This is a genomic window from Cupriavidus phytohabitans, from assembly GCF_000426345.1.
GTDB lineage: Bacteria > Pseudomonadota > Gammaproteobacteria > Burkholderiales > Burkholderiaceae > Cupriavidus.
On record NZ_AUFE01000014.1, the window covers coordinates 1 to 55,980 of the forward strand.

Annotated in this window: 50 protein-coding genes (1 of these 50 only partly in view); 24 read left to right on the forward strand and 26 right to left on the reverse strand. The window is 67.8% G+C overall.

All coding sequences use genetic code 11. The features are described 5' to 3' along the window. The coding region (locus K309_RS0112910; protein ID WP_029046809.1) for a 3-hydroxyacyl-CoA dehydrogenase NAD-binding domain-containing protein at positions 1–814 on the reverse strand (814 nt) is incomplete at its 3' end. Positions 815–1,000: 186 nt separating this feature from the next. Between K309_RS0112910 and K309_RS0112915 the strand changes: the two genes are divergently transcribed. Then, positions 1,001–1,645, forward strand: a complete 645-nt coding sequence (locus tag K309_RS0112915) for a glutathione S-transferase (RefSeq protein ID WP_029046810.1) — start codon at positions 1,001–1,003, stop codon at positions 1,643–1,645. A 166-nt stretch (positions 1,646–1,811) separates the two neighbouring features. On the opposite strand, the gene K309_RS0112920 is transcribed toward K309_RS0112915, so the two are convergent. After that, positions 1,812–2,984 (reverse strand): pyridoxal phosphate-dependent aminotransferase, encoded by a 1,173-nt coding sequence (locus K309_RS0112920; RefSeq protein WP_029046811.1) that lies wholly within the window; start codon positions 2,982–2,984, stop codon positions 1,812–1,814. Positions 2,985–3,053: 69 nt separating this feature from the next. Next, complete coding sequence (locus tag K309_RS0112925; protein WP_029046812.1) at positions 3,054–3,602, reverse strand: PIN domain-containing protein; 549 nt, start codon at positions 3,600–3,602, stop codon at positions 3,054–3,056. A gap of 49 nt (positions 3,603–3,651) precedes the next feature. Here K309_RS0112925 and yaaA point away from each other — a divergent pair, with 49 nt between their 5' ends. Together yaaA and K309_RS0112935 are read left to right on the forward strand one after the other, a co-directional pair. After that, complete coding sequence (yaaA, locus tag K309_RS0112930) at positions 3,652–4,437, forward strand: peroxide stress protein YaaA (RefSeq protein WP_029046813.1); 786 nt, start codon at positions 3,652–3,654, stop codon at positions 4,435–4,437. A gap of 41 nt (positions 4,438–4,478) precedes the next feature. Then, complete coding sequence (locus tag K309_RS0112935) at positions 4,479–5,621, forward strand: M14 family metallopeptidase (protein ID WP_029046814.1); 1,143 nt, start codon at positions 4,479–4,481, stop codon at positions 5,619–5,621. Positions 5,622–5,803: 182 nt separating this feature from the next. Here K309_RS0112935 and K309_RS0112940 read toward each other — a convergent pair whose 3' ends face one another. From K309_RS0112940 to K309_RS0112950, 3 genes are all read right to left on the reverse strand, one after another. Beyond that, positions 5,804–6,574, reverse strand: coding sequence for a BspC domain-containing protein (locus K309_RS0112940; protein WP_369796418.1), 771 nt, complete (start codon positions 6,572–6,574; stop codon positions 5,804–5,806). Between the two features lie 264 nt (positions 6,575–6,838). Further along, positions 6,839–7,726, reverse strand: a complete 888-nt coding sequence (locus K309_RS0112945; protein WP_029046816.1) for an N-formylglutamate amidohydrolase — start codon at positions 7,724–7,726, stop codon at positions 6,839–6,841. 16 nt (positions 7,727–7,742) lie between these two features. Then, on the reverse strand, positions 7,743–8,729 hold the full coding sequence (locus K309_RS0112950) for a tripartite tricarboxylate transporter substrate binding protein BugE (protein ID WP_029046817.1): 987 nt from the start codon (positions 8,727–8,729) through the stop codon (positions 7,743–7,745). 131 nt (positions 8,730–8,860) lie between these two features. On the opposite strand from K309_RS0112950, the gene K309_RS0112955 reads away from it, so the two are divergent. Continuing rightward, a complete protein-coding gene (locus tag K309_RS0112955; RefSeq protein ID WP_029046818.1) occupies positions 8,861–9,769 on the forward strand; it encodes a LysR substrate-binding domain-containing protein in 909 nt (302 codons plus the stop codon). Positions 9,770–9,855: 86 nt separating this feature from the next. On the opposite strand, the gene K309_RS0112960 is transcribed toward K309_RS0112955, so the two are convergent. The 3 genes from K309_RS0112960 to K309_RS0112970 are packed head-to-tail and all read right to left on the reverse strand — an operon-like array spanning position 9,856 to position 12,559. Beyond that, positions 9,856–11,031 carry a vWA domain-containing protein gene (locus K309_RS0112960; RefSeq protein ID WP_029046819.1) on the reverse strand — a complete coding sequence of 392 codons (1,176 nt, stop codon included), beginning with the start codon at positions 11,029–11,031 and terminating at the stop codon, positions 9,856–9,858. Between the two features lie 29 nt (positions 11,032–11,060). Further along, positions 11,061–11,654 carry a GNAT family N-acetyltransferase gene (locus K309_RS0112965; protein WP_029046820.1) on the reverse strand — a complete coding sequence of 198 codons (594 nt, stop codon included), beginning with the start codon at positions 11,652–11,654 and terminating at the stop codon, positions 11,061–11,063. Positions 11,655–11,668: 14 nt separating this feature from the next. Beyond that, entirely contained in the window at positions 11,669–12,559 is an 891-nt protein-coding gene (locus K309_RS0112970) for an AAA family ATPase (protein WP_029046821.1), read from the reverse strand. Between the two features lie 546 nt (positions 12,560–13,105). Between K309_RS0112970 and K309_RS0112975 the strand changes: the two genes are divergently transcribed. Together K309_RS0112975 and K309_RS0112980 are read left to right on the forward strand one after the other, a co-directional pair. After that, the gene (locus tag K309_RS0112975; RefSeq protein WP_029046822.1) at positions 13,106–13,453 is read left to right on the forward strand and encodes a c-type cytochrome; all 348 of its coding nucleotides are present in this window, start codon (positions 13,106–13,108) and stop codon (positions 13,451–13,453) included. Positions 13,454–13,463: 10 nt separating this feature from the next. Continuing rightward, positions 13,464–13,862 (forward strand): c-type cytochrome, encoded by a 399-nt coding sequence (locus K309_RS0112980; RefSeq protein ID WP_029046823.1) that lies wholly within the window; start codon positions 13,464–13,466, stop codon positions 13,860–13,862. Between the two features lie 106 nt (positions 13,863–13,968). On the opposite strand, the gene K309_RS0112985 is transcribed toward K309_RS0112980, so the two are convergent. After that, complete coding sequence (locus tag K309_RS0112985) at positions 13,969–14,982, reverse strand: FAD:protein FMN transferase (protein ID WP_035877361.1); 1,014 nt, start codon at positions 14,980–14,982, stop codon at positions 13,969–13,971. A 291-nt stretch (positions 14,983–15,273) separates the two neighbouring features. Here K309_RS0112985 and nosZ point away from each other — a divergent pair, with 291 nt between their 5' ends. From nosZ to K309_RS0113015, 6 genes are all read left to right on the forward strand, one after another. Next, complete coding sequence (gene nosZ, locus K309_RS0112990; protein ID WP_029046825.1) at positions 15,274–17,211, forward strand: TAT-dependent nitrous-oxide reductase; 1,938 nt, start codon at positions 15,274–15,276, stop codon at positions 17,209–17,211. A gap of 69 nt (positions 17,212–17,280) precedes the next feature. Then, positions 17,281–19,890 carry a NosR/NirI family protein gene (locus K309_RS0112995; RefSeq protein WP_029046826.1) on the forward strand — a complete coding sequence of 870 codons (2,610 nt, stop codon included), beginning with the start codon at positions 17,281–17,283 and terminating at the stop codon, positions 19,888–19,890. After that, positions 19,887–21,143 carry a nitrous oxide reductase family maturation protein NosD gene (locus tag K309_RS0113000; RefSeq protein ID WP_029046827.1) on the forward strand — a complete coding sequence of 419 codons (1,257 nt, stop codon included), beginning with the start codon at positions 19,887–19,889 and terminating at the stop codon, positions 21,141–21,143. Before K309_RS0112995 ends, K309_RS0113000 begins: the two co-directional genes overlap by 4 nt. Before the next feature lies 1 nt (position 21,144). Beyond that, positions 21,145–22,068, forward strand: a complete 924-nt coding sequence (locus tag K309_RS0113005; protein ID WP_232232374.1) for an ABC transporter ATP-binding protein — start codon at positions 21,145–21,147, stop codon at positions 22,066–22,068. Then, complete coding sequence (locus tag K309_RS0113010; RefSeq protein WP_198030811.1) at positions 22,065–22,904, forward strand: ABC transporter permease; 840 nt, start codon at positions 22,065–22,067, stop codon at positions 22,902–22,904. Before K309_RS0113005 ends, K309_RS0113010 begins: the two co-directional genes overlap by 4 nt. Further along, positions 22,904–23,437 carry a nitrous oxide reductase accessory protein NosL gene (locus K309_RS0113015; protein WP_029046830.1) on the forward strand — a complete coding sequence of 178 codons (534 nt, stop codon included), beginning with the start codon at positions 22,904–22,906 and terminating at the stop codon, positions 23,435–23,437. The genes K309_RS0113010 and K309_RS0113015 overlap by 1 nt, the downstream gene beginning before the upstream one ends. 32 nt (positions 23,438–23,469) lie before the next feature. On the opposite strand, the gene aroG is transcribed toward K309_RS0113015, so the two are convergent. Beyond that, positions 23,470–24,549, reverse strand: coding sequence for a 3-deoxy-7-phosphoheptulonate synthase AroG (aroG, locus tag K309_RS0113020; RefSeq protein ID WP_029046831.1), 1,080 nt, complete (start codon positions 24,547–24,549; stop codon positions 23,470–23,472). A 457-nt stretch (positions 24,550–25,006) separates the two neighbouring features. Here aroG and K309_RS0113025 point away from each other — a divergent pair, with 457 nt between their 5' ends. Next, complete coding sequence (locus K309_RS0113025; protein WP_029046832.1) at positions 25,007–26,080, forward strand: class I SAM-dependent methyltransferase; 1,074 nt, start codon at positions 25,007–25,009, stop codon at positions 26,078–26,080. 43 nt (positions 26,081–26,123) lie between these two features. Here K309_RS0113025 and tldD read toward each other — a convergent pair whose 3' ends face one another. From tldD to K309_RS0113040, 3 genes are all read right to left on the reverse strand, one after another. Further along, positions 26,124–27,584 carry a metalloprotease TldD gene (gene tldD, locus K309_RS0113030; protein WP_029046833.1) on the reverse strand — a complete coding sequence of 487 codons (1,461 nt, stop codon included), beginning with the start codon at positions 27,582–27,584 and terminating at the stop codon, positions 26,124–26,126. A gap of 115 nt (positions 27,585–27,699) precedes the next feature. Further along, positions 27,700–28,521: a carbon-nitrogen hydrolase family protein gene (locus tag K309_RS0113035; protein WP_029046834.1), complete on the reverse strand. Its 822-nt coding sequence runs from the start codon at positions 28,519–28,521 to the stop codon at positions 27,700–27,702. 49 nt (positions 28,522–28,570) lie between these two features. Further along, positions 28,571–32,956 (reverse strand): YhdP family protein, encoded by a 4,386-nt coding sequence (locus K309_RS0113040; RefSeq protein WP_035877364.1) that lies wholly within the window; start codon positions 32,954–32,956, stop codon positions 28,571–28,573. Between the two features lie 281 nt (positions 32,957–33,237). On the opposite strand from K309_RS0113040, the gene glnE reads away from it, so the two are divergent. Together glnE and rrtA are read left to right on the forward strand one after the other, a co-directional pair. Further along, entirely contained in the window at positions 33,238–36,138 is a 2,901-nt protein-coding gene (gene glnE, locus K309_RS0113045; RefSeq protein ID WP_035877385.1) for a bifunctional [glutamate--ammonia ligase]-adenylyl-L-tyrosine phosphorylase/[glutamate--ammonia-ligase] adenylyltransferase, read from the forward strand. Then, entirely contained in the window at positions 36,128–36,772 is a 645-nt protein-coding gene (gene rrtA, locus K309_RS0113050; RefSeq protein WP_029046837.1) for a rhombosortase, read from the forward strand. The genes glnE and rrtA overlap by 11 nt, the downstream gene beginning before the upstream one ends. A 24-nt stretch (positions 36,773–36,796) precedes the next feature. Here rrtA and K309_RS0113055 read toward each other — a convergent pair whose 3' ends face one another. From K309_RS0113055 to K309_RS0113070, 4 genes are all read right to left on the reverse strand, one after another. Beyond that, positions 36,797–38,440, reverse strand: coding sequence for a rhombosortase-dependent MprA family serine protease (locus K309_RS0113055; protein ID WP_029046838.1), 1,644 nt, complete (start codon positions 38,438–38,440; stop codon positions 36,797–36,799). 135 nt (positions 38,441–38,575) lie between these two features. Further along, positions 38,576–39,019 (reverse strand): hypothetical protein, encoded by a 444-nt coding sequence (locus tag K309_RS0113060; protein WP_029046839.1) that lies wholly within the window; start codon positions 39,017–39,019, stop codon positions 38,576–38,578. A 67-nt stretch (positions 39,020–39,086) separates the two neighbouring features. After that, entirely contained in the window at positions 39,087–40,835 is a 1,749-nt protein-coding gene (gene recN, locus K309_RS0113065) for a DNA repair protein RecN (RefSeq protein ID WP_029046840.1), read from the reverse strand. 77 nt (positions 40,836–40,912) lie between these two features. Next, entirely contained in the window at positions 40,913–41,830 is a 918-nt protein-coding gene (locus K309_RS0113070; RefSeq protein WP_029046841.1) for an NAD kinase, read from the reverse strand. Between the two features lie 103 nt (positions 41,831–41,933). On the opposite strand from K309_RS0113070, the gene hrcA reads away from it, so the two are divergent. The 3 genes from hrcA to K309_RS0113085 all read left to right on the forward strand — a co-directional run bounded on the left by hrcA (position 41,934) and on the right by K309_RS0113085 (position 44,582). Next, the gene (gene hrcA / locus K309_RS0113075; RefSeq protein ID WP_029046842.1) at positions 41,934–42,971 is read left to right on the forward strand and encodes a heat-inducible transcriptional repressor HrcA; all 1,038 of its coding nucleotides are present in this window, start codon (positions 41,934–41,936) and stop codon (positions 42,969–42,971) included. A 103-nt stretch (positions 42,972–43,074) separates the two neighbouring features. Further along, the gene (gene hemH, locus K309_RS0113080) at positions 43,075–44,190 is read left to right on the forward strand and encodes a ferrochelatase (protein ID WP_029046843.1); all 1,116 of its coding nucleotides are present in this window, start codon (positions 43,075–43,077) and stop codon (positions 44,188–44,190) included. Next, a complete protein-coding gene (locus K309_RS0113085; RefSeq protein ID WP_029046844.1) occupies positions 44,187–44,582 on the forward strand; it encodes an RNA-binding S4 domain-containing protein in 396 nt (131 codons plus the stop codon). The genes hemH and K309_RS0113085 overlap by 4 nt, the downstream gene beginning before the upstream one ends. An 87-nt stretch (positions 44,583–44,669) precedes the next feature. Here K309_RS0113085 and K309_RS42425 read toward each other — a convergent pair whose 3' ends face one another. Next, complete coding sequence (locus K309_RS42425) at positions 44,670–44,843, reverse strand: hypothetical protein (RefSeq protein ID WP_029046845.1); 174 nt, start codon at positions 44,841–44,843, stop codon at positions 44,670–44,672. Positions 44,844–45,115: 272 nt separating this feature from the next. Here K309_RS42425 and grpE point away from each other — a divergent pair, with 272 nt between their 5' ends. Then, a complete protein-coding gene (gene grpE / locus K309_RS0113095; RefSeq protein WP_029046846.1) occupies positions 45,116–45,670 on the forward strand; it encodes a nucleotide exchange factor GrpE in 555 nt (184 codons plus the stop codon). Between the two features lie 87 nt (positions 45,671–45,757). Further along, complete coding sequence (locus K309_RS0113100) at positions 45,758–46,195, forward strand: thioredoxin family protein (RefSeq protein WP_029046847.1); 438 nt, start codon at positions 45,758–45,760, stop codon at positions 46,193–46,195. A gap of 27 nt (positions 46,196–46,222) precedes the next feature. Here the strand turns inward: K309_RS0113100 and K309_RS0113105 are convergent, their stop codons facing one another. Continuing rightward, a complete protein-coding gene (locus K309_RS0113105; RefSeq protein ID WP_029046848.1) occupies positions 46,223–47,506 on the reverse strand; it encodes a phospholipase A in 1,284 nt (427 codons plus the stop codon). Between the two features lie 152 nt (positions 47,507–47,658). After that, positions 47,659–48,090: a DUF1841 family protein gene (locus tag K309_RS0113110; RefSeq protein ID WP_029046849.1), complete on the reverse strand. Its 432-nt coding sequence runs from the start codon at positions 48,088–48,090 to the stop codon at positions 47,659–47,661. Positions 48,091–48,180: 90 nt separating this feature from the next. Here K309_RS0113110 and K309_RS0113115 point away from each other — a divergent pair, with 90 nt between their 5' ends. Then, entirely contained in the window at positions 48,181–49,122 is a 942-nt protein-coding gene (locus K309_RS0113115) for a DMT family transporter (RefSeq protein WP_029046850.1), read from the forward strand. 88 nt (positions 49,123–49,210) lie between these two features. Next, positions 49,211–49,798: a malonic semialdehyde reductase gene (locus K309_RS0113120; RefSeq protein ID WP_029046851.1), complete on the forward strand. Its 588-nt coding sequence runs from the start codon at positions 49,211–49,213 to the stop codon at positions 49,796–49,798. 76 nt (positions 49,799–49,874) lie between these two features. On the opposite strand, the gene K309_RS0113125 is transcribed toward K309_RS0113120, so the two are convergent. Genes K309_RS0113125 through K309_RS0113135 form a run of 3 tightly spaced genes read right to left on the reverse strand, consistent with a single transcriptional unit; the run spans position 49,875 to position 53,169 of the window. Then, entirely contained in the window at positions 49,875–50,600 is a 726-nt protein-coding gene (locus tag K309_RS0113125; RefSeq protein WP_029046852.1) for a Coq4 family protein, read from the reverse strand. A 26-nt stretch (positions 50,601–50,626) separates the two neighbouring features. Further along, entirely contained in the window at positions 50,627–51,607 is a 981-nt protein-coding gene (locus tag K309_RS0113130; protein WP_029046853.1) for an alpha/beta fold hydrolase, read from the reverse strand. Next, complete coding sequence (locus K309_RS0113135) at positions 51,604–53,169, reverse strand: flavin-containing monooxygenase (protein WP_029046854.1); 1,566 nt, start codon at positions 53,167–53,169, stop codon at positions 51,604–51,606. The genes K309_RS0113130 and K309_RS0113135 overlap by 4 nt, the downstream gene beginning before the upstream one ends. 86 nt (positions 53,170–53,255) lie before the next feature. Between K309_RS0113135 and K309_RS0113140 the strand changes: the two genes are divergently transcribed. After that, positions 53,256–53,882, forward strand: coding sequence for a TetR/AcrR family transcriptional regulator (locus K309_RS0113140; protein WP_029046855.1), 627 nt, complete (start codon positions 53,256–53,258; stop codon positions 53,880–53,882). Positions 53,883–53,900: 18 nt separating this feature from the next. Here K309_RS0113140 and nth read toward each other — a convergent pair whose 3' ends face one another. Together nth and rsxB are read right to left on the reverse strand one after the other, a co-directional pair. Then, a complete protein-coding gene (nth, locus tag K309_RS0113145; RefSeq protein WP_029046856.1) occupies positions 53,901–54,545 on the reverse strand; it encodes an endonuclease III in 645 nt (214 codons plus the stop codon). Further along, positions 54,542–55,351, reverse strand: coding sequence for an electron transport complex subunit RsxB (gene rsxB, locus K309_RS0113150; protein WP_029046857.1), 810 nt, complete (start codon positions 55,349–55,351; stop codon positions 54,542–54,544). The genes nth and rsxB overlap by 4 nt, the downstream gene beginning before the upstream one ends. Before the next feature lie 309 nt (positions 55,352–55,660). Here rsxB and K309_RS0113155 point away from each other — a divergent pair, with 309 nt between their 5' ends. Further along, a protein-coding gene (locus K309_RS0113155) for a TetR/AcrR family transcriptional regulator (protein WP_029046858.1) crosses the window boundary here: on the forward strand, positions 55,661–55,980 show its beginning. 337 nt of this gene lie beyond the right edge of the window; only the first 320 of its 657 coding nucleotides appear in the window; it begins with the start codon at positions 55,661–55,663; the stop codon falls past the right edge of the window.

A 55,980-nucleotide genomic window follows, 5' to 3' on the forward strand; every position in this document is an offset into this window, starting at 1 on the left:
CGACCGCGCGGATCGCGGTGATCGGCGACGGACGGTAGCGCGGCTCCTGGTAGAACTGGTTGTAGATCGACTCCATCACCGGGTGCGACACGTCCAGCCCGGTCAGGTCCATCAGCTCGAACGGGCCCATGCGGAAGCCGGCCTGCTCGCGCATGATGTTGTCGATGTCGGCAAACTCGGCCACGCCTTCCTGCGCGACCTTCAGGCCTTCGATATTCATGCCGCGGCCGGCATGGTTGACGATAAAGCCCGGCATGTCCTTGCAGCGCACCGGCGTATGGCCCATGCGGCGCGACAGCGCCATCAGCGCGTCGCCAACCTGTGGATCGCCCGACAGGCCGTCGATGACCTCGACCACCTTCATCAGCGGCACCGGGTTGAAGAAGTGGTAGCCGGCGATGCGGCCCGGGTGCTTCGCGCCCACGGCGATCGCGGTGATCGACAGCGACGAGGTGTTCGAGGCGATGATGGCGTTCTCGCGCAGGATCGCTTCCAGCTTGGCGATCAGGTCGCGCTTGACTTCCAGCTTCTCGACGATGGCTTCCAGCACCATGTCGCACCCGGCCAGGTCTTCCAGAGCGCCGCACGGCTTGACGCGGGCCAGCGTGGCCTCGGCGTCAGCGGCGCTGATCTTGCCCTTGTCGGCGAGCTTGGCCAGCGTGTCCTGCAGGTACTGGCGGGCGGCGGCCACAGCTTGCGGGTTGGCGTCGTACAGGTTGACGGTCAGGCCAGCCTGGGCGGCGATCTGCGCGATGCCGCGGCCCATGGCGCCGGTGCCGACGATGCCCAGCGTGTCGATGGTGAAAGTGCTCATCATTCGTCCCAAAAGTTGTGGTTAAATTAGCACGATCGTACGTTTTTTGCACCTTTCCGAACAGACCGGAAGGGCAGGCGGCGTGCGCTGATCGGCCAGGCCGGACACGGCAGGCTCCGGATGGTCCACAATCCCCCTCAGGCCCGTGCCGTGCGGGCGACTATTCCAACAACGGAGAGAGACGACATGCTGAAGCTCTGCGGCTTTGCCGCCAGCAACTACTACAACAAAGTGAAGCTGGCGCTGCTGGAAAAGAACGTGCCGTTCGAAGAGGTGCTGGCCTGGATCGGCGAGACCGACCCGGCCGCAACGCCGGCGGGCAAGGTGCCCTACATGATCACCGAATCCGGCTCACTGTGCGAGTCGGAAGTCATCGTCGAATACCTGGAAGCGGCATTCCCGCAGACGCCGCTGCTGCCGAAGGACCCGCTGCAGGCCGGCAAGGTGCGCGAGATCGTCACCTTCATGGAGCTGTACCTGGAGCTGACGGCGCGCGAGCTGTATCCAGAGGCGTTCTTCGGCGGCAAGGTCAGCGACAGTGTCAAGGAGCGCCAGCACAAGCTACTGGCGCGCTATATCCCGGCGTTTGCCAGGCTGGCGAAGTTCTCGCCGTATATCGCAGGCGACAGCTTCACGCTGGCCGACTGCGCGGCAGCAGTGCACCTGCCGCTGGTGTCGTCGTGCACCAAGATCATCTATGGCACGGATATGCTGGCTGACCTGCCGGTCAAGGATTACCTGAAGACGCTGTCGCAGCGCGAGTCGGTGCAGAAAGTCAATGCAGACCGGAAGGCGAATACCGAGCTGATGATGAGTCGTAGCAAGAAGTAAGCGGAGGCGGCTAGCGTTGCGCTAGCGGTCGGATGTATCCACCGTCCGTAGTGGACGCTCCCCTCTCCCGTGCGCGGGAGAGGGGAGCAAACATGCCGGCTCGCGAAGGCATCAGGAAGCAAAACGCCCGCGAATCGTCGCGGGCGTTTTTGTCTGAGTGTCTGCTTTAAAGCTTCCCCAACCTTTCCAGCGCCAGCGCCAGCGTCTCTTCCTTCTTCGCAAAGCAGAACCGCACCACGCCCGACTCGCGCGGCTGCGTATAGAACGCCGACACCGGAATCGCCGCCACGCCGATCTCGCGCGTCAGCCACATGGCGAAGTCCGCCTCGCTCAGGTCGGAAATAGCCGAGTAGTCGACGCACTGGAAGTAGGTGCCATCCGACGGCAGCAACTTGAAGCGCGAATCCGCCAGCCCGGCGCGGAAGAAATCGCGCTTGGCCTGGTAGAACGCCGACAGCTGCAGGTACGGCGCGGGATCGGCCATGTAGTCGGCCAGCCCGTGCTGCACCGGCGTATTGACGGTGAACACGTTGAACTGGTGCACCTTGCGGAACTCGGCCATCAGCGCGGCCGGCGCCGCCACGTAGCCGACCTTCCAGCCGGTCACATGATAAGTCTTGCCGAAGCTGGAGATCACGAAGCTGCGGCGCGCCAGCTCGGGATGGCGCGACACCGACTCATGCCGCTGGCCGTCGTAGACCATGTGCTCGTAGACCTCGTCCGACAGCAGGAGGATGTCGGTGCCGGCCAGAATCTGTACCAGCTTGTCCATGTCGCCCGCGCGCCAGATCGTGCCGGTGGGGTTGTGCGGCGTGTTGATGAGGATCATGCGCGTGCGCGGCGTGATCGCGGCGGCGAGCTTGTCGAAGGGCACGCGGAACTCGGGCGCCTCCAGCGTGACCGGCACGGCGGTGGCGCCGGCCAGTTCGATCGCGGGCAGGTAGCTGTCGTAGCAGGGCTCGAGCACGATCACTTCGTCGCCCGGATGCACGGCGCACAGGATCGCGGTCAGGATTCCCTGCGTGGCGCCGGCGGTGACGGTGATCTCGGTATCCCAGCTGTACTGGTGGCCGTACAGCGCGGCGATCTTGTCGGCGATGGCCTGGCGCAGGCGCGGCACACCCGCCATCGGCGGGTACTGGTTATGGCCGGCGCGCATCGCCCCGGCGACGGCATCGACGATCTTCGGGTCGCAATCGAAGTCCGGAAATCCCTGGCCCAGGTTGACGGCGTTCTTCTCGATGGCCAGGGCCGACATCACGGTGAAGATGGTGGTGCCGACGCCGGGCAGGCGCGAGGGCGGCGGGGTCAGGGGGGCGAGCGTGGTGTCTGCGGACATGTTGCGGGCGTGTCGATGCGGTAAGAGGAGGGCGCGCGTGCCGAACCGGCCCCGCGCGATCCGGCAATTCTAAAGCGGATCGGCGGTCGTGTCGGCGGTGGTGCCGGCCTGAGCGGCCAGCCAGGCGCCAAAGCCCGGCGGCGTCAGCACCTCGACGCCGCTGGAGCGGCGCAGGCGGCTGCGCAGCTTGAGCACCGCCTTGTCCTTCGATACCAGGCACGCGGCGCCGGCAAAGTGGGCCAGCTCAACAAACTTCTGGTCGTCGGTGTCCTTGCAGCGGGGCAGCCGGATGGCGTCGGCCTCGTCCTGCGGCGGCAGCGGTTCGAGGCGGGTCAGGCGATCGACGGTGGCCAGCGCGGTGTCGATATCGACCTCGAAGCGGGCAAATTGCGGATAAGCCAGCACGCGGCGCAACTCTTCGCGGCAATCGGCGCGGATCACCGGGGCGATGGTGCCGGCCTCCAGCGCGTGCCGGATCGGCTCGACATGCGGGTCGCGGAACACCAGCAGGTCGACCCAGATATTGGAGTCGAGCACCACGCAGGGCGCGCCCGCTGGGGCAGATGTGACGCCGGCGGGGCTGGCGGGATGGTCGGTTCCGGTGCTGTCGAGGCGCATTCGCTACAATCTTGGCTGGTTTGTCCTTGGCTACTGCCGCGATTTTGCCATGCTCATCGTTTTGTCTCCCGCCAAGTCACTGGATTACGAGACACCCCCGCGCATCAAGACCCATACGCTGCCGCGTTTCATCGACCGTTCCGCCACGCTGATCGAGCGCCTGCGCAAGCTCGCGCCGCAGGACGTGGGCGCGCTGATGGACATCTCCGACAAGCTCGCCGTGCTCAATGTCACGCGCTATGCCGAGTGGTCGCCCGAGTTCACCGCCGCCAACAGCAAGCAGGCGGTGCTGGCCTTCAACGGCGACGTTTACGACGGTCTCGATGCGAAGACGCTGACCGCCGAGGACCTCGGCTTCGCGCAGAAGCACCTGCGCATCCTGTCGGGCCTGTATGGCGTGCTGCGCCCCCTGGACTGGATGCAGCCCTACCGGCTGGAGATGGGCACGCGCCTCGACAACGCCGCTGGCAAGGACCTCTATGCGTTCTGGGGCGATGATGTCACGCAGATGATCAACGGCGACATGGCCGCGCTGAAGCAGGAAGGCTCGCAAGTGCTGGTCAACCTGGCTTCGGAAGAGTATTTCAAGGTGGTGCGGCCCAAGGTGCTGCAGGCGCGCATCGTCACGCCGGTGTTCGAGGACTGGAAGGGCGGGCGCTACAAGATCATCTCGTTCCATGCCAAGCGCGCGCGCGGCACGATGGCGCGATACGCGGTCACGCACCGCATCACCGAGCCGGAAAAGCTCAAGCGCTTCGCCGAGGACGGCTATGCCTTCGATGCCTCCGCTTCCGACGCCGGCCGTTGGGTGTTCCGCCGCCGCTTGGAAGACTGAACCCTCGAAGACTGAACCCTAACGCAACGAGACCGCCAGCCATGCCTTCCGCCCTGCACATCTCCTCGCATTTCGATTCGGGTGCCATCGAGGTCGAGGCGCTTGACCGTGCCGACGATATCCGCTTGCGCATCCGCGCCGATTCGCACGCCGACTTCCGGCAATGGTTCCACTTCCGCCTGCAGGGCGCGGCGGGGCAGGCGTGCCGGATGCACTTCCTCAACGCGGGCGACTGCACTTACCCGGACGGCTGGCGTGACTACCGCGCGGTGGCCTCGTATGACCGCGCGTACTGGTTCCGCGTGCCGACCCGCTTCGACGGCAAGGTGATGACGGTGGAATTCACGCCCGGGCACGACAGCGTCTGGTTCGCGTATTTCGAGCCCTATCCCGACGAGCGCCACCTGTCGCTGCTGGCGAGCTGCCAGCGTTCGCCGCTGGCGCAACTGTCACATCTGGGCAGCACTGTCGACGGGCGCGACATGACCCGCGTCACGCTGGGCCAGCCCGGGCCCGGCAAGAAGACCATCTGGATGATCGCGCGCCAGCATCCGGGCGAGAGCATGGCCGAATGGTTTGTCGAGGGCGTGCTGCAGCGGCTGACAGGCACCGGCGTCTGGACCGGCGATCCGGTCGCGCGCAAGCTGCTCGAGCGCGCCGTGTTCCATATCGTGCCGAACATGAACCCGGATGGCTCGGCGCGCGGCAACCTGCGCACCAATGCCGCTGGCGCCAACCTGAACCGCGAATGGATGTCGCCCAGCGCGGATATCAGTCCGGAGGTCTACCATGTACGCCGCGCCATCGAGGCCACGGGGTGTGACATGTTCTTCGATATCCACGGCGACGAGGGCTTGCCGTACAACTTCGTCGCCGGCAGCGAGATGCTGCCCGGCTTTACCGAGGCGCGCCGGCGCGAGCAGCAGCGCTTCATCGAAGCCTTCAAGCGCGCTTCACCGGACTTCCAGGACGTACACGGCTACGCCGCCAGCAAGTACAACGCCGACGCGCTCAAGCTCGCGTCCAAGTACATCGGCCATACCTTCGGCTGCCTGGCGCTGACGCTGGAAATGCCGTTCAAGGACAACGCCGATCTGCCCGATGCGGCGGTGGGCTGGAACGGCGCGCGCAGTGCGCTGCTGGGCACGGCGATGCTGCAGGCGATCCTGGATTACCTGGGCTGAGGCCTTTGGCTGTTGCAGGTTTGCTCCCCTCTCCCGCCTGCGGGAGAGGGGCCGGGGGTGAGGGCCGGCGCATGGCAAGCATCGTGACGTCTCGCTTCGTGGAGAGGCCTGCCCTCACCCCCGCCCCTCTCCCATGAATGGGAGAGGGGAGAGTACAAGCGCACGCACAAGCGCCCGAGCGCTTACTGCTTCTTCTTGGTCTTGCTGCTTGTCTTCGCCGACCCGGATGCCGACTTCGTCGACTTGGCCGCCGATGACTTGCTCGACTTCGACGCCGCCGTGCTCTTGCCCTTGGCACCCTTGCGGCTCTTGCCGGACGACGTGGCCTGGCTCGACATGGGCACGGCCGGCGCGGCAGCGGGTTCGCTGATGGTGGCGCCGCTGGGGTCCTGCAGCTCGTACGCCAGCATCATGCCGTCGTCGTAGCCGCAGCGCACGCGCACGGGCTGCCAGTCGTCGCCGCGGCGCTTGTGCGCGGTGGCGTTGAACGTCACCACGGTGCTGACCGGCACGGCCTGCTTGCCGGGCGAGAAGCGTCCGCTCCAGGGCTCGGTCATGGCCTGCCCGGCGGCGAGCGCGCCGGTGGGGATCTTCAGGGCATCGTAGGTGGCCGAGCGCGGCACCACCCAGCTGGCGTGCGCGGCGCAGTCGGCCACGTCGCTGCTGGCGTTCTCGGTCTTCATCAGCTGCTCGCGCATGCGTGCGCGATACTCGGACAGGCTGACACGGCCGCGATCGGGCAGGGTGATGGTCTTGGTGGGCGGCGTGGAAGTGGCGGCGGGAGCGGGAGCGGCAGGCCTGGCGGGAGCGCCCGTCGGGGCAGCGGCAGGGGCCTGGGCGGCGGCCTCGTCGGCCGGCATGTTGGCGCAGCCCGCCAGCCCGATCGCACCGGCCACCGCGGCAGCGACCATGCGGAGCCGGCTGCCGAGCAGTTCGGAAATTCGTCGGATCACAGTGTTTGCGGTGTTTGCGTTCTGGGATTGGCTTGCCGGCGCGGGGCCGGCAGGCCGGGTAGCTTCGCAAAGGAATGCCATGATAGAGGAAACCTATCCGGCAAAGTTCCTAAATCTTGTTACCTATTCTTCTAACGCAATGACGACGCGCAGGAAGCGGCCTGCTTTCTAGCAGATATTTCCCACGCTGCACAATTGCGGGGAACCCGCACGACCGGTCCGCGGTGATCCGCGCGGCCCGGCCGTGGTGCGTTGGCAAACGCCTCAGGCCACGCGCGAAGGCATCGCGCGCGTAAAGCGCAGCAAATCGTCCAGCAGTGCGTTCAGGTCATGGCGCAGCTTGGCGAAGCCGGCGGTGTGGGTCAGGCCCACTTCATCCATGTACAGCTTGCGGTTGACCTCGAGTTGCAGGCTGTGGCGCCCGGCCTGCGGCTGGCCGACCACGCGCACGATTTCCACGCCCTTGTACGGGTGGTTGCGCCAGACCTCGTAGCCCATGTCCTTGAGCACGCCTTCGATGCGGTCGGTAAAGCGCTTGTCGCAGGTGGTGCCGTCGCGGTCGCCGACGACGAAGTCGGGATGCTCCAGGCCAGGGAACTCGGTCGCGTATTGCGCGGCGCGGCTCGGCATCGAATGGCAGTTGATGTGCCAGGCGCTGCCGTGGCTGGAGACCGCGTGATCGGCCAGCTTTTGCAGCTGCGCGTAGTAGGGCAGGTAGCAGCGGTTGATGCGCGCCTGCACTTCTTCCACGGCGAGCTTGCGGTCGTAGATCGCCTCGCCGCTGTCGAGCACGCGCCAGACCAGGCCCTTGCCGAGCCGGGTCTTGGAGGTTTCCTGCTTCGCGCCGGGCCAGGGGGCCTCGAGCAGCGCTTCGTCGATTTCCTCCAGCGCGCGGTTGGCGTCGATGTAGCTGCGCGGGAAGCCCGCGCACAGCAGCGGGATGCCGCGCGCCGGCGCGCCGGCGTAGAGTTCATCGACGAAGGTGTCCTCGGCCTGCCGCAGCAGCGGCAGCGGCAGGGCGGGATCGGGGCGGAAGTCCGTCGGGTAGGTGGTCGCGCTGTGCGGCGAGTCCAGGAACAGCGGGGCGGGCTCGCCGTCCGGCTGGTACAGGAAGAATGGACTATCCGCGGTGGTTCGGTCGGTATCGGTCATGATGCTGCGCCAGGGGTCAGTCGAGCGAAATCTTGGCGGCCGCGGCCACACGCTTGTTCTTGGCCACTTCGCTCTTGATCTGCGCGGCGAAGTGGGCCGGGGTGTCGCCCACCGGGGTCGCGCCCAGCTTTTCCAGCTTGGCCTTGACCTCCGGCGTCGCCAGCACCTTGACGGCGGCGGCATGCAGCTTGTTCTGGATATCGGCCGGCAGGTTGGCGGGCGCGATCAGGCCGAACCAGGCGGCGTCGTTGACCTCGCCCAGGCCCAGCTCGGCGAAGGTCGGCACGTTCGGCAGCGCCGCCACGCGCTTGGGCGCGGCCACGGCCAGCGCGCGCAGCTTGCCGCCTTCGATGAACGGCAGCGACGACGGCAGGTTGTCGAACAGCACCAGCACCTGGCCGGCCAGCGCGTCGTTCAGCGCCGGGCCCACGCCCTTGTACGGCACGTGCAGCAGTTCGGTCTTGCTGCTCATCTTGAACAGTTCCCCCATCATGTGCGAGACGCTGCCGTTGCCGGCGGAGCCATAGGCCAGCTTGTTCGGCTGCGACTGCGCCAGCGCGATGAAAGACTTCATGTCGGTGGCCTTGACCGCCGGGTTGATGCTCATCACGTTCGGCACCGAGGCCAGGTTGGTGATGGTGGTGAAGTCCTTGGTTGCATCGTAGGACAGGCGCGGGTAGACCGCAGGGTTGATGCCGTGGGTCGAGGCCGTGGCAATGCCCAGCGTGTAGCCGTCCGGCGCCGCCTTCGACAGGAAGGTGGTGCCGATGCTGCCGCCGGCGCCGCCGCGGTTGTCGACCACCACGGCCTGGCCCAGTTGCTGGCCAAGCTTGTCGGCAACGATACGCGCGACGATATCGGTGGTGCCGCCGGCGGGGAAGGGCACCACCAGCGTGATCGGCTTGGCCGGATAGCCGGACTGGGCGGCGGCGCTGAAGGACAGGCCGGTGGCGAGGGCGGCCGAGGCGGCGGCCAGGGTGCGGAGCAGGTGGCGACGTTGCATGATGTCTTGTGGGGAAAGGTATCGAGAAAGAGACAAAGGCGTTTTCACGATTCTGCTCGTCCAGGCAAGCCCCTCGCAAACGAAATAAAATCCCTAGCTCATTCCAATTGGTCGTGAAGTCGAGGTGATGTATGCGGCGTATGTGCCCGTCGCTGACCGAGTTGCAGGCGTTCGAAGCTGCGGCCCGACATAACAGTTTTACCGTGGCGGCGCGCGAATTGCACGTGACGCAGGGTGCTATCAGCAAGCAAGTGCGCAGCCTGGAAGCCTACCTGGGGATCGAACTGTTCGAGCGGGTGCGCCAGCGGCTGGTGCTGACCGATGCCGGTGCGCGCTACCTGGAGCGCATCGGCCCCAGCCTTAACGAACTGGAGGCGGCCACGGTCGAGCTGATGGCGCGCCAGGGGCGCGGGGGCGTGCTGCACATCGCCAGCATGCCCACGCTCGGCGCCAAGTGGCTGATCCCGCGCTTGCCGCAGTTCTTTGCCCGGCATCCGGAGGTGACGCTGGAATTCGTGCCGCATGCGCAGGGCTACGATTTTTCCGAGCCGGATCTCGATGCGGCGATCCGCTTCGGCGATGGCGTCTGGCCGGGCAGCCTGGCTGACTACATGACCGGACGCGAAGTGCTGCCGGTCTGCCGCCCGGGCCTGCTGGCCGATGAGCCTGACGGCGTCGCGCGCACGCCAGATGCGCTGCTGCGCTACCCGCTGCTGCACCACACCACCGTGCCCGAGGCGTGGCCCGACTGGTTCGCCACGCTGGGCGTGGCTACCCGCCAGGCGTGGAGCGGCGCGCGCTTCGACCAGTTCTCGCTGCTGACACAGGCGGCGCTGTCGGGGCTGGGCATCGCGCTGATCCCGCGCTGCCTGATCGAACAGGAACTCGATACCGGCGCGCTGGTGGTCGCGCATCCGGCGCAGGTGCTGGCCAAGAAGGGCTATTACCTGTGCTACCCGGAGCAGAAGCAGCATTTGCCGGCGCTGCGGACTTTCCGTGCCTGGGTCATGGAAGGCGCGGACCTGGCGCGGCCAGGCTGAGGTCGCCGGAGGTCACTGAAATGCCCAGGTTGCGGGCGGTTTGCTCCCTCTCCCGCAAGCGGGAGAGGGAGCAAACCAGGCAGTTCTTATTTCGACAGCACCTTCATCGCCTGCTCCAGGCCCGCCAGCGTGACGGGATACATGCGTCCCTTCATCAGCTGGTTGATCACGGTGATCGACTGGCGGTACTGCCACAGGCCCTCCGGCTCGGGGTTGAGCCAGACGAAATGCGGGAACTGCTCGGTCATGCGGTTCAGCCACACCGCGCCGGCCTCGGCGTTGTTGTACTCGACCGAGCCGCCGGGCTGCAGGATCTCATACGGGCTCATGGTCGCATCGCCGACGAAGATGATCTTGTAGTCGGACGTGTACTTGTGCAGCAGGTCCCACGTCGCCAGCTTCTCGGCGTGGCGGCGGCGGTTGTTCTTCCACACATAGTCATACAGGCAGTTGTGGAAGTAGTAGTACTCCAGGTGCTTGAACTCGGTCTTGGTGGCCGAGAACAGTTCTTCCACGCGCTTGATGTGGTCGTCCATCGAGCCGCCCACGTCCATCAGCATCAGCACCTTGACCTTGTTGTGGCGCTCGGGCCGCAGCTTGATGTCGAGCAGGCCGGCGTTGGCCGCGGTCGAGTGGATGGTGTCGTCCAGGTCCAGTTCGGTGTCGGCGCCATCGCGCGCGAAACGGCGCAGGCGGCGCAGCGCGACCTTGATGTTGCGCGTGCCCAGCTCGACCTGGTCATCATAGTCCTTGTAGGTACGCGCTTCCCACACCTTGATCGCAGTGCGGTTGCCCTTGCTCGGGCCGCCGATGCGGATGCCTTCCGGGTTGTAGCCGCCGTGCCCGAACGGCGAGGTGCCGCCGGTGCCGATCCACTTGTTGCCGCCCTCGTGCTTTTCCTTCTGCTCCTCGAGCAGCTGCTTGAGGCGCTCCATCAGCTTGTCGAGGCCGCCCATGGCCTCGATCTTGGCCTTCTCCTCGGCCGACAGCTCGCGCTCCAGCGTCTTCTGCAGCCAGTCGAGCGGGATGTCGGACTTCCAGTCGACCAGGCTTTCCACGCCCTTGAAGTAGGCGGCGAAGGCCTGGTCGAACTTGTCGAAGTGCTTCTCGTCCTTGACCAGCGTCATGCGCGACAGGTAGTAGAACTCGTCGATCGAGGGCGTGATGACCTGCGCCTTGAGCGCTTCCAGCATGGTCAGGTATTCCTTGACCGAGACTGGCAGCTTGGCGTGGCGCAGCGAGAAGAAGAAGTCGATCAGCATGATGCCTTGCTCTGTGATAGGCGGCCGCTTCAGCGCGGACGGTCAAGCTGGAATTGCAGGTGTTGACGCACCGTCGGCCACTCGCTGGCGATGATCGAAAACACCACGGTATCGCGCAACGAGCCGTCTGGCATGCGCTGGTGGTTGCGCAGCACGCCGTCCTGCTTGGCGCCCAGCCTTGCGATCGCGGCGCGGCTCTGCTGGTTCATCCAGTGCGTGCGGAATTCCACGGCGATGCAGTCGAGCTGCTCGAAGGCATGGCCTAGCAGCATCAGCTTGCACTCGGTGTTCAGCGGCGTGCGCTGGACCCGGCGCGCATACCAGGTGGAGCCGATCTCCACGCGCCGGTTGGCCGCGTCGATATTCATGTAGGTGGTCATGCCCGCCAGCTCGCCCGCGGCGTCGCGCACCGCGAACGGCAGCATCGAGCCCTGGTCCTGCAGGCCCAGGCGCCGCGCGATCTCGGCTTCCATGCGCTCGGGCGCGGGCACGCTGGTGTACCAGAGCTTGTGCAGCTCGCCGTCGGCGCAGGCGGCGCGCAGGCCGTCGGCATGCTCGGGTCGCAGCGGCTCCAGCGTGGCTTGCTTGCCGGCCAGGGTCACGGGATTGGCAAAAGCGGTCATGACAGGCAGCTCGCTCAGCGGTTGGCGCGGTTCATGAAGACCAGGCGCTCGAACAGGTGCACGTCCTGCTCGTTCTTCAGCAGCGCGCCGTGCAGCGGCGGGATCGCGGCCTTCTTGTCCGGGCTCTTCAGCGCCTCGGGCGGGATGTCCTCGGACATCAGCAGCTTGAGCCAGTCAATCAGCTCGGAGGTGGACGGCTTCTTCTTCAGGCCCGGCAGGTTGCGCATCTCGTAGAACGATTCCAGCGCGGCGGCGACCAGCTCACGCTTGATGCCGGGGTAGTGCACGTCGACGATCTGCTGCATGGTGTCGGCGTCCGGGAACTTGATGTAGTGGAAGAAACAGCGGCGCAGGAAGGCGTCCGGCAGTTCCTTCTCGTTGTTCGAGGTGATGATCACCAGCGGACGGCGCTTCGCCTTGACCAGTTCACGCGTCTCGTAGACATAGAACTCCATGCGGTCGAGTTCGCGCAGCAGGTCGTTGGGGAATTCAATGTCGGCCTTGTCGATCTCGTCGATCAGCAACACCACTTGCTGGTCGGCTTCGAAGGCCTGCCACAGCACGCCCTTGACGATGTAGTTGCGGATGTCGTGCACGCGGTCGTCGCCGAGCTGCGAGTCGCGCAGGCGCGAGACCGCGTCGTATTCATACAGGCCCTGCTGTGCCTTGGTGGTCGACTTGATATGCCACTGCAGCAGCGGCATGTCCAGCGCGGCGGCCACTTCCTCGGCCAGCATGGTCTTGCCGGTGCCGGGCTCGCCCTTGATCAGCAGCGGGCGCTGCAGCGTGCGCGCGGCGTTGACGGCCAGCTTGAGGTCGTCGGTGGCGACATACTGGTCACTGCCCTCGAAACGGGCCTGCTGGGCGGAAGAAGCTTGGGCGGAAGCGTTGGCGGTGTTTGACATGAGGCAACCTGGAGGTGACGGCCCTGTCCTGGTCGGTTCGGGCCGGGTTGGCGTGTTTGGCGCAGTCTCTTCGCGCTGTCACGCGCGCTTTCATTATGGGCGGTGTGGTTCGTCCGGACTCAGTGCCGAACGTCTGCGAACGGTCGTGCGCTTTACCGGAATGGGCCAGTATAAAAGACCTTTGCGGTTCGTGTTGGACGGGGCTGACAGACGGTACGCAACGGCGGGCGGTTGCTGGACTGCCAGGTGTCGCCTGCGGTACAATGCGCCGGTTTGACGCGCCCCCACGTCCAGTTCTCCAGTATCCGGCAGTCCGCGCTCAGAAGTCCCAGCGGCCCGACCGGGTCGCGGCGATTGCGCGAGGTGGTTCCAGAATGGTGTTCCACATCACGGCAATGATCCCGGATGCCGAATGTCTGGGCGGGTCTGGCAGGTTGCACCTCTTGCAACCCCATCGGCAGCCAGGCTTTCCCCAGAAGCATTCTGAAACCGTCTCCGCCCGGCAGGGCAGGTCACGCACGGTTTAATTTCCAATCCGCAAAGACAATGAAAAAGCTCCTCACGATGGTGGTGCTGGGCGTGGCCGCAACGGCCACGCAGGCACAGGAAGTCAAGGGCAATGGAGACGCTGCCAAGGACAAGGTTGCAATGTGCATCGGATGCCACGGCATTCCGGGCTACCGTGCGTCGTTCCCCGAGATCTATGAAGTGCCGTTGCTGGGCGGCCAGAGCGCCAAGTACATCGAAAATGCGCTGAAGGCGTACCAGAAGGGCGAGCGCAAGCACCCGACCATGCGCAGCATCGCCGCCACGCTGACCGAGCAGGACATCGCCGACGTGGCGGCCTACTACTCGCAGCAGAAGCCGAACACCCAGAACAACGCCCTGAAGTAAGAGACCCATCATGAAGACGCTCAAGACGCTTTCGATCGCGCTCGGCGCACTCGTGCTGGGTGCCGCCACATTGCCGGCTTCGGCCGCCGACCTCGCCAATGGCAAGGCGCTGGTGCAAAAGGGTGCCTGCGTGGCCTGCCACGGCGAAGGCCTGAACAAGCCGATCTCGCCCGACTATCCCAAGCTGGCCGGCCAGCATGCCGACTACCTGTACCATGCGATGATGTCGTACCAGGTGTCGGGCAACGCGCTGGTGGGCCGCTCCAATGCGATCATGGCCGGCCAGGTCAACGCCAATCCGGCGGTGACCGGCAAGGACGGCAAGCCGCGTCCGTTCACGCGCAAGGAGCTGAAGGATATCGCTGCGTATATCGAGTCGCTGCCGGGCGACCTGGTGCTGAAGAAGTAAGCCGTGGCGCGGTGACTGCCGCGCCGTCGCAGAGGGAAAAGCCGCCTTGGTACAGGCGGCTTTTTCTTATTGGGCGGAGGGTCGGCGCGCCAGCGCGCCAGCGCGTCTACGCCGCCACACTTGCAAGCCGGCGGCGCATCCCTGCCGTGGTCCAGGGCTCGGCATCGCCGACGACCAGCGCGTCGACGCCGGCTGCACCGTGCAGCAGCCCGGCCGCGGCGGACTGGCCAGCGACCATCAACGCAGCGCCCAGGCCGTTGACCGCGGTGGCCTGTGAAGCCACCAGGGTCACGCCACGCGGTCCCGCCGCCGGCATGCCAGTGGCAGGGTCGAGCACGTGGTGGTAGCGCTTGCCGTTGGCGACAAAGCAGCGCTCATAGTCGCCCGATGACGCGACCACGGCTTCGGATACCGCCAGTACGCCCAGCAGCCGCGCCGGTGAGCGCGGATCGCGCACGCCCACGCGCCAGTCGCGCCCTTGCAGCTGGCCGCTCGCCAGCACATCGCCGCCGCCATTGATCATGGCATGACGCAATCCGTGCCTGCGCAGCGCCTGCATGCCCGCCTGCAGGATCGGCAGCTTGGCGATGCCGCCCAGGTCCAGGCGCATGCCCGGGCGCAGCAGCATCGCTTCGCCGCGGCGTTCGTCGAGCATGACCTGCCGGTAGTCCACCAGCGTCCGCTCGCGTGCCAGCTCGGCGGAAGTCGGCACGCGCGTGTTGTCTTCACCGAAGTGCCAGCCGGCGAAGGCGCCGACGGTGATGTCGAACGCGCCACCGGTGCGCGCCGACAGTGCCGCCGCCGCTTGCAGCACTGCCATCAGTTCCAGTGCGACCGGCACCGGCTGCCGGCCCGCTGCGCGCTGCAGGGCGCTGACCTGGCTGTCCGGCCGGTAGCGCGACATCAATCGCTCCAGTCGGCCCATCTCTGCAAAGGCGGCGGCGATGCCGGACCTTGCTGCCAGGTAAGAACTGTCCTGCACCACGATATCGACCTGCGTGCCCAGCAGGCGCCGCGATGCGCGTGTGACCGTGGCATCGGCCAGCGCCGGCCTGACGAACATGGCGGTGGCAAGCATCGGCACGCTGGCCGCGGCGGCGCGCAGCACGTTGCGCCGCATGGCGTCGATGCGAGAGGAAGAAGACAGCGTTGCCGGTAAGGTCTTGGCGCGCATGACAGGATGGGCGGCGCATGCCGCGTTAGTCGTTGACGTTGTGGTGTCGCCATTCTCCGGGCAGTCTTCGGAAAAAACATGCATCAAAAATGAATATTTAAAAGATCCATGACGAGCGTCAACCTCGTTCACGCCAACTGCTTCGACTATCTGTAACCGGCAACATCAGGCCACCCACACAACGAAGAGAGCAGGCGGAGCCCTCCGCCCTTTGCAATGACGGTTCGAGGATCGAAGATGACGAGGCATTCCCAAGACCCACTGGCACACACCGATGCACCGGCGGCACCGGGACGACGGCGCTTTATCAATACCGCGGCGCTGGCCGGGCTGGCCGGCGTGGCGGCGTGCACGGACAAGGGCGGAGCGCCCACCGCGGCCACCCCGGCCAGCGGTGCGCACGCGGGACAGGGCAGCGCGCATGCCGGTGCGTCGGTGCACCTGAAGCCGGGCGAGCTTGATACCTACTACGGCCTGTGGAGCGGCGGCCATGCGGGCGACATGCGCGTGCTGGGGCTGCCCTCGGGGCGCGAGCTGCACCGCATCCCGTGCTTCGTGCCCGATGCGCTGACCGGCTGGGGCATCACCAATGAATCCAAGCGCGTGATGGGCACGCGCCCCGACGGCAACGTGCTGTACAACGTCGGCGACACGCACCATGTGCATGCCTCGTACAAGGACGGCAATTACGATGGCCGCTACGCGTGGATCAACGACAAGATCAACGCACGGCTGGCGCGCATCCGGCTCGACTATTTCGTCTGCGACAAGATCACGGACCTGCCCAACGTGCAAGGCTTCCACGGCATCTTCCCGGACAAGCGCGATCCCGTCGACGCGAACATCAACTACACCACGCGCGTGTTCTGCGGCGCGGAGTTCGCTTTGCCGCTGCCCAATACGCCGACCGAGGACGCCGGCAAGTACCGCTCGCTCTTCACCTGTGTCGATGCGGAGACGATGGCGGTACGCTGGCAGGTGCTGATCGACGGCAATTGCGACCTCGTCGCGACCTCGTACGACGGCAAGCTGGCCGCCACCAATCAGTACAACGTCGAGATGGGCGCGCGCTATGAAGACATGATGTCGGCCGAGCGCGACGCCTGCCTGTTCTTCAATATCGCCCGCATCGAGGCGGCGATCAAGGATGGGAAGTTCAAGACCATCGGCGACTCGAAGGTGCCAGTGGTCGACGGCACGCACGCGGCCAACGCCGACCCGAAGACCGCGCTGACCACCTACGTCTCGGTGCCGAAGAACCCGCACGGCGTCAATGCCAGCCCGGACCAGAAGTACTTCATCTGCGCCGGCAAGTTGTCGCCGACCGGCACCGTGATCGAACTGGCGAAGGTGCTGGACTGGTTCGACGGCAAGCTGGAGACGCCCGATGAGGCCATCGTCGCCGAGGTCGAGCTGGGCCTGGGGCCGCTGCATACCGCCTTCGACGGGCGTGGCAATGCCTACACCACGCTGTTCCTCGACAGCCAGATCGTCAAGTGGAACATCGACGCGGCGATCCGCTTCCACAAGGGCGACAAGAACGCCAAGTACGTGGTCGACCGGCTCGACGTGCAGTACCAGCCGGGCCACCTGAACGCTTCGCAGTCCGAGACGATCGCCGCCGACGGCAAGTTCCTGGCCGTGGGCTGCAAGTTCTCCAAGGACCGATTCCTGCCGGTGGGGCCGCTGCATGCCGAGAACGAGCAGCTGATCGATATCTCGGGCGACAAGATGGTGCTGCTGGCGGACCACCCGGTGCATAGCGAACCGCACGACTTCATCATCTTCCGTCGCGAGCTGCTGCGGCCCAAACAGGTCTATGCGCTGGATGATTTCCCGCTGGCGGTGAAGGATCCGCAGCAGTCGGGCGTATTCCGCAACGGCAAGAAGGTGACGGTGAAGATCACGTCGCAGGCGCCGGTGTTCTCGCTGCGCGAGATCAAGCTGAAGAAGGGCGACGAAGTCACGCTGATCCTGACCAACCTGGACAAGATCGAAGACCTGACGCACGGGTTTGCCATCCCCAAGTACAACATCAACTTCATCGTCAATCCGCGCGAGACCGCGTCGGTGACCTTCATCGCCGACAAGCCCGGCGTGTTCTGGTGCTACTGCACCCACTTCTGCCACGCGCTGCATCTTGAGATGCGCAGCCGCATGATCGTCGAGGCCTGAGACGGCATGCGTGGATGACCTTGCGCGGCGCGTGCCGCCGCGCAAGGTCATCCGCTTGCCCCCAATTCCATGATCCACGCATTTCTCGATCGGCTTGCGGCGTGCTTCGCCGTATTCCTGCTGGCGCTTGGCTTTTCTGCATCGGCACACGCCGGCGCATATGAGGCAGCCTTGCCGCCGGAACTCTCCTCCGCGGCGGACCTGTGCGCGCTGGCGCCCTGCACCGAAGTGCTGCCCGGCGCGACCAGTTTCTCCACGCGCAAGGGACAACCGCCCTACGTAGAGGGCTATCGCACCGGCGCGGACGGCAAGCGCGAACTGCTCGGCTACGTGATGCTGTCCACCGACATTACCGATACACCGGCGTATTCCGGCAAGCCGGTGGTGACGCTGATCGGCATGGATGTGCGGGGGCAGTACACGGGCGTCAGGGTACTGAAGCATTCCGAGCCGATCCTGCTGCTGGGCATCCCGGAATCGGCGCTGCTCGATTTCAACAGGCAGTACGTCGGCAAGTCGGTGGCCGACAAGATCGAAGTCGGCCAGTCGCGGCCGGACGAGGGCGTGGTCGGTGTCGATGCGATTTCCGGCGCCACCGTGACGGTGATCGCCCAGAACCAGGTGCTGACCACGTCGGGCGCGGCGGTGGCGCGGCAGGTCGGCATTCTGGCTCCGACGCAGCGGGCGCCGGCGCGGTTCGCCGAAAGCGGCAAGCACTATGCCTGGCAGCAAATGGTGACGAGCGGGCTGGTGCAGCGGCTGCTCGTGCAGCCGGCGCAAGTCGGGCTGCCCGGCGGCGGCGAGCCCTTTATCGAGCTTTGGTTTGGCGACCTAAACCATCCAGACATTGGCCGCAGCGTGCTGGGCGATGCCGGCTGGCAAGGGCTGCGCGCGCAGTTGAAGCCCGGCGAGCATGCCATCTTCGTGATCCGCACCGCGGGCGCGGAGTCGTTCAAGGGCTCGGGCTTCGTGCGCGGCGGCATCTACGACCGCGTGCAGGTGCGCCAGGGCGCCGACGCGTTCACCTTCCGCGACCTGGACTACCTCAATCTCTACGGCGTTGCGGCGCAGGGCGCGCCGGCGGTGACCGAGTCGGCGATCTTCGTGATCCGGTCGCCGGCGTTTTCCGCGGCGTATCCGTGGAAGCTGTCGTTTCTCGGCAACCGCGTCGACCGTGCCACCGGCACGCGCAGCTTCGCCAGCTTCGATGCGCCGTACTGGCTGCCGGCAGCGATGCTGCAGGGCGGCCGGCCGCAGATCGACGAACCCGAAGCGCCGTGGCGCAAGGTCTGGCGCAAACAGGCCACCAACATCGCGTTGTTTATCGCGCTGCTGGGCGCAGTCACGGTGGTCTACGCACTGCGCGACCGCCTGACGCGGCGCGCCACGCACAAGAACAAATGGCCGGTCAATGCGTTCAAGTACACGGCCTGGGCGCTCAGCATCGTCTTTGTCGGCTTCGGGGCGATGGCGCAGCCGTCGATCACGCAGGTGCTGACGTGGTTCCACGCGCTGCTGCTGCGCTGGGACTGGGCGCTGTTCCTCAGCGATCCCTTTATCTTCTGCTTCTGGATCTTCATCATCGCCACCGTGCTGCTGTTCGGCCGCGGCCTGTTCTGCGGCTGGCTGTGTCCGTTCGGCTCGCTGTCCGAGGCGATCTACAAGCTGGGCCGCTTCCTGGGACTGAAGCGATGGCAGCGGCAGTTGCCGCGCCGCTGGCATGACCGGCTCAAGTGGGTCAAGTACGGTGTGTTCTTCGGGCTGCTGGCGGTGTCGGTGTTTTCGATGGGACTGGCCGAGATGCTTGCGGAGATCGAGCCGTTCAAGACGACCTTCCTGGTCGGCATCCCGAACCGCGCATGGCCGTACGGGCTGTTCGCGTGCACGCTGCTGGGACTGTCGCTGTTTATCGAACGGCCCTACTGCAAGTACCTGTGCCCGCTCGGCGCAGCACTGGCGATGCCGAGCACGTTCCGCTGGTTTGGCCTGCGGCGCAAGTCTGACTGCAACCACTGCAAGGCGTGCGCGGTGGGCTGCGGCTCACAGGCGATCGATGCCGACGGCCGCATCGACCATCGCGAATGCCTGCATTGCCTCGACTGCATGGTGCTCTATACCGACACGCGCGGCTGCCCGCCGCTGGCGCGCGAGCGCAAGCGGCGCGAGCGGGACGGGCTGCCGCTGACACCGCTGGGTCGCAACGGATATTTCATCCCGCTGGTGCCGGTGCCGGCCGATGCGGCACAGCCTTCGGGCCCAGACCCGCGGATGCCGACCGACCCGGTGGCGCGGCCGTACGCGGCAACGGCTGGCGCCGCGCGCTGGTTCGCCGAGCTGTGGGACCACTTGTGGCCATGGAGCGGCCAGGGCTGGCGCTCCGCCGCCGCGCTGCAGCTGGCGGGGCTCGCGGTCGCGCTGGCGGCCACCGTCGCGTGGGCGCTGGCCGCCAGCGGACAAATGCGCGCCGGCGCGGTGATCGGCTGGTGGCTGGGCTGGAGCCTGTACGAAGTGCTGATCCGCCTGTCGGGAAAGCGCTACGTCAAGGATGGCCCGTGGTGGCGCGGCCGCTACCGGCGCGCCACCGTGATGGACATGCTCAGCTATGTCGGCTTCAAGAACCTGCTGGTCGGTGCCGTGCTGTTCCTGGCGCTGAAGGCGATGGGGATGCTGGCCGCATGAAGCTGCTGCCTGGTATTGCGCTCTTATGGCTAACCTGCGCGCAGGCCGCGACCTGGCGCGTGCAGCCCGGCCAGTCGCTGCAGGCGGCGATCGACGCCGCCGGCGCAGGCGACACCATCGAGATCGCGCGCGGCCACTACACCGGCAACTTCGCCGTCGACAAGCCGCTGGTGCTGCGCGGCATCGCGCGGCCCACGCTCAGCGGCGCACTGCGCGGCGATACGTTGCGCATCACCGCGCCCGACGTGGTGGTCGAAGGCCTGATCGTGCGCGACTCCGGCGACAGCCTGAAGGACCAGAACGCCGGCATCTATATCCGCCCCGGCGCGCACCGCGCGGTGGTGCGCGATTGCGACCTGACCTACAACCTGTTCGGGCTGTGGATCGAGAAGGCCGACGATGTCCGCATCGAGCACAACACCATCACCGGCAAGCGCGATTACAACTCGGCGCAGCGCGGCAACGGAGTGCAGCTCTACAACACGCGCGGCGCACGCATCCTCGACAACAACATCAGTTTCGTGCGCGACGCGCTTTATGTCGATGTCTCGCATCACGCCATCTTTCGCGGCAACCGGCTGCACCACAGCCGCTACGGCACCCATTACATGAACTCGTACCACAACCTGTGGGAAGGCAACGACAGTTACCGCAACCGCGGCGGGCTGGCGCTGATGGAAGTGCGCGACCAGGTCGTGCGCAACAACCGAACCTGGGGCAATACCGACCACGGCATCATGCTGCGCACGCTGCAGGACTCGGCGATCGAAGGCAACGTTGTCGCCGGCAACCAGCGCGGGTTCTTTATCTATGACGTCGAGTACGTGACGCTGCGCGGCAACCTGGTGCTGGGCAACGCGACCGGCGTGCACCTGTCCGCCGGCTCGACGCGCAACGTGGTGCAGGGCAACGACTTCATCGCCAATCGCGAGCCGGTGCGCTATGTGGGCGCGCGCGACGAGCCGTGGGGCGGCCGGGGGCAGGGCAACTACTGGAGCAACTACCTGGGATGGGACCGCGACGGCGATGGCGTGGGCGACGTGCCGTACCAGGCCAACGACCTCGTCGACAGGCTCGGCTGGCGCTACCCGGGCGTGACGCTGCTGCTGGGCAGTCCGGCGCTGCAGGCGCTGCGGCTGGCGGGACGGCAGTTCCCGGTGATCCGGGCGCCGGGCGTGGTCGATGCTTATCCGAGAATGCGCCCGGTGCGCGCCAACTGGAGGGACTGGGATGCTCAGGCCAGCGGCCATTGATATGCACGACGCCATCGTGCTCGCCGGCGTCAGCCGGCATTTCGGCGCGTTGCGCGCCGTAGACGACGTCAGCCTCAGCGTGGGGCAAGGCGAACTGCTCGGGCTGATCGGGCACAACGGCGCGGGCAAGAGCACGCTGTTCAGGATGATGCTGGGACTGTTGCCGGTCACGCATGGCACGTTGCGCGTCGCCGGCGCAGACGTGGGCAGCCGCGCATTTCGCGCCGCGCGACGCGGCATCGGCTACCTGCCCGAACATCTGGTGCTCTATGACAACCTGAGCGGCCTGGAGACGCTGCGCTTCTTCGCGCGGCTGAAGGGCGTGAAGGCGGATGCGTGCGCGCCGATGCTCGACCAGGTCGGCCTGTCCGACGCCGCCGCGCGCCCGGTGCGCGAGTATTCGAAAGGCATGCGCCAACGGCTCGGCTTCGCGCAGGCGCTGCTCGGCGCACCGCGCGTGCTGTTCCTCGACGAGCCGACCAACGGGCTGGACCCGGCGGCAATCCGCGATTTCTACCTGATGCTCAACGCGCTGCGCGAGGGTGGCGTGACCATCGTCATTACCTCGCACATCCTGGCCGAGCTGCAGCAGCGCATCGACCGCTTCGCCATTCTTGCCGCCGGCCGCTTGCAGGCCACCGGCAGCCTGGAGTCGCTGCGCGCGCAGGCGGGGCTGCCGCTGACGCTGGCGCTGCGGCTCGAACCGGGTGCGCGCGAAGACGCGCTGCGCCGACTGCAAACGCATGCGTGGGACAGGATCGAAGTGGTGGAAGGGGTGCCGGGGGAACTGACCGTGCGCTGTCCCGTTGCGGCCAAGATGCCGGTGCTGGCTGCGTTGCAGCCGCTGGCGGGGCGCCTGCTGGACCTGCAGATCCACGAGCCTTCGCTCGAAGACCTGTTCCTCGGCATGCGGGGGCAGGCATGAACGCGCGCATCGATGCGAGGCAAGTGGCCGCGATCGCAGCCAAGGAATTCCGCGACCGCATGCGCAACCGCTGGGTTCTCGCCGTGGCTGCCGTCTTCACCGCGCTGTCGCTGGCGATCGGCTATTTCGGTGGCGCCGAGCAGGGGGTGCTCGGGCCGCGCTCGCTGGAGTTCGTCATCACCAGCCTGGCGAGCCTGGTGATCTACCTGGTGCCGATGATCGCGCTGCTGCTCGGCTTCGATGCCGTGGTGGGCGAACGCGAGCGCGGCTCGCTGGACCTGCTGCTGTCGTTGCCGCTGACGCGCGGCGAGCTGCTGCTGGGCAAGTACCTGGGGCTGGCCGCCGCATTGCTGCTTGCCACCGCCGGCGGTTTTGCGTTGATGGCGGTGCTGCTGGCGCGCCAGTTCGGCTGGCCGGGCCTGTACCACTACCTCGGCTTTGTCGCCAGCGCCGGGCTGCTGGGCCTTGCGTTCCTGAGTCTGGCGCTGTGGCTGTCGGTGCTGTCGCGCGACCGCGCGCAGGCATCGGGCCTGGCGATCGGCCTGTGGTTCTTTTTCGTGCTGGTGTTCGACCTGCTGCTGCTCGGGCTGCTGGTCGCCGGCGCCGGCGAGGGCGGCGCCAGCGGATCCGGCACCGATTGGATCGCGTGGCTGCTGCTGCTGAACCCCGCGGACCTGTTCCGCATCGTCAATGCCTTTTCACTCGACCAGTTGCGCAGCGCCGGCGGCGTTGCCAGCATCGTGCCGCCGGCGCTGGCCAGCCCCTGGCCCACCGGCGCGGCACTGCTGGCGTGGATTGCCGTGCCGCTGGTCCTTGCTGCCAGGAGATTCCGCTGATGTGTTCCCCATCGTCTTTGCGTCGCCGCCACCTGATGCTCGCCATGGCCGGAGCCACGGTCTTCGTTGCCGCCTGCGGCAAGAAGCCGGAGGGCGCCGTGCAACCGAATGAGATCGAATCCGCCACCGCCTGCGTGCTCGATGGCATGCTGCTGGCCGACTATCCCGGCCCCAAGGCGCAGATCTTCTACGCTGGAGAAGCCCGACCGCAATGGTTTTGCGACACAGTGGAAATGTTCCACGCATTGCTGCGGCCCGAGCAGGTCAGGCCGGTGCGCGCGGTGTTCGTGCAGGACATGGCGCGGGCTGACTGGGAGCGGCCGCGCGGCCACTGGTTCGATGCCACCACCGGCGTGTATGTTGCCGGCAGTGGGCGCCACGGATCGATGGGGCCGACGCTGGCGAGCTTCCGCGCCGAAACCGATGCCAGCGCCTTTATCGCCCGCCATGGCGGCAAGCTGCTGCGCTACGCCGAGGTGACGCCGGAACTGGCGGATCTCAGCGGCGGCGCCATGCACGACAGCCGGATGTAGGCGGTGGTCATGCAAGGCGCGCGCGCGATGGCTCAGTTGCCGCTGCCCGGCACCAGGCGGCGCTGGCGCACCGATTCCGCCAGGCCTTCCAGCACCTTGACAGATTCATCCCAGCCGATGCACGCATCGGTGACCGACTGGCCGTAGGTCAGGGTCTCCACCGGCGTGCCCTGCACGTGGTCCTGGCGGCCCGCCACCAGGTGCGATTCGACCATCACGCCGATGATGCGCTGGTCGCCGCCGGCGATCTGGCGGCCGATGTCTTCGCACACCGGGATCTGGTTCTCATGCTTCTTGCTGCTGTTGGCATGCGAGGCATCGATCATCAGGCGCGAGGCCAGTCCGGCCTTGGAGATGGCGTCACACGCTTCCTGCACGCTGGCGGCATCGTAATTGGGCGCCTTGCCGCCGCGCAGGATCACGTGGCAGTCCTCGTTGCCCGAGGTCGACACGATCGCCGAGTGGCCGCCCTTGGTCACCGACAGGAAATGGTGCGGCTGCGATGCGGCCTTGATCGCGTCCACCGCGATCTTGACGTTGCCGTCGGTGCCGTTCTTGAAGCCCACCGGGCACGACAGTCCCGACGCCAGCTCCCGGTGTACCTGCGACTCGGTGGTGCGCGCGCCGATCGCGCCCCAGCTGACCAGGTCGGCGATGTATTGCGGGCTGATCATGTCGAGGTACTCGGTGCCGGTCGGCACGCCCATCTCGCTGATGTTCAGCAGCAACTCGCGCGCGGTGCGCAGGCCGTCGTTGATCTTGAAGCTGCCGTCCATGTACGGGTCGTTGATCAGGCCCTTCCAGCCCACCGTGGTGCGCGGCTTCTCGAAGTAGACGCGCATCACCACTTCCAGCTCGTTGGCGAAGCGGTCGCGCTGCACCTTGAGCAGCTTGGCGTATTCCAGCGCGGCGCGGGTATCGTGGATGGAACACGGGCCGATGATGACGATGAGCCGGTCATCCATGCCATGCAGGATGCGGTGCATGGCCTGGCGCGCGCCGTAGATCACGTCCGAAGCCGCTTCAGAGCAGCCAAATTCGCGGATCAGGTGAGCCGGCGGCAGCAGCTCCTTGAGTTCGCGAATGCGCAGGTCGTCGGTGTTCTTCAGCATGATGGCTCCGGGATTCTTGTGAGGTCGTGAGAGTGGGGAAACAATTGGGTATAAAAAAACCGCCAGGGTCGCTGGCGGTTTTTTTTGTATTCGGGGCGCTTACAGCCGTCCCTCCCTATCCGCCAGCGGTGTGAGATCGCTAAAGAAGTAAAAGTAAAACTTAGCGGACATGGCGGAAAAGGATGTTGGCTGAGGTCAGCTTGATTCGATTTTATGGAAAGGCGCTGGATTCATGCTGCGCTGCGTTGCAGAAGGGCAGGAAATTGCGCGCAGATCCGTAAAACTTCGAGGCGCCTTGATTGCCTGTGGTGCGACGAAGCATCTTTATAGCGCGTTTTGACAGGGTTGGCAAGTGTCCGCGACGCCGCCCCCGGCGCTTCGCCGCGCGCCATTTCCTGCTGTATCGGCTAAGGGCCGCAGCCTATATTGAACGGGGGAGCGCACGGGGAGGTGCATCATGAGCGTCGACGAGGCGAGGCTGAATGCCTTCATGGAGAAATTCGTCCACGATATCGGCGCGGTGATGCACGCCGCCACGGTGGTGGTCGGCGATGAACTGGGCCTGTACAAGGCCATGGCGGAAAAGCCGATGACCGCCGACGTGCTGGCGCAGAAAACCCATACCGACCCGCGTTACCTGCGCGAATGGCTGGCGGCCCAGGCAGCCAGCGGCTATGTCGACTACGATCCCGACAGCGCGGAGTTCAGCCTGAACGAAGAGCAGGCCTTCGCGCTGGCGCAAGAAGGCAGCCCGGCATTCATTCCCGGCGCGTTCCAGATTGCCGTGGCGCAATTCCGCGCCATTCCCAGGATGATCGATATCTTCCGCAACGGGCGCGGGCTGGGCTGGCATGAACACGACCCGGCGCTGTTCCATGGCACCGAACGCTTTTTCCGGCCGGGCTATGCCGCGCACCTGGTCTCGGAATGGATTCCCGCGCTCGATGGCATCGAGGCGCGGCTCAAGGACGGCGCCAGCGTGGCCGACGTCGGCTGCGGCCATGGCGCCTCGACCATCATCATGGCGCAGGCCTATCCGGCCTCGCGCTTCGTCGGCTTCGACTACCACGAGCCTTCGGTACGCCATGCCGCCGAGGCCGCGCGGCGTGCGGGGGTGGGCGACCGCGTGCGCTTCGAAGTGGCCAGCGCGAAGGACTATGCCGGCAAGGACTACGACCTGGTGGCGGTGTTCGACTGCCTGCACGACTTAGGCGATCCGGTTGGCGCGGCGCGGCACGTGCGCGAGACGCTGAGGCCGGACGGCGCGTGGCTGATCGTCGAGCCGTTTGCCAATGACAAGCTGGAAGACAACCTCAATCCGGTGGGGCGCGTGTTCTATTCCGCGTCGACCTTCATTTTCACGCCGGCGTCGCGTTCGCAGGAAGTGGGGCTGTGCCTGGGCGCGCAGGCAGGCGAGGTGCGCCTGCGCGGCGTGGCCGAACAGGCGGGCTTCGGCAGCTTCCGGAGGGCGGCCCAGACACCGTTCAACCTGGTGTACGAGGCGCGGCCCGTTGCACCGGAAGCACCATGAAAAACGGGACCCGCGGGTCCCGTTTCCTTGAGGCGATGTACGGTCAGGCCGTGCCGCCCACCGTCATGTTTTCAATGCGCAGCGTCGGCTGGCCCACGCCGACCGGCACGCTCTGTCCTTCCTTGCCGCACACGCCAACGCCCGAATCCAGGCGCATGTCGTTGCCGATCATGGTCACGTCCTTCAGCGATTCCGGGCCGTTGCCGACCAGCGTCGCGCCTTTGACCGGATGCGTGATCTTGCCGTCCTCGATCATGTATGCCTCGCTTGCCGAGAACACGAACTTGCCGTTGGTGATGTCGACCTGGCCGCCGCCGAAGTTGACCGCATACAGCCCCTTCTTGACGCTGGCGATGATTTCCTGCGGATCCTTGTCGCCGTTGAGCATGTAGGTGTTGGTCATGCGCGGCATCGGCAGCGCGGCATAGCTTTCGCGGCGGGCGTTGCCGGTGACCGGCATCTTCATCAGGCGCGCGTTGAGCGTGTCCTGGATATAGCCGCGCAGGATGCCGTCCTCGATCAGCGTGGTGCACTGGGTCGGGTTGCCTTCGTCGTCGAGGTTGAGCGAGCCACGGCGGTTGGCCAGCGTGCCGTCGTCGACCACGGTCACGCCCTTGGCCGCGACGCGCTCGCCCATGCGGCCGGCGAAGGCCGACGAGCCCTTGCGGTTGAAATCGCCTTCCAGGCCGTGGCCGACGGCCTCGTGCAGCAGCACGCCGGGCCAGCCCGGCCCCAGCACGACGGTCATCGCGCCGGCCGGGGCGGGGCGGGCGTCAAGGTTGACCAGCGCCGACGACACGGCTTCGTCCACGTACTTCTGCAGCAGGTCGTCGGTGAAATACCCGTAGGCATAGCGGCCGCCGCCGCCCGACGAGCCGATCTCGCGGCGCCCGCCCTGTTCGGCAATCACCGTCACCGACACGCGCACCAGCGGACGCACATCGGCGGCGATCACGCCGTCGCTGCGCGCCACCAGCACCACGTCGTACTCGCCGGCCAGGCCTGCCATCACCTGCACCACGCGCGGATCCTTGGCGCGCGCCATGCGTTCGATGCGCTCGAGCAGTGCCACCTTTTCGGCGGCGGCCATCGAATCGAGCGGGTCGTTGGGCGCGTACAGGTTGCGCCCCGCGTGCGAGGCCAGCTCGCCCGCCACCTTGACGCGGCCGTTGCCGGCGCGGCCGATGGTGCGGGTGGCGGCTGCCGCCTGCGACAGCGCGGCCAGGCTGATGTCGTCCGAATAGGCAAAGGCCGTCTTGTCGCCCGACACGGCGCGCACGCCCACGCCCTGGTCGATGCTGAAGCTGCCCGACTTGACAATGCCTTCTTCCAGGCTCCACGCCTCGTTGCGGGTGTACTGGAAGTACAGGTCGGCATAGTCGACCTTGTGCGTGAAGATATCGGCCAGCACGCGCTGCAGCTTGGCCTCGTCCAGGCCATACGGCGCCAGCAGCAGTTGCTGCGCGGTGGCCAGGTTGCGGATTCCGAGATCGCCGGCGTTCATGAGATGTCCTTTCTTCTGTTTGCCGCCCCGGCAGGTCATGGATCTTGCCGGTGGCGTGAAATGCCTGGTGCGGGTGGCACGTGCGACCACATGCGGCCCCGCGGTTGCGTACATGCTACAGCACCCGGTGTCGCAGTGCCGGCAGGTTTTGCCTGACTTCTTCCAGCCGCGCCGGGTCGATGGTGCCGGCCACCACGCCTTCGCCTTCGGGCAGCATGGCCAGCACTTCGCCCCAGGGGTCGACCAGCATCGAATGGCCCCACGTGCGGCGTCCGTTCTCATGCTTGCCACCCTGTGCGGCGGCCAGCACATAGCACTGGTTTTCGATGGCGCGGGCGCGCAGCAGGATCTCCCAGTGCGCCTGGCCCGTGGTGTAGGTGAACGCGGCCGGCATCAGGATCAGGCTGGTGCCGGCGCCGGATGCCAGGCCGCGGTACAGCTCGGGAAAGCGCAGGTCGTAGCACACCGACATGGCCACGCGGCCGCACGGCGCGTCGAAGCTGACCGGGGTGCGGCCGGCCAGGATAGTGCGCGATTCGTCATAGTTCTCGGTCCCGCGCGTGAAGCCGAACAGGTGGATCTTGTCGTAGCGCGCCACGCGCTCGCCGCGCGGGTCGAAGGCGAGCGAGGTGTTGTACACGCGCGCCGGGTCGTCGCACCACATCGGCAGCGTGCCGCCCACCAGCCAGATGCCGTGGCGGCGCGCGGCGCCGGCCAGGAACTGCTGCACCGGTCCATCGCCGTCGTGCTCGCGCACCGCCACCTTGTCCGCTTCGGAGCGGCCCATCATGCAGAAGTACTCGGGCAGCAGCACTAGTTGCGCGCCGCCTGCGGCGGCCTCGGCGATCAGCGCCTCGGCGCGCGCCAGGTTGGCATCGAGCGAGGTGCCGGTGACGGTCTGCACGGCGGCCACGCGGAACGGGGCGGGGGCGGTCATGGGCGTTGGTTTCCTCTTGGGCTCTCTCGGACTGTCTTGGGCGCTGGCTTCAGCGCGGGAACGCGGGGTCGGTGCGGTTCTGGAAACTGGGGGCTTGCGCCTTATTCTCCTCCACTTTGCCGATCTGCGGGTTGGCCCAGCTGCCGGTGATGCGGTAGTGCTGGGTGAACACCTTGGAGAACTCGTCGGCAAACAGCAGCTGCGCGGCGAGCGTGCCGATGCCCAGCACCGGGTTGATAAAGGCGGCTGCCACCGAGGTCGAGGTGGCATTGATGCGCGGCACCACCTCCACGCGCAGATCCTGGGTCTCGCGCAGCAGGTTGGCGGTGCCGCTCATGCTGGCGATGATCTGCGGACTCCTGAGTTCGAAATCCTGGATGGTGCCGACGCCGTTCTCGATCGTGCCGGAGCCGGAAACGCGGTCGAACAGCAGTCCGCGGCCCGACAGGCTGCGGAAGTCCAGCGTGGCAAAGCGCAGCAGCCCCTGCAGGCTGAGCACGCCCAGCAGCCGCGCCGCGCCCGGCTCGACGCTCAGGATCTGGCCATTCTCCAGGTCGAGCGACAGCTTGCCGGACAACGTCGGGTAGTCGATCGACAGCGGTGAGCCGCGCCAGGCCACGCGGCCTTCCAGCTTGCCCTTGCCGTCGCGCAGCGTGTGCGGCAGCCCCAGCCGGTCCAGCGTGGCGCCGGCGTCGCCGATGTCGATGACGAACGACAGCAGGGTGCGGCGTTCGGCATTGCCGTCGGCGCGCAGCCGGCGCGGCACGCGCCAGCTGCCGTGGCCGGTCAGCGTGGCATCGGGCTGTTCGATTTTCAGCTTGTCCAGGGTCCAGACCGGGTCGGTGCCGCTGGTGCCGGTATGCGCCTTGACTTCGAGCCTGCCGAAGTCGTGGCCGCGCAGCATGAACTGCTCGGCGACCAGGTCGATGGCGGGCAGTTCGTCGATGCTGCTGGCGAGGGCGTCGACCACGTTGCGCTCGTCGCTGGCATCTGGCACGTTCAGGCGCGACAGGCGCAGCTGCAGCGCGCCCGTGGCGTTGGCACCGGCACCGGCACCAGCACCGGCACCAGCACCAGCACCGGTCGCGGCCGGCTGCCACTGCACGGCGCCGGCGATCTGGCGCGACTCGATCCTGGCGTTCCAGCCGTCGGCTTCGCGCGTGGCGTCGAGCGCCACGTCGTCGAGCGTGCGGCCCATGCCATGGAGCGTGCCGGCGCGCAGCGCAATGCGGCCCGGCAGGAACGGCGAGGGGCGCGTGCCATCACCCGAAGTCGCCGGGCCGGCGAAGGCCTCGCGCCAGGCGTCGATGTCGAGCCGGTCGAAGGTTGCCGCGGCGCTGACGCTGGCCGTCGGCGCCGGCGCCGCCTGCTGCACGCCGATGCCGCCAGCGACCACTTCGATGCCATTGCCGCCGCTCTGCTCGCGGCGCAACAGGTAGCGTGCGTTGAGGGCGTTGCCCAGCTGCAGCGTCAGTTCGTCGATGCCGGCGCGGCCGGGCGCGGGGCGCAGCTCGACGCGCAGCGGCAGGTCGTGCGGCGCCGCCTTTGCCAGCGGCGCCGGCAAGCCGATGGCCATGCCGTTGAGCGAGGAATTCAACTGCACCTGCAGTTCGCGTTCGCGCATCGCGATCACGGTGTTGTAGCCGGTGCTGCCTTCCAGCCTGGCCGCCAGCGGCGCCAGGGCCGAGCCTGCCGTGAACTCGCGCAGGCCTGCCGCTGAGGCGGTGCCGCTTGCGGTGATGCGCGTGCCCCCTTCCGGCTGGGTGCCGCCGCCGAGCTTCACTTCTCCGCCCAGGAAGCGCGCGCGCAGGTTCTCCAGCCCGAAGCCGTGCTCGTTGAATGTGATGTCCCCGCTGGCATTGCCAAAGGCCGGCAGCTGCGGGCTGAGCACGACGTCGTTGCCGGGGAAGCGGAAACGTCCCTCCACTCTGGCCGCGTTGGCGTGCTCCAGCGGCATGTCGAGCTTGAGCCTGAGCTCGCCGTTGCCATGCGCACGCGCCGCGTCGGCCACGCGCGCGGTCCATTCGCGCACCGGCGAGGCGGCGATATAGCGCAGGAAGCCCTGGACCGGCCCGCTGGCGCCGCCGTCGATGGCGAGGCGGCCATGTGCGCTGAGGTCGTCGATGCGGCCGCTGACGTCCTGCAGCACTACACCCGGGATGTCGTGCACCGTGGCGCGCTTTGCCAGGAAAGTCATGCCACCGCGGTCGAAGGTGACCTGTCCGGCGATGTCGGTGAACGCCGGCCACAGCGGCGCGCCCCCCGCGCCAGTCTCGTGCGGCGCAATCTGGTAGCTGACGCGCTCGATCGGCACGTCGACGCGGAACTCGCCCGCCTTCTCGAACGGCGCGTGGAACGGGAAATGCTCCAGATCGCCCTTGAGCACGAAGCCGACGCCGGCTGCGTCGCCACGCACCAGCGCGCCAGCCAGGTAGTGCCGCGTGCCCGCCGGGATGGTCAGCGGCAGGTAGCGCGGCACGCGCGCGACCTGGGCGCGGGTCATCTCGCCGCTCAGGTCGGCGATGCCGGAAGTGCCGTCGCCGCCGGCGCGCCAGGTGCCGCGCACAGAGCCCGCAGCATCCGCGTTGGCAAAGCGGATGCCGTCCAGTGTGACCACCAGCTTGCCGCCGGCGTGGTGCCAGCGCACGTCGCCGCCGATCTGGTCGAACGGCACGCGCGGCTCCTCGAACAGCCCGGGCACCACCAGCGACGCGCCATTGCCTTCGAAGCGCGCATTGCCTTGCTGGTCGTCGAACGAGAACGTGCCCGACAGGCGCGAGAAACCAGGCGTGCCCAGCCGCGGACGGCCCCTGGCATCCAGGGCCGGCACCGCCGGCTGGCCATTGAGCGAGACGTCGCGCAGCGTGCCCTGCACGCTGTAGTGGGGCTTGCCGCCGCTGCGGTCGAGCATGCCGGCGCGCTCGCGGCTCCAGCTGACGTTGAGGTTGTCGATGTGGCCGGCCGGCTGCAGCGCGCGCAGCCGGCGCAGCACCGCGGTCTCAAGCGGCATCGAGCTGGCCAGCGCGCGCACCGTGTTCAGGTCCAGCGTGGGCGCCTTCAGCGTGAACTTGCGCAGGTTGCCGTCCTTGGCATAGGCCCAGCCGAGCTCGACCTTGCGCATGCCTTCGCGCCAGCTGCCGTCGGCGGACGCGGCCTGGCCGTCGGCGGGCTGCGGCTGCCACAGCAGCGTGTCGACGGTGAGCAGGTTGCTGCCGTCGCGTTCGGTCCGGTGCAGCAGGAAGGCCTGTGCATTGGCCAGCCGCAGCGGGGCGGCGGCGCCGGCCAGCTGCAGGTCGACGCTGCTGGCGCGCAGACGGGTCTGGCTGCGCACGATGCGGCCCTGGCGGAACTCGATGCTGCCGTCGGTGCTGAAGGTGCCGCTGGCCACGCCCTCGAACATGGCCAGGTAGCGCTGCAGCACCGGCAACTCCAGCTGGGCCAGGTCCCAGCTGGCCTGGCCGCTCCAGTAGCGCCAGTTGCCGGCGCTGTGCAGGTAATCGTTGCTGAAGCCGGACTTGACCACCAGCGGGCGCGGGCCCAGCGCCGGCGAGCGCGCTTCCAGCGTCACCGTATGGCGCGAGCCGTCGCGACGGGTGTCGAGGCGGATTTCGCCGATATCGAGCTGCGGCAGCCCGGCCTTCTCGTCGCGCCAGCGAAGCTTGCCGTCGGACAGCGACACGCGGCCCTGCGACATCAGCCAGCCCAGGAAACGGTCGTCCTCCTGCTGGCCGCCGGTGGCATCGACCGGCATGCCGCCGACCAGCAGCTTGCCCTCGGGCGTGCGGCGCACCAGGATGTCGGTGCCGGTGGCGCCCAGGCTGACGAACTGCAGGTCCATGCTGAACAGCGAGCGCCACGACAGCTTGCCGTCGAGCGTGGCGGTCGACAGCAGCACGCGCTTGCCATCGTCCACGGCGCGCAGGTCGCGGGCGCGGAAGGCGGGATGCCAGCCATCCCAGTAGGTATCGAGAGCGCCGATGGTCACCTGTGCCGAGAGCGCGACCGAGCCGCGCTCCTCAAGCCATTCGCGCGCGGCCGACGCCTGCGGCCACAGCACGAAGCGGATCAGCAGGCCCGCCACCAGCGCCAGCACGCCCAGCACCAGCGCCAGCCGTACCAGCGCGCGTCCCAGGCCGCGCCAGAATGGATGGTGCACCATGCCAATGGCCGCGCGCGCGCCGGCGCCGGCGATGCGGCGCAAACGCGCCAGGCCCTGCGCAGGGCGCGGCAGGGCAGGGGAATCGATACCTGGAGCAGCCAAGGAATGAGCAGGTGGTGGCGAAGCGGGGTGGTTCGCGGGATTGTTCGAGGAGCTGTTGGCTGGACTTTTAAAAGTGTCGTTGGCCGGCGCTGGCAGCGCAGCGGCGGCCACATGCCCACCCGCGCCGCCATTGGGGGGAGAACCGTCAGCGGGTTGTGGGGCGCGGCTGGACATGCGCAGATTATCCGACAATACTAGCCGCTCTCCAATCTGGTGCCCGGCCGGCTACAACAAGAATGCGCGCACCGGGGCAGCATGGTCCGGGCACGCCCGATCTGGCGCCGGTACCGGCCGCACCTTCTTTCGCATTTCAAATTACTGGAATGACTGCCTCTGACCCGACGAGTTCCGCCGCTGGCGATGCCTCAGACCAACATGGCGCGGGCGCCACACCGGTACCAGCCGATTTGGCGGATCCGGCGGCGGCGCTTGGCCCTGGCGAGGGCCCCGGCACCATGACCGCCGGCGCCTTTGCCGTCACCGCGGCGCAGTCATTGCCGCAGGGTCTGCAGGCGGCCGATTGCGGCGGCCACGTATTGTACTCGGCGGCGTATTCGCACTACGCGCGGCGGGTGCTGCAGGCGCGCCCCGAACTTCCCGCGGTGATCGCGGCGGCGGCCGGACAACCGCTGACGCGCGCGTGGATGGAGGCGCGGCTGCAGGCGCTGCACGAACCCTCGGCCGATGCCGAGGAAGCCACCAAGCGCACCTTGCGCCGGCTGCGCGCCGAGGTCATGTGCGCGGTGATCGAGCGCGACCTGCGCGGCCTGGCCGCGCTGGGCGAAATCACCGGCGCCATGACCGACCTGGCCGAACTGGCGATCCAGCATGGCCTGGCGGTGCTCGGGGCTGATCTCGCCGCTACCTTCGGCCGCCCGGTCGGAGAGCAAAGCGGCGAGGTGCAGGAGCTGGTGGTGGTCGGCATGGGCAAGCTCGGCGGGCGCGAGCTGAACGTCTCGTCCGACATCGACCTGATCTTCCTGTATGAGGAAGACGGCGACACGAAGGGCGGCACGCGCAGCCTGTCCAACCACGAGTATTTCATCCGCCTCGGCCGCCGCCTGATCAACCTGCTTGCCGAAGTGACCGCCGACGGGTACGTGTTCCGCGTCGACATGCGGCTGCGGCCCAATGGCGATGCCGGTCCGCTGGCGTGCAGCCTCGGCATGCTGGAGGAATACCTGGTGGTGCAGGGGCGCGAGTGGGAGCGCTATGCCTGGATCAAGGGCCGCGTGGTGTCGGCGCTCGACACGCCGCACGCGCAGCGCACCGCCGGCCTGCTGGCGCGCCTGACCACGCCGTTCGTGTTCCGACGCTACCTGGACTACGGCGTGATCGCGGCGATCCGCTCGCTGCATGCGCAGATCCGCAGCGAGGCCGCCAAGCGAAGCGGCGGGCTGGCGGGCCATGGTGTCAACCAGCGCTCCTTCAATATCAAGCTTGGCCGCGGCGGTATCCGCGAGATCGAATTCATGGCGCAGGTGTTCCAGCTGATCCGCGGCGGCCAGGATCCCGCGCTGCGCGTGCGGCCCACGCTGGAAGTGCTGGGGGTGGCGGTCGAGCGCGGCCTGCTGCCTTCCGGCCAGGCCGGACAATTGGGCGACGCCTACCGCTTCCTGCGCCAGCTGGAGCACCGCCTGCAGTACCGCGACGACGCCCAGACCCATCACCTGCCGACCTCGGAAGACGAGCAGCTGGCGGTGGCGCGGATGATGGGCTGCGCCAGCTGGAACGAGCTGCTGGCGCGCCTGGCGGCGCTGCAGGAGCCGGTGGCGCAGCAGTTCGAGGCCACCTTCTCCGATCCCGACGCCGCGCCCTGCGAAGCGCTGTGGCCCGACATCGTGCTCGACGACAACGCCGCGCGCGCGCAGGACAACCCGCAGCAGGACGGCGCCGAGCCGGCACAGGCCGAGCGAGGCGCGCAGGCAGGGTGCGACGACGATGCCACGCCATGCCGGCGCCTGCAGGCAGCCGGCTTCACCGACTGCACCGGCCTGATCGACCGGCTGCGCGCGACCGCGTCGTCGCTGCGCTACCGCGCGCTGTCCGAATCCAGCCGCGCCCGCTTCGACCAGCTGGTGAACCGCGCGCTCGACCTGGCCGCGCGCCAGGACGACGCCGACAGCACCATCGCGCGCTTTATCGACTTCCTCGAGGCCATCAGCCGACGTGCCTCTTACCTGTCGCTGCTGTCCGAGTATCCGCAGGCGATGGACCGCGTCGCGCAGACGCTGCACGCCTCGCGCTGGGCCGCGGCCTACCTGACGCGCCACCCGCAGTTGCTGGATGAACTGCTCGACAGCGATGCGCTGGCCGGCGCGCCCGACTGGCCCGCGTTCCGCAAGCGCCTGCACGAGCGGCTGCTGGCTGCCGAAGGGCAGGTCGAGCACCAGATGGATATCCTGCGCCGCGAGCACCATGCCGAGACCTTCCGCGTACTGCTGCAGGACCTGCACGGCATGCTGACGGTGGAGCAGGTGGCCGACCGCCTGTCGGACCTGGCCGACGCCATGCTCGATGCCACGCTGCAGACGGTGTGGCGCCAGCTCGCCACGCGCCATCGCGACACGCCGCGCTTCGCGGTGATCGCCTACGGCCGGCTCGGCGGCAAGGAACTGGGTTATGCCTCGGACCTCGACATCATCTTCCTGTATGACGACGAGCACGAGCGCGCGCCCGATGTCTACGCCGCCTTCGCGCGCCGGCTGATCACCTGGCTCACCAGCCATACCGCGGCCGGCGCGCTGTTCGACGTCGATACGCGGCTGCGTCCCAACGGCGCCGCCGGCCTGCTGGTCACCAGCTTTGACGCCTTCCGCCGCTACCAGCTGCGCGAGGGCGACAACACCGCATGGGTCTGGGAACACCAGGCGCTTACGCGCGCGCGTTTCTGTGCCGGCGATGCAGCCATCGGCGATCGCTTCGAGGCGCTGCGCGACGAGGTGCTGCGCCAGGACCGCGATGCCGCGGTGCTGCGCGACGAGATCGTGCAGATGCGCCGCAAGGTGGCCGAGGGCCATCCCAATCCCAGCAGCCTGTTCGACCTCAAGCACGACCGTGGCGGCATGGTCGACATCGAGTTCACGGTGCAGTACCTGGTGCTGCTGCACAGCCGCGCGCATCCGCAACTGACGCGTAATGCGGGCAATATCGCGCTGCTGCGCGAAGCCGGCGAAATCGGGCTGATCGATGCGGCGCTGGCGGTGGCGGTGGGCGACGCCTACCGGCTGTTCCGTGCGCGCCAGCACCAGCTGCGGCTCGACGGCCAGGCGCAGGCGCGCGTGACGGCGGAATCGGTTGCCGAGCAGACCGCGCAGGTGCGCACGCTGTGGCAGGCCGTATTCGGTGAGGACTGAGGCCGCGGTGGCCCCGAGCCGTCCCGCCGGGGCCTCGTGGCCGGGGCTGCTGGCGGCGATCACGCTGGTCTGGGCGCTGTCGGCCTGCTTCACCTTCCTGCCGTGGTGGCACGCGCACGGCCTCTACCTGCGCGATGCGGTGCGGCTCGACGGCCAGTGGTGGCGGCTGGCCACCGCCATGTGGGTGCACCTGGACGCGAGGCACTGGCTGGCCAACGCACTTGCGGCCGCGGGCCTGCTGGCGCTGGCCGGACGCTCCGCGCGGGCGCGCGCCATGCTGCTGGTGCTGGTGGCTTGCGGCCTTGCGGTGCAGGCCGCGCTGCTGCGCGTGCCAGCGGTCGGCTGGTATGGCGGCTTGTCCGGTGCCTTGCACGGGCTGGCGCTATGGGGCGGGCTCAGCCTGTTGCGCGCGCCCGGGTTGTCGCGCGTGCTCGGCGTGCTGCTGTGCCTGGGTGTGCTGGTCAAGGTGTGGCTGGAACAATCCTGGCTGGCGCCGGTTATCCTTGATCCGTCCTGGGGCTTCGGCGTGGTGCGCGCCGCGCACGCAGCCGGCGCGGTGGCCGGGCTGCTGTGCTGGGTGGCGCAGGAGTGGTGGCTGGCACGGCGGCCGCTGCGCAGCGCCGACGGCGGCTGAGCCGCGTCCGCGGCGCGACAGGCGTCACGCGCGCCGGCGCAGCGCGAAGCCGAACAAGCCCGTGCAGGCCAGCACGAGCGCGAGCCAGCGTGGCACCGCGCCGCCACCGCCGGACGGTGCCGGCGCGGCCGCCGGCGGGGCCGACACTGCCGCGGCCAGCGCGTTGTCGGCATCCAGCAGGCCGGCGCCGCACACGCCTGGATTGGTGGTGCAGAAGGTGCCGGATGGATGCGGCCGCGCCGAGGACTTCAGTGCCGCGGTCACCTGCGCCGGCGACAGCGAGCCGTTCAGCGCAAACATCATCGCGACCACGCCCGACACCATCGGCGCCGCGAAGCTGGTGCCCTGCGACGACGCTACCGTGTATGCGCCGAGCGACGTTTCACCATTGTTGCCGAGCGTGCGGATCACCGACAGCGTCGACGTGCATGCACCGTCCTGTACGCGCGAGTTGCCGCAGCCGCCGCCCGGCGCGCTGATCGCCACCTGCGGGCCGACATTGGCATAGGTCGCGTTCTCTCCGTCGTTGGCATGGGCCGTAACCGCGATCACGCCGCTGCAGTCGGCCGGCGCCTCGACCGCGCTGCGGTTGTTGCCCGCCGCCGCCACCACCACCACGCCGCGCGCGTTCAGGTCGTTGACCGCCTGCTGCTCGATGCTGCTGCACTTGCCGCCGCCGAGGCTGATATTGACCACGCGCGCCGGCGTGGGATTTGCCGGCACATCAGGCACCGGCAGGCCGCCGGCCCAGCGCATGCCATCGACGGTATCGGACAGCAGCGCACCGCACCGCCCCGAAACCCGCACCGGCAGGATGCGCGTGCTCCAGTCCACCGCGGCGATGCCTTCGCCGTTGTTGGTGATCGCGCCCATCACGCTTGCCACACGCGTGCCGTGCCAGCTGTTGGTGGTGGCTTCAGTGGTCGGCGAGGAACTGCCCGGGCAGGTGAAGCCGACCGGGACATTGTCGCCAGAGTCGGTGGCGTCGCCGTCGCGCCCATCGTTGTCGTTGGAGACGGTGGTGGTGCTGATGAAGTCATAGCCCGGCAGCAGCCGCGCGGCCAGGTCGGGATGGGGCAGCGTGCCGGTATCGACCACCGCGATCACGATGCCGCTGCTGCCGCGCGTGCGGTCCCAGGCGCGCGGCAGGTTGACGCCGCCGACTGTGGTGCCGGTGCCCATCAGGTACGGCTGGTTGGCGCGGAATTCCGGGTCGTTGGGCAGGGTGTCATGCAGCCGCAGCCAGCGGTCCGGCACGGCGTCGGCCACGCGCGGATCCTGGCGCAGGCGCGCGGCGGCGGCTTCCGGATCCGTGGCGAGTTCGTCCGGCACCTGCAGCAGGTCCATGTTGCCGCCCATGGGCCGGCGCAGCGTGGCGGCGATGCCGGTGCCCTCGCGCAACTGCTGCAGCCGGCTTGCTGCCTGCGCTGGCTCGGTCGACGCGGCCGGTGCCTTGCTGGCGGCGTCAGGCATGACGATGGAGGCCGTGCCATCGCGCCAGCGCACGATGATCTGGCCGGTGTATGTGGATGCCGCGGTGGAGGCGCTGGCCGCGAATGCCGCGTTGGTCGGTGCCGCAGCGCACATGGCGGCGATGGCGATCACGGATGCCCGCCATCGATAAACCGGGATGCAGCGACGGAAGACAGACTGCGCGGGATGCGGCATGTATTCCTCCAGGTGCACTCTGCGAGGCATGGGCCGCGCAAGGGGGTGTTATGTAGGGAATACGATCCGCCGCGGTTGCGCAAGGCCTACCGAAGGTCTAGAACCCGCCGCTTGCGGACAAGGCGGGGCGCCGGCTCAGCTCTTGGGCATGTCCCTGCTGGTCGGCATGGTGCGGTTGGGCTGGATCAGCCGGTCCGGTTCGGCGGTCTCGATGCGCGGGGTTGCGCGCAGCGTATCGACCGCCTGGTCGAGCGTGGTGCCGGGCGCGGCGGAGATCGCCGTGACCAGCCAGACTCCACCCGACATGGGGCGCTTGACCACGTAGCGGATCGGACCCTTGATCCCGGCGAGCAGCTTGCCGGCATCCTCGGACATGTCGACCGCGGGCGGCTTGAACTTGACCATGATGTCGCCGAGCGCGCGGTCGTCAGTGATGCTGCCGGGCGGCGGGGCAGAGGCCCCGGACTGCGCCTGGCAAGCGGACAGTGCCAGCAGTGCTGCCGTGGCCGCGGTGGCCAGGGCCAGTACGGCGCGCAAGGGGCGGTGGCGGCGGCCTGCCGGCGGCGCGTGGCGGGTCATGGTGGGACTCCTGTGAAAGTTGGTTCGGTAGGCCGATGCGGGCGCGACGTGCGAGGCGCGGGAGGCGTCAGCCGGCGGCGCGGCGGCCGCGCCGGCTTTCCTTTGCCGTGCCGCGCACCGCGGCGCCGGCCTGGGCTTCGGCGCCTTGCGCCAGCATCTCTTCGGCATGCTGCAACGTGGTCGCGGTGACGGTGGCGCCGCCCAGCATGCGCGCGGTCTCGACCACGCGCCCGGCCGGGTCGAGCATGCGGATGCGCGAACGCGTGACCGAGCCATCGCCGCCATCGGTGGTTTCCTTGCTGACGAGCAGGTGCGTGCCGGCCTGCGCGGCGACCTGCGGCAAGTGGGTCACGCACAGCACCTGGCGCGCGCGGCCCAGTTCCTGCAAGCGCCGGCCGACCACTTCGGCGACGGCGCCGCCGATGCCGGTGTCGACTTCGTCGAAGATCAGCGTCGGCGTGGGCGAGGCCTCGCTGGTGATCACGGAGATCGCCAGGCTGATGCGCGCCAGCTCGCCGCCGGAGGCGACGCGCGCCAGCGGCCGCGCGCTGACGCCGGCATGGCCGGCCACCAGGAACTCGACCTGCTCCAGGCCGTAGCTCTGGCCTTCTTCCAGCGTGTTCAGCGCGGCGACGAAGCTGCCGCCCGCCATCGACAGGCCCTGCATGGCGTCGGTGACCGCGGCCGACAGCGCCTGCGCCGCCTGCGAGCGCGCATGGCTGAGGTGTTGCGCCAGCGTCAGGTAGGCGGCCTTGGCAGCGGCTTCGCGCGCCATCACCTTGTTCAGGTCCTGCGCGGCCTGCAGGTCGTCGAGCTGCTGGCGGCGCGCCAGCAGCTCATCGGGCAGCTGCTCGGGAGGCAGGCGGTACTTGCGCGCGGTGGCGTGCAGCGCCTGCATGCGTTCCTCGACGGCCTGCAGCCGTTCCGGATCCAGTTCGAGCCGGTCGACGTAGCGGGTCAGCGAGTGCGCGGCTTCCTCGGCCTGCACCTGGGCCGGCTCGAGCGCGGCCAGCACGTCGCGCAGCGCCGGGTCGACGTCGGCCAGCTGCTGCAGCCGGTGCACGATCGTGTTCAGCGCCGACAGTACCGAGCCGTCGGCCTCGGACAGCGCGTCCAGCGCCGCGCGGCTGCCGTCGATCAGCCCGGCGGCGTGCGACAGGCGGTTGTACTCGGCCTGGATCTCTTCCCATTCGCCAGGCTGCGGGTTGAGCTTGTCGAGCTCGCCCACCTGCCACTCCAGCCGCTCCCGTTCGAGCTGCATCTCGCGCGACTGGTGCTCGACGGCCTCGCGCTGGCGCACGCAGGCGCGCCACGCGCGCCAGGCCTCGGCCACCGCGCCGGCCTGCTGGGTCAGCCCGGCGTGGGCGTCGAACAGCAGGCGCTGCGCATCCGGGCGCAGCAGCAACTGGTGTGCGTGCTGCCCGTGGATGTCGACCAGCTGGTCGCCCACTTCGCGCAACTGCGCCAGCGTGGCAGCGGCGCCGTTGATAAAGGCCTTGCTGCGGCCGCCGGCATCGACCGTGCGGCGCAGCAGCACCGAGCCGGCGCCGTCATCGTCCTCGGCGTTGAGTTCGCGCTCGGCCAGCCAGGCGTCCAGCGCCGGGTGGGTCGAGAAGGTGGCGCTGATGCTGGCGCGCGCGGCGCCTTCGCGTACGATGCCGGCGTCAGCACGCTCGCCCAGCACCAGGGCCAGGGCGTCGATCAGGATCGACTTGCCGGCGCCGGTCTCGCCGGTAAAGACGGTGAAGCCGGAGGTGAAATCCAGGTCGAGCGTGTCGACGATGACGAAATCACGGATGGACAGGCTGCGCAGCATCGTGGCGGGAAGTAGGATCGGTCCGGAAGGGCGGGCTGGCGTCGGATGGGGTGGCTAGCTCGGGCTCTGGGGGCGGCTCAGAGGCGGTTGTCTTCGGACGGGTACTCGTGCCAGTGCAGCTTCTTGCGCAGCGTGGCGTAGTAGTTGTAGCCCACCGGGTGCAGCAGGTTGATGCTCTTCTCCGAGCGCCGCACCACGATGCGGTCGCCGGGCAGCAGAGACGTCAGCGACTGCATGTCGAAGTTGACGCTGGCGTCGCGCGCGCTGGCGACCTCGATGGTGACCTCGGCATCGTGCGGCAGCACGATAGGCCGGTTCGACAGCGCGTGCGGGGCGATCGGCACCAGCACCACGCCCGACAGCGTCGGATGCAGGATCGGGCCGCCGGCGGACAGCGCGTAGGCGGTCGAGCCGGTCGCGGTCGACACGATCAGGCCGTCCGAACGCTGGTTGTACATAAAGTAGCCGTCCACGGACACCGCCAGCTCGACCATGCCGGAAATGCCCGAGCGGTTCACCACCACGTCGTTCAGCGCCAGCGCGGAAAAAATGACGCTGTCGTCGCGTACCACGCGCGACTCGAGCAGCAGCCGGTTCTCGGCCTCGTAGCGGCCGTCGAGCATGTCGGGCAGCACCGTGTGCACTTCTTCCAGCGCGATGTCGGTCATGAAGCCGAGCCGCCCGTGGTTGACCCCGATCAGCGGCACGTCGTGGCCCGCCAGCTGGCGGGCGATGCCCAGCAGTGTGCCGTCGCCGCCCAGCACCACCGCCACGTCGGCGTGCTGGCCGATTTCCTCGGCCGACAGGGCAGGGTAGGCGGTCAGCCCGGTGGCCAGCGCGGTCTCGCGCTCGAACACCACATCCTGGCCGTTGCGCAGGATATAAGAGGCGATTTCCTCCAGCGGTCCTTCGATGCCGGCAGTCGAGTAGCGGCCCACCAGGGCGACGGTGTTGAACGAAGTGCGCAAGGCGCTGGCTCTCTGGGGCGCGGACATGCCGGGATTAGACCATACCGCCGCTGACGTTGCCAGCAGGCGGCGCCGCCGCAACCCAGGCGGAGCGCCAGAAGGTCTAAAACTTGCGTAAAATCGGGACATCATGGATGAACGTTCCAAAACGCTGCTCAAGACCCTGATCGAGCGCTACATCGCCGAAGGCCAGCCGGTCGGGTCCCGCACCCTGTCGAAGTACTCGGGGCTGGACCTGTCGCCCGCGACCATCCGCAATGTGATGTCCGACCTGGAAGAAATGGGCTTTATCGCCAGCCCGCACACGTCGGCCGGCCGCATCCCGACGCCGCGCGGGTACCGGCTGTTCGTCGATTCCATGCTGACGGCCAAGCCGCTGGAGCACAACGCCGACCTGGCCGAGCTGACCGGCCAGATCCAGGGCCAGCTTGGCGCCCAGCAGCTGGGGCCGCAGCGCATGATCACGACGGCGGCACGCACGCTGTCCAACCTGTCGCACTTCGCCGGCGTCGTGATGACGCCCCGGCGCGCGCAGGCGTTCCGGCAGATCGAATTCATGCGCCTGTCCGACAAGCGGATCCTGCTGATCATTGTCAGTCCCGAGGGCGATGTGCAGAACCGGATCATCCAGACCGAGCTGTCATACACCCCGGCCCAGCTGATCGAGGCGGCCAACTACTTCAACTCGCACTACGCCGGCATGAGCTTCGACACCGTGCGCGGCCACCTGCGCCTCGAGCTGCAGGACCTGCGCCGCGACATGTCGCAGCTGATGCAGGCTGCGGTCGAGGCCGGCAGCGTGGCCGAGGACGAGGAAGACGACCACGTCTATATCAGCGGCGAGCGCAAGCTGCTGGAAGTGGAAGACCTGTCTTCCAGCATGGACAAGCTGCGCCGTCTGTTCGACGTGTTCGAGCACAAGACCAGCCTGCTGCAGCTGCTCGACGTCTCCAGCCACGCGCAGGGCGTGCAGATCTTCATCGGCGGCGAAAGCCAGCTGGTGCCGCTGGAAGACATGGCGGTCATCACCGCGCCGTATGAGGTCGACGGGCAGATCGTCGGCACCCTCGGCGTGATCGGCCCGACACGCATGGCATATGAGCGCGTGATCCCGATCGTCGACATCACCGCGCGGCTGCTGTCCAGCGCACTGAGCCAGAACCAGTGACGCGGCTGGCCGGTCTGACAAGCTGCCCCATTCCTACCGAGCGCCGCCAGCGCCGGCGCGCCGCCATGGCGCGCTCCCGGCAGTGCCCCAACCCGGAAGCGACATGACGTTTTCACCTGAACCGGTCTACCAGCACGGTCAGGCGCCACGCACGGCGCTCCTGCTGGTCAACCTGGGGACCCCGGATGCGCCCACGCCCAAGGCGGTGGGGCGTTACCTGAAGGAATTCCTGTCCGACCCGCGCGTGGTCGAGATCCCGCGTGCAGCCTGGCTGCCGCTGCTGCATGGCGTGATCCTGCCGCTGCGCTCGCGTGCGTCGGCGCTGAAGTACGAGTCGATCTGGCTGCGCGAGGCGCACATGACCGGTTCGCCGCTGCTGGTCTACAGCGAGCGCCAGGCGCATGCGCTGCAACGGCTGCTGAACCAGAACGGCCACGAGGTGACGGTGGCGTGCGCCATGCGCTACGGCAACCCGTCGATCGCCTCGGTCATGGAGGCGCTGCGCCGCCAGGGCTGCGAACAGGTGCTGGTGCTGCCGATGTACCCGCAGTACTCGGGCACCACTACCGCGACCGCGTTTGACGAGGTCTTCCGCGTGCTGGCCCAATGGCGCAACCAGCCCGAGCTGCGGCTGGTCAAACATTTCCATGACCACCCGGCTTATATCTCGGCGCTGCACCAGCAGGTCGGCGGCTACTGGTCACGGCATGGCATGCCCGACTTCGCGCGCGGCGACAAGTTGATCCTGTCGTTCCACGGCGTGCCGCGGCGCACGCTCGAGCTGGGCGACCCGTATCACTGCGAGTGCCTGAAGACGGGGCGGCTGCTTGGCGACGCGCTGGGCTTGCAGCCGGGACAGTATCAGGTGACGTTTCAGTCTCGTTTCGGCAAGGCGGAGTGGCTGCAGCCGTACACCGCCCCGACGCTGGCGGAGCTCGGCAAGGTCGGCGCCGGCCGGGTCGACGTGTTCTGCCCGGGCTTCCCGGCGGACTGCATCGAGACGCTGGAGGAAATCGCGATGGAAGGGCAGACCGAATTCAAGGTCGCGGGCGGCAAGGATTTCCACTTTATTCCTTGCATGAACGATTCCGCGCCGTGGGTGGCCGCGATGGCGGAGATTGCCCTGCAGCATCTGCAGGGATGGCCGCTCAAATCGCCGCACCCGCATGAACTGGAAGCGCGCCGCGCGCGCGCGCAGACCCGGGGAGCCGCAGCATGAACGTGGATTTCGAAGCGGATGCGCGCCAGCGCATCGACAAATGGCTATGGTGCGCGCGCTTCTTCAAGACGCGCTCGCTTGCGGCCGAGGCGGTGGAGCGCGGCAAGGTGACCGTCAACGGTCAACTGGTCAAGAACTCGCGCGAAGTGCGGCCAGGCGACAAGGTCGCGCTCGAGGCACACCAGCAGCGCTGGGAACTGCAGGTGAAGGGCATTGCCCCGGCGCGCGGCCCTGCACCGGTGGCGCAGACGCTGTATGAAGAAAGCGTCGACAGCCAGGCGCGCCGGCAGGCCGAGGCAGAGCGCCGCCGCCTGCAGCCGGAGCCCGCCGCGCAGTTGCAGGGCCGCCCGACCAAGCGCGACCGCCGCCGCATCGATGATTTCCGGCACTGACGAGGGCAGGAATGACACGCGGCGGCGCCGGCAGGATGCCGGGGCCGCCGCGGTGCGGGCGTGTGTGCCGGAAAGTTGCGCGGGCGCCTATTCCTGCGAGACTTCCTGGCTGACGATAGGAATGATGTAGTGCTTGAACACCGCCTTGCCACTGCCATACTCGGTATCGCGCGGCGTGAAGGCGCCGGACAGGCAGATAAAGGCGGTCATGACCGCCAGGGCGGCCACGAGGCAGAGCGTCACGACTGGCAGCTTGTGCATGGCCAACCTTTCGGAAGAGGCACAAAAATGAACCATCTCCGGCTCCCGGCATTTTTGTCATTTTTCTTCTTGTGAATGTTAGTGAGTGCAGTGCAGCAAGGCAATAAGGCCTCAATTGCATAACTCCCGCCTTTGTAACCGCTTGTTTCAGCGTCTCGCCGGCGCCACTCTTGAAATCCGGCGCGATGCCACCAATTGCCGCTAAACACGCCGATTGACCCACCGCGGCCGTGCCCACGGACGGCCGCGCCAATGCATTGATACGGACCGACATGGAAGAACAGAAGCAGACGCCATCCACCCCGACGCCCAACGACGAAGCCAGCACTGCCGCCGCGCAGGAGAACGCTGCGCCGGAGGCTGCCGCCGTGGAAGACGTGGCGGCCCAGCTGGCCGCCCTGGAAGCCAAGGCGCGTGAGCATTACGACCTGTACATGCGCGCGGTCGCGGAAGGCGAGAACATCCGCCGCCGGGCGCAGGAAGACGTCACCAAGGCCCACAAATTCGCCATCGAGAACTTCGCCGACAACCTGCTGCCGGTGATGGACAGCCTGCAGGCCGCGCTGGCTGACGGCTCCGGCGACATCGCCAAGCTGCGCGAAGGCGTCGAACTGACCGCGCGCCAGCTGGCTGCCGCGTTCGAGCGCGGCAAGATCGTGGAACTGAACCCGGTCGGCGAGAAGTTCGACCCGCACCGCCACCAGGCCATCTCGATGGTGCCGGCCGACCAGGAACCCAACACCGTCGTCACCGTGCTGCAGCGCGGCTACACCATTGCCGACCGCGTGCTGCGCCCGGCGCTGGTGACGGTGGCGGCACCGAAGTAAGCCGGACTGCTCTTAGCTGCTGACGTTGCGCCCGGTGCCATTCAGGCCCGGGCGTTTTGCTTTTTTTGCCTTTGCGGGAGCCAACCCATGTCAAGCGAATCGCCCGCCGGCGTGTCATCCGCGGGCCAGGCCGCGGCACCACACCTCGACCACCGCGCCTTCGAGGCCTTCGGCATGCGCCAGGTCGACGATGCGAGCATCGACGCCGCGATTGCCCAGGCCGGCGATGCGCTGGTGTGCGTGTTCTTCTGGGGCGTGGATTGCTTCAATTGCGAGATGGCAAAGAAGGCCATGCTCGCCAATCCCGAGCCGATCCGGGCGCTTGGCCTGCACTGGCTGCACGCCAACGTCTATGCGCATCCCGCGCTGGGCAAACGCTTCGGCCTGCACGGCATCCCGGTGTTCATGTTCTTCCAGAGCGGCAAGAAGCTGGGCCGTGCCACCGGCTGGCATGGCCACGGCCAGTTTGCTGCCGCAGTCGCCAATGCGCGGCTGAAGGCGGACGGCAAGCCGCTGGCGGGCTGAACCGGAAAGCCAGCGGCAGCAGGGGCATTAGCGCGACAGCGCGTAGCCGATGCGGAACTGCCAGGGCAGCTTGTGGTTGTAGTCGAGCAGGCTTTCGCCGTAGCCGACGAAGTAACCCGCCATCAGGTAACCCGCGGTGCCCGGCAGCAGCCGCGCCAACGGATAGGTGACCTGCGCATCGACGCTGCCGTACCACTTGCGTGTGCCCTTGCGCAGCGTGGCGGAGAACTCCCAGGAATCCGGACGCCCATAGGCGATGCCCAGGTCCATATAGCCACGGTAGTGGGCGATGTCCGGGTTGTCGCCCTTTTCCACGTAGGCATAGAGCTTGGGCGCGACGCGCCAGTGCCAGTCGTTCTGGTCGCCGAAGTAGAACGTCGGCTTGACGAACACGGTGTTGATGCTGCGCGACTCGTCGCCGCTGCGGCCGTTGGATTCGTGCTCCACGCCGGCGGCCAGCGACAGCCGGCTGATGGCCCGATTGCGCACGCCGGTGTCCGACAGGTAGTAAAACAGGCTCGGCCGGTAGTTGGTATCGCGGAACGGCTTGGACTGTTCCGACAGGTCCCACAGCGAGAACTGGGTGAAGCCGAGATAGAGGTTGTCGAACAGGCTTTTGGATGCCGGGTCTTCGCCCTGGAAGATCCGGTACTTGAAGCTGAACTGGAACTTCGCGTTGGCGCCATCGTGCGCGCCGACGGTGAAGTACATCGGATCGTAGAACGACAGGCGCGCGCTGTCGCGCAGGTCCGCCGGCGCCGGGGCGGTGGCGCTTGCGCTGGTCACCGGCGTGACGGGAACCGGGGTCGCCTCCGCGGCTTCGCCGGCCGACCCCGGCGTAGCGGCTACCGCGGGCGGGGCGGCGGTGACCGCCTCGCCCGGCTGTGGCAGCCGGTTCAGCGTGACCAGCACCGGCGCGGCGTCGATGCCGGTCGCATCCAGCCGCACCTGGCCGCGCAATTGCGGCGGCAGGGTCGCGGTGTAGCGGATGGCGCGGTGTTCGCCGCGACGCAGGTTGACCATGGCGGGTCCGGATACCTCGCGCCACAGCACCAGCCGTACCGGCGCCTGCATTTCGCTCGACGCGCTGACTTCCAGCGTATCGGGGATCCGGTAACGGCGCGTCGCGCCGTCGGCGCTGACCACCAGCGTCAGCGTCAGCGGCTGGTTGCCGTCGATCACGCGCGGCGGCTGCAGCAGCGCCACGCCAGCGTGGCCGGCCAAGGGCCAGGCCAGTGCCAGGGACAGGCAGAGGGGGGCGACGGCGCGGCTGGCAGCCAGCAGCCGGCGGGGCAGGGTCAATCGGGACATGATGCCAGGGCACCGCGGGCGCGGCTTGATCGGCGCGCGCGGCATTGGGAAATTTCGGAACCCGCAAAGCCTACCATGCGGTAGAAAACGGGTTGTGACGAAATGTACGCAGCCGGCACGCAGACGATTGGCAGCCGGCTGGAGTGACGCGCTCAGCGCATCGCGCGCCGGCGCACGCTGTCGACGTATTGGTCGCCGTCCGGTGGCAGGCCGCTGCGCTGTGCCTGCCACAGCATCTCGCCCAGGCATTCCATCACCTGGTGCTGGGCCTCGTGCGGCGAATCGAGCCGGCGCGCAAGCGCCTCGTAAGCCTCGCGGATGCCGCGTGGCTGGTCTACCGAGACCTGTTCCGAGATCGAAAGGTGCATCGCCAGGTGCAGGAACGGGTTGGTCTGGCCTTGCTCGGGGGTGTAGTCCTGCGCCAGCGCGCCTTCGGTGTCGCGCAGCAGGTCGTGGTACTCGGGATGCTCGCCGATCCAGTCGACGGCAATGACTTCCAGCGGCGTCAGCACGCTGCCCGCGATCTGCTTCTGCCAGGCTTCGCAGAAGAAACGGCGGACTTCTTCTCGTGAGGGATTAAACATGGTGGCGCCATTGTAAACGAGGGCCGCGGCGAGCGCTGCCGACCGGCGGCGCCAAGTAAAATGCGGGATCGCCGACTTCTCGCAGCCTTCATGACCGCCTCCGTCTCCACCACCGCCCAGGAACAGGCCCGCGCCAAGCTCGCCGGGGTGCTGCTGATCGCGGTGTCGGCCAGCGCCTTCGGCGCCATGGCGATCTTTGCGCGCTTTGCCTATGCGGCCGGTGCCGACGTCTACGGCCTGCTGTTCGTACGTTTCGTGCTGGCGGCGGTGGCGCTGGCGTGGGTGATGCGCACGCGCGGCATCGGACTGCCGCCGTGGCGGCGTGTGCTGGCGCTGGCGGCGATGGGCGGCATCGGCTACGTCGGCCAGTCGTTCTGCTTTTTCAGCGCGCTGAACCATGCGCAGGCCAGCCTGGTGGCGCTGCTGCTGTACCTGTACCCGCTGTTCGTGACGATCCTGGCAGCGGTGTTCCTGAAAGAGCGGCTGACCACGGCGGCCGTGATCGCGCTGGTGCTGTGCTCGGTGGGCGCAGGGCTGACGGTGGGCGGGGGCGAGGGTTCGCCCCTGGGCATCGCGCTGGGGCTGGCGGCGGCGGTGATTTATTCCGTCTACATCATCGTCGGCGCGCGCGTGACCGCCGGCGTCAACCCGATTGCCACGACCACGGTGATCTGCACTGCGGCCGCGCTGGTCTACGGCGCGGTTGGCCTGCTGCGCCTTGGCGCGGGCGTGCCGCCGCAGTTCCCCGCCAGCGCTGGCGGCTGGCTGGCACTGGCGGCGATCGCGCTGCTGTCGACGGTGCTGGCAATCCTGACCTTCTTCGCCGGGCTGCAACGGCTCGGCGCGGCGCAGGCCTCGATGCTTTCGACGCTCGAGCCGGTGGTCACGGTGATGCTGGCGGCGTTGCTGCTGGGCGAGCATATCGGCGGTACGCAGGCGCTGGGCGGCGGGTTGATCCTGGTCGGCGTGCTGTGGCTCACGCGGCGCAGCAGCGCGCCGGCGCCGGCCCGCGGCGACATGCAAGAGAATTGAACGGGTCGGTCAAAGACGCTGGCGCGGCACATCCTGGCCCTTGGGTAGAATCGCGGCTTCTGACACTTCTTGGATAGGAAATAGCCGCATGTCCCAGATCGACCAAGCCGCGCTGGCGCAACTGTTCACCGAGGCCCGTACCCACAACGTGTGGCAGGACCGGCACGTGGACGACGCCGTCCTGCACCAGATCTATGACGCGATGAAGTTCGGCCCCACCGCCGCCAACAGCGGCCCGGCCCGCATCGTCTTCGTCAAGAGCGCGGCCGAGAAGGCGCGCCTGGTGGAATGCATGTCGGCCGGCAACGTCGAGAAGACCCGCTCCGCGCCGGTCACCGCGATCATCGCCTTCGACAAGGCCTTCCACGAGCAGCTGCCGCGCCTGTTCCCGCATGCCGACGCGCGTGCCTGGTATGCCGGCAACGATGAGAAGATCGCCCGCGACGCCCTGATGAACAGCTCGCTGCAAGGTGGCTATTTCATCCTGGCCGCACGTGCGCTGGGCCTGGATTGCGGCCCGATGGGCGGTTTCGACGCCGACAAGGTCAACGCGGCCTTCTTCCCCGATGGCAAGTGGTCGGTCAACTTCCTGGTCAACCTGGGCTACGGCATTGCCGACAAGCTGCATCCGCGCCTGCCGCGCCTGTCGTTCGACGAAGCCTGCCGCATCGTCTGAAGATGCCGCGCGCCAGTGGCGCCGGGAATAGAAAAAGCGACCCATGAGGTCGCTTTTTTTGTGGTGCGCCGCAATCTCAGGCAGTCCATTCCTGGACGGGATTGCAGGCGAGGTAACGTCCGGGCTCGGCAATGCCGAGCCGTGCACGGGCAGCGTCGAGCGGTTCGTGCAACAGTCTTTCGTAGTCCTCGCCGAGCAGCCAGCCGGCGCGGCGTCCCAGCCGGTAACCCTCCAGCACGGCGCGCGCAAACGCCAGGCTGCCGGTCACGCGCAGGCTTTTCAGCGACGCCGCGATGGCGATGAACGCCCATCCCTTGCCGCCGGTCTGCGCGTAGCTGAACGCCACCAGCGCGGCTTCGCCAAGGCTTTCGTCGGCGCGGTAGCCGGTGAGCACATGCCAGATGTCGTGGATATCGCGGGTACGCCGGCCAAACCACATGTATGCGTCCTCGATCACCGGCTCCTGGTCGAGGTTGGAAACCTTGGCCAGCCCGTCCGCGCTGTAGCCGGTCTTTTCCAGGAACGCGCGATATGCCGCGCCGACCGTGCCCGGACCGAAGCCGGCGATATAGGTGGGATCGGACAGGCGCTCCGCCAGTTCGATGCGCTGGTAGACCATGCGCCTGCCATCGGGCGTGGACAGCAGGCGGCCGAAGTTGCGCGGCATCGACGGGCCGTTCAGCGCGCGCATGATGCGGAAGACCTGCTCGGTGTCGTTGCCGTTCGCCAGCAGCTTGCGGACGGCCCGGAACGCGGTGATGAAATCCTGTTTGTAGGGATTGGAGGCGGTCGGGGTGGCCATGGCAGGGATCCGTGAGTCAGCGTGAGTCAGGCGAACTGCGTCGGGGCGGCGGCCGGGGCATGCAGCCGCGCGGCGGCGTCGCGCACAAAGTCGACGCAGGTGTCGATGGCGGTCACCGGCAGCATATGGCCGCCGTCTACCAGCGCCAGCGTGGCGCCAGGCACCCTGGCAACCAGCGCTTCGCCATGTTCGGCAAAATCAAGGATGCGGTCATCGCGGCCGTACAGCACGCTCACCGGCACGCGCAGCGAGCCATAATGCGGAAGCATTGCCGGCAGGCTTCGGGCGGCACCGGTCAGGTCTTCGGCAGCGGCGAGGAAATGGGACGGCCGCAGCGCCAGCAGGCCGCCACCCCGCGTCGGGAAGTCGAGCGGGAACGGGTCGGGACCGAACACGATATCCATGACTTCTTCGCGGCGACGTTCCGACATCGGCACCACCAGTGTCCACGCCAGCAGCCGCCGCAATGCGCCCGGCACGGTCATCGCCTGGAATACCGGCGAAATCGCCTTGGGCGGATGGGTGAGCGGCGCGATCAGCGCCAGGCCGCCGACGCGCCCGGGATGGTGGATGGCCAGTGCCAGCGCGATCGCGCCGCCGAGCGAGTGGCCAACCACCAGCGGTTTCTCCAATCCAAGCTGGTCGCACAGCGCTGCGAGCGCATTGGCCTGTGCCGGCAAATCCGCCGCGGTGCCTGCCACGCGCGTCGAGTGGCCCGCGCCTGGGCGGTCGACGGCGATCACGCGGAAGTGGCGGGCGAGCGGTTCGATCATGCCGTAGCCGAAGTTCTCCAGCTGTCCCGACAGGCCGTGCACCAGCAGCACGGCGGGCCCCTGGCCGCGCTCGACCACGTGCAGCCGCGCGCCGGGCACATCGACAAAGCGTCCACGCGGCGGCATTGCCGCCTCGATGCGCCGGACGGTGCGCAGCGTGTACAGCCATAGCGCGGTGCCCAGTACCACAAGCAGCCCGACCAGCAAGCCGGCGATGGTCAGGGCGATGGTCACGATTGCACCTCGCTGGCAGCAACGGCCGGCACGGCATTGGTTTCGGTGGAGCCCTGGCTGTCGCGATGAGGATGGCCAGCATGGGCGGAGGAAGTCGGGACATCGAACTGCAGCACGCCGTCGGCGATGCGCCCGTGCCGGATCGTCAGCAAGTCTTTCAGGTAGTTCTGATAGACGCGCCATGGCTTGCGGTCGCCTTGACGGGGCAGCACGGTGGCGGCGCGTTGCACATAGCCCGAAGTGAAATCCAGGAACGGTGTGGGTTGCATGCCGGCGGGCGCGCGCGGCATGGCCGCGCGGTGGCCATGTCGGTCCATATGGCGCAGCAGGCGGCAGACGTACTCGGCGGTGAGATCGGCCTTGAGGGTCCACGAGGCGTTGGTATAGCCGAACGCGAGTACCAGGTTGGGCACGCCGCTCAGCATCATTCCCTTGTACGCGAACGACTCGGCGGGGCGGCGCGGCTCGCCGTCGACGCTGACCGCGATGTCGCCCAGCATGTTCAGCTTCAACCCGGTGGCCACGACCACGATATCCGCGGCGAGCGTCTTGCCGCCGGCCAGCACGATGCCGTCTTCGGTGAACCGTTCGATGGTATCGGTCTCCACCGTGGCACGGCCGTCGCGGATCGCGCCGAACAGGTCGCCATCGGGCACCAGGCACAGGCGCTGATCCCACGGGTTGTAGCGGGGCGTGAGATGCGTCGCGACATCGAAATCCGGCTCCAGCTGTGCCGCGGCCATGCCGATCAGCCGTGCCCTGGTGCGCTCCGGCCGCCGCCGCGCCAGCTGGAAGAACATCATGCCGAGGAGCACGTTCTTCCAGCGCGTGGCGCCGTAGGCCAGCCGCTCGGGCAGCAGGCGGCGCAGCTTGTGGGCGATCGCGTCCTCGGCGGGGCGCATCACGATGTAGGTGGGCGAGCGCTGCAGCATGGTCACGTGCCTGGCGCGCTTTGCCATCTCCGGCACCAGCGTCACGGCGGTGGCGCCGCTGCCGATCACCACCACGCGCTTGCCGCTGTAGTCGAGCGATTCGTCCCAGAACTGCGGATGCACGATGCGGCCGCGGAACTTTTCCTCGTTGGCAAAGGCCGGGCGATGGCCTTCGGCATAGCTGTAATAGCCCGCGCAGATATAGAGCAAGCGGGCGCGCAGGCGCAACCGGCTGTGATCCGCCGTGCGCTCGGCCTCCACCGTCCAGCAGCCCGCGGTGCTGTCCCACGCGGCACTGACGACCTTGTGGCCGAAGCGGATATGCGGCGTGATGCCGGCTTCGTCGGCGGTCTCGCGGATATAGGCGCGGATCGACGGGCCGTCGGCGATGGCCTTGGCGCCGCGCCAGGGCTTGAAGCGGTAGCCCAGCGTGTACATGTCCGAGTCGGAGCGGATGCCGGGGTAGCGGAACAGGTCCCAGGTGCCGCCGATGGCGTCGCGGGCTTCCAGGATGGCGTAGCGCTTGCCGGGGCAGCGCATCTGCAGGTGGCGCGCGGCGCCGATGCCGGACAGGCCGGCGCCTACGATCAGGACATCCAGGACGACATCATCGGGACGGGGGGCGGTCATGTCGGGCATCCGGGCGAGTGGCGCTTCTGACAACATAGGTTGTCAGAAGCGATATGACAAGGCATCTGACAATAGGGAATGTCATAATGGCGCGCATGACCACCGAGCTCACTCCCGCACGCCGCTACCGCGGCGCCGAAGCCGAAGAACGGCGCACCCAGCGCCGGGGCCAGCTGATTGCCGCGGCGGTGCAGGTCTATGGCGAGCGTGGCTACCAGAACGCCACGGTCAAGGCCGTGTGCGAAGCCGCCGGCCTGACTGAGCGCTATTTCTACGAGTCATTCCCCAACAGCGAGGCGTTGCTGCTGGCGTCGTTCCAGGCTGTCACCCACCGCTTGCTGCAGACACTGGCCCGCGCCGGGGAGGTGGCAGGCGGCGACGGCGCCAACCGGGCGCTGGCGATGCTGCGCGCCTATTTCGGGGCCCTGCAGTGCGAGCCGCGTTCGGCGCGGGTGTTCCTGGTGGAGATCCGCGGCGTCAGCAAGCTGGTCGATGGCGCGCTGGCGGATTCGCTGAGCGAATTTGGCGGCCTGCTGGCGCAAGCGCTGCTGCCGCCGGGCCGGCAGCTCGATCCGCTGCTGACCGCGGGCGTGGCGGGCGGGGTGATCCACGTCGCGCTGCGCTGGATCGGACAGGGCTACACGCCCGACGTCGAGGTGGTGGCGCGCACGGCGCTGCAACTGGCCATGGTGCTGGCGCGCGAGCCGGACTAAGGCGCGCCGCCAAGGCGCTTACAACTGCGGCGCTTCCGTCTTTTCCCTGAATTCGCACAGCGGCTCGATCACGCAGTGCCAGCATTCCGGCTTGCGCGCCTTGCACACATAGCGGCCGTGCAGGATCAGCCAGTGGTGCGCATCGTGCAGGAATTCATGCGGCACGCACTTTAGCAGCTTCTGCTCGACCACCTGCACGTTCTTGCCGGGTGCCAGCCCGGTGCGGTTCGCGACCCGGAAGATATGCGTATCCACAGCGATGGTGGGCTCGCCGAAAGCTGTGTTGAGCACCACGTTGGCGGTCTTGCGGCCCACGCCCGGCAGCGCTTCAAGCGCTTGGCGGTCGGGCGGTACCTTGCCGCCGTGCCGCTCGACCAGGATGCGGCAGGTCTCGATGACATGCTTCGCCTTGGTCTTGTACAGGCCGATGGTCTTGATGTATTCGCCCAGCCCGGCTTCGCCGAGGTCGAGCATCTGCCGCGGCGTGTGCGCGACCGGGAACAGCCGGCGCGTAGCCTTGTTGACACCGACGTCGGTAGCCTGCGCCGACAGCAGCACGGCAATCAGCAGCTCGAACGGCGAGCTGTATTCCAGCTCAGTGGTCGGGGCCGGGTTGACTTCGCGCAGCGTCTCGAAAATGGCACGGCACTTGGCGGCGTTCATTGTTGTTGTTCCGGGTCGGGTTTGGCGTCGGGGCCGACGGCCGGCTCGGTCAGGCCGGCGCGCGCGCGGCGTGCTTCGGCGGCATCGATCTGCGCCTGAACGGCGGGGGAGACGTTTTCCGTATTGCGCGGCCGCGCGGCCTGCTGCTTCTGGCGAGCGCGCTCGATCGCGGCCTGGATGATGGCGCGCTTGCGTTCCTGCGCGGCGCGCTCGGCGTCGTCCTGCGGGGCTTCGGCCTGCACCGCGGCCAGCTTGGCCGCAGCCTTGGCAGCCAGGCGCGCGTCGTTTTCCTCGCGCTCGCGCACCAGCCGGGCCCGGCGCGCCAGGTAGCGTTCGTGGGCCGCATCGGCCTGGTCCTGCGACCACGCGTCCCAGCCGGTGCGGTCACCGGTGACCGGGACCATGGCGATGCAGTCGACCGGGCAGGGCGCCACGCACAGGTCGCATCCAGTGCACAGTTCGGGAATCACCGTGTGCATCTGCTTGGCAGCACCGGCGATGGCGTCGACCGGGCATGCCTGGATGCAAAGAGTGCATCCAATGCACAGGCTCTCGTCGATCAGCGCAAGCGCGCGTGGCTGTTCGGTGCCGCGTTCGGGGTCGAGCGGCATGGGTTCGACGCCGAGCGCCCCGGCCAGCCGGCGCACCCCTTCCGCGCCACCTGGCGGGCAGCGATTGCAGGCCGCTGTGCCGGCGGCCATGGCCTCGGCGTACGGGCGGCAGCCGTTGAATCCGCATTTGGTGCACTGGGTCTGGGGTAGCAGCGCCTCGATGCGGTCGGCAAGGGACTTGACGGCGGGGTTCACGACAACAGGCTGGAATTCAGGAGACAAACCGGATCAGAACAGGACTGGACATTTATGGGACGCATGCGGCGTTGTGCGTGCTTGGCGACATAGTCGCGGCCCGGGAAACACCCAGGGCGGGCACAATAGTCCCGCGAAACCCATCACCGGCAGGCGTCAGCGGGCCGGTCGGGCTTCTTCGAGCCCTCGCGCCGCAAGGATTATCCCCGATTTCGCCAATGGACAGAAACGGGGATGATGCGCGTCGCGCAGCCGGACTGCCGCATTCCGGCGTGTGCCATAATCCGCGCAACGATCGACCTGCCATCCATGTCAACAGAGACCAAGACCAAACGCGACCCCGAAGGGACGCGCCGACGCATCCTCGCTGCGGCCACCGAGGAATTCGCCAAGGGTGGTCTGGCCGGCGCCCGCGTCGACCAGATTGCCCGGCGCGCGGAAACCAACGAACGCATGCTGTATTACTACTACGGCAGCAAGGAAGGGCTGTTCCTGGCCGTGCTGGAAAAACAGTACGCCGAATTCCGCGCCGCCGAAGAGAAGCTGCACCTGGTCGACGAAGATCCGATCGCGGGCGTGCGCGCGCTGGCCCGTTTTGTCTGGGACTGGTACTACCAGCACCCCGAGTT

Excerpts from the sequence above, each read along its gene's own strand:
- yaaA (WP_029046813.1), top strand. The coding sequence starts at position 3,652 with ATGCTCATCGTTTTGTCTCCCGCCAAGTCACTGGATTACGAGACACCC.
- K309_RS0113015 (WP_029046830.1), top strand. The coding sequence starts at position 22,904 with ATGTGTTCCCCATCGTCTTTGCGTCGCCGCCACCTGATGCTCGCCATG.
- K309_RS0113135 (WP_029046854.1), bottom strand. The coding sequence starts at position 53,169 with ATGACCGCCCCCCGTCCCGATGATGTCGTCCTGGATGTCCTGATCGTA.
- aroG (WP_029046831.1), bottom strand. The coding sequence starts at position 24,549 with ATGCTGAAGAACACCGACGACCTGCGCATTCGCGAACTCAAGGAGCTG.
- nosZ (WP_029046825.1), top strand. The coding sequence starts at position 15,274 with ATGACGAGGCATTCCCAAGACCCACTGGCACACACCGATGCACCGGCG.
- tldD (WP_029046833.1), bottom strand. The coding sequence starts at position 27,584 with ATGAACGCCGGCGATCTCGGAATCCGCAACCTGGCCACCGCGCAGCAA.
- K309_RS0113100 (WP_029046847.1), top strand. The coding sequence starts at position 45,758 with ATGTCAAGCGAATCGCCCGCCGGCGTGTCATCCGCGGGCCAGGCCGCG.
- K309_RS0112960 (WP_029046819.1), bottom strand. The coding sequence starts at position 11,031 with ATGCTGATCGACTTCTTCTTCTCGCTGCGCCACGCCAAGCTGCCAGTC.
- hrcA (WP_029046842.1), top strand. The coding sequence starts at position 41,934 with ATGGATGAACGTTCCAAAACGCTGCTCAAGACCCTGATCGAGCGCTAC.
- K309_RS0112965 (WP_029046820.1), bottom strand. The coding sequence starts at position 11,654 with ATGACCGCTTTTGCCAATCCCGTGACCCTGGCCGGCAAGCAAGCCACG.
- K309_RS0112955 (WP_029046818.1), top strand. The coding sequence starts at position 8,861 with ATGCGGCGTATGTGCCCGTCGCTGACCGAGTTGCAGGCGTTCGAAGCT.
- K309_RS0112950 (WP_029046817.1), bottom strand. The coding sequence starts at position 8,729 with ATGCAACGTCGCCACCTGCTCCGCACCCTGGCCGCCGCCTCGGCCGCC.
- glnE (WP_035877385.1), top strand. The coding sequence starts at position 33,238 with ATGACCGCCGGCGCCTTTGCCGTCACCGCGGCGCAGTCATTGCCGCAG.
- K309_RS0113115 (WP_029046850.1), top strand. The coding sequence starts at position 48,181 with ATGACCGCCTCCGTCTCCACCACCGCCCAGGAACAGGCCCGCGCCAAG.
- K309_RS0112920 (WP_029046811.1), bottom strand. The coding sequence starts at position 2,984 with ATGTCCGCAGACACCACGCTCGCCCCCCTGACCCCGCCGCCCTCGCGC.
- K309_RS0113035 (WP_029046834.1), bottom strand. The coding sequence starts at position 28,521 with ATGACCGCCCCCGCCCCGTTCCGCGTGGCCGCCGTGCAGACCGTCACC.
- K309_RS0113110 (WP_029046849.1), bottom strand. The coding sequence starts at position 48,090 with ATGTTTAATCCCTCACGAGAAGAAGTCCGCCGTTTCTTCTGCGAAGCC.
- K309_RS0113040 (WP_035877364.1), bottom strand. The coding sequence starts at position 32,956 with ATGTCCAGCCGCGCCCCACAACCCGCTGACGGTTCTCCCCCCAATGGC.
- K309_RS0113085 (WP_029046844.1), top strand. The coding sequence starts at position 44,187 with ATGAACGTGGATTTCGAAGCGGATGCGCGCCAGCGCATCGACAAATGG.
- K309_RS0113000 (WP_029046827.1), top strand. The coding sequence starts at position 19,887 with ATGAAGCTGCTGCCTGGTATTGCGCTCTTATGGCTAACCTGCGCGCAG.
- K309_RS0112985 (WP_035877361.1), bottom strand. The coding sequence starts at position 14,982 with ATGCGGCGCAACGTGCTGCGCGCCGCCGCGGCCAGCGTGCCGATGCTT.
- K309_RS0113125 (WP_029046852.1), bottom strand. The coding sequence starts at position 50,600 with ATGGCCACCCCGACCGCCTCCAATCCCTACAAACAGGATTTCATCACC.
- grpE (WP_029046846.1), top strand. The coding sequence starts at position 45,116 with ATGGAAGAACAGAAGCAGACGCCATCCACCCCGACGCCCAACGACGAA.
- K309_RS0113120 (WP_029046851.1), top strand. The coding sequence starts at position 49,211 with ATGTCCCAGATCGACCAAGCCGCGCTGGCGCAACTGTTCACCGAGGCC.
- K309_RS0112995 (WP_029046826.1), top strand. The coding sequence starts at position 17,281 with ATGATCCACGCATTTCTCGATCGGCTTGCGGCGTGCTTCGCCGTATTC.
- K309_RS0113005 (WP_232232374.1), top strand. The coding sequence starts at position 21,145 with ATGCACGACGCCATCGTGCTCGCCGGCGTCAGCCGGCATTTCGGCGCG.
- K309_RS0113055 (WP_029046838.1), bottom strand. The coding sequence starts at position 38,440 with ATGCCGCATCCCGCGCAGTCTGTCTTCCGTCGCTGCATCCCGGTTTAT.
- K309_RS0113140 (WP_029046855.1), top strand. The coding sequence starts at position 53,256 with ATGGCGCGCATGACCACCGAGCTCACTCCCGCACGCCGCTACCGCGGC.
- K309_RS0112975 (WP_029046822.1), top strand. The coding sequence starts at position 13,106 with ATGAAAAAGCTCCTCACGATGGTGGTGCTGGGCGTGGCCGCAACGGCC.
- K309_RS0112945 (WP_029046816.1), bottom strand. The coding sequence starts at position 7,726 with ATGACCGATACCGACCGAACCACCGCGGATAGTCCATTCTTCCTGTAC.
- K309_RS0113060 (WP_029046839.1), bottom strand. The coding sequence starts at position 39,019 with ATGACCCGCCACGCGCCGCCGGCAGGCCGCCGCCACCGCCCCTTGCGC.
- K309_RS0112980 (WP_029046823.1), top strand. The coding sequence starts at position 13,464 with ATGAAGACGCTCAAGACGCTTTCGATCGCGCTCGGCGCACTCGTGCTG.
- recN (WP_029046840.1), bottom strand. The coding sequence starts at position 40,835 with ATGCTGCGCAGCCTGTCCATCCGTGATTTCGTCATCGTCGACACGCTC.
- K309_RS0112970 (WP_029046821.1), bottom strand. The coding sequence starts at position 12,559 with ATGTCAAACACCGCCAACGCTTCCGCCCAAGCTTCTTCCGCCCAGCAG.
- K309_RS0112935 (WP_029046814.1), top strand. The coding sequence starts at position 4,479 with ATGCCTTCCGCCCTGCACATCTCCTCGCATTTCGATTCGGGTGCCATC.
- K309_RS0112925 (WP_029046812.1), bottom strand. The coding sequence starts at position 3,602 with ATGCGCCTCGACAGCACCGGAACCGACCATCCCGCCAGCCCCGCCGGC.
- K309_RS0113010 (WP_198030811.1), top strand. The coding sequence starts at position 22,065 with ATGAACGCGCGCATCGATGCGAGGCAAGTGGCCGCGATCGCAGCCAAG.
- K309_RS0112915 (WP_029046810.1), top strand. The coding sequence starts at position 1,001 with ATGCTGAAGCTCTGCGGCTTTGCCGCCAGCAACTACTACAACAAAGTG.
- K309_RS0113070 (WP_029046841.1), bottom strand. The coding sequence starts at position 41,830 with ATGTCCGCGCCCCAGAGAGCCAGCGCCTTGCGCACTTCGTTCAACACC.
- K309_RS0113105 (WP_029046848.1), bottom strand. The coding sequence starts at position 47,506 with ATGTCCCGATTGACCCTGCCCCGCCGGCTGCTGGCTGCCAGCCGCGCC.
- K309_RS0113025 (WP_029046832.1), top strand. The coding sequence starts at position 25,007 with ATGAGCGTCGACGAGGCGAGGCTGAATGCCTTCATGGAGAAATTCGTC.
- hemH (WP_029046843.1), top strand. The coding sequence starts at position 43,075 with ATGACGTTTTCACCTGAACCGGTCTACCAGCACGGTCAGGCGCCACGC.
- K309_RS42425 (WP_029046845.1), bottom strand. The coding sequence starts at position 44,843 with ATGCACAAGCTGCCAGTCGTGACGCTCTGCCTCGTGGCCGCCCTGGCG.
- nth (WP_029046856.1), bottom strand. The coding sequence starts at position 54,545 with ATGAACGCCGCCAAGTGCCGTGCCATTTTCGAGACGCTGCGCGAAGTC.